Below are 53,719 nucleotides of genomic sequence, written 5' to 3' on the forward strand. Positions count from 1 at the left end.
ACCAAGGCGGACGCCGTGACCGGCCCCTACGACGCCATAGTCCACATCGAGGCAAACGACCTCGGTGAGCTTACCAGGAAGATCCTCCACGACATCCACAACATCGACGGCGTCATAGACACTACCACTGCCATTGTCGTCGAGACGGAAGAGTGACTACTTCCTCCTCTTCTTAGTCTTGCCCTTCTTGGGCTTTGTCCTTGAACGGAGTTCTCTAATCTTCTCCGCAATCATTTTTAGGCTCTTCCCCTTTCCGTACTGGCTCTCAACCACAAGAAAGCCGTACGTCCTGAGCTCCTCGTCCAGGCCAGAAAGGCGGGGGTTAAGCTTGGTGTGGTCCTTCTCAACGACATTCATACCGAGAACTACGACGGCGTCTTCTATTTCAGAAAACCTGGGCGCCTCAACGGCGAGGTTCTTTGGGACGGCTCTCCCATACTTCCTGCTCAGCCTTGAGTCAAGCTCGCTCGGCCATACTACAAACCTCATTTTCCCACCCGACAAGGTTTAAAAGATTTGCAGTTAAAAACCCTTTTGGTGAAGGGCATGGCCATTAAAGACCTCAAAAAAGATGCACTCAGCCGTATGACGCCTGGGGACGTTGTTTTAATCGAGTACCAGTCACGAGAACCCATAGAGAACCTCGCATGGGGCGAGCTCCTGCCCGCGATAGCCCCTGGTGGAGTGGTTGTGGTGGACTTCTTTGGGCTTGGCGAGATTCTGCTGAGGAAGTTCGTGAGAAAAGAAAATGTGGACTACTCTGCCACTCTGGAGATCCTCAGGAGCCTGAAAGTCGTGAAAGTTGGGCCCGGGACAGTGACCTACGGTGAAATCCTTGAGGATGTAGTGCCGAGCTACGACTCACACACATTCCTCAGGAACTACCACTCAATAATGAGCAAGATATCGAGGCTCCCACAGAAGCCGAAGTACATGGTGACCTTCGGGCTGAGCCACTACATTCACTTTTCCCCCGAGGACGCCGTTAAGGCGATTCTAACCGCCGTGAGCACAATCCCCGGCGAAGACCTCATCATAATAAACTTCATCAACACGGATATCGTAGACCGCCCCCACCTGGCGATACTCGAAGAGCTGAGCACGGCGATAGTCGAGGTCTCCAAGGGGGAGTTCAAAGTCTACAAGGACGGTGGTATCGGTGATTGAGAAAGGAAGCAGAGTCCTCCTCGTCGATAAGCGCGGGAAGCGCTACCTCGTGAAGGTGGAAGACCGGGAGTTCCACACGGACCTCGGAATACTTAAACTGGGAGAACTCATTGGCAAGCCCTACGGGAGCAGGATAGAAACCCACAAAGGCGAGACCTTCGTTGCGCTCAAGCCGGACATCAACGATATAATAGCGAAGATGAAGAGGGGCCCCCAGATAGTGCACCCCAAGGACGCTGGTATAATAATAGCCTACGCAGGTATCTCGCCGGGAGACACCATCATAGAGGCCGGCGCCGGGAGCGGTGCGCTGACCATATTCCTCGCGAACGCCGTGGGTCCCCAGGGCAGGGTCATAAGCTACGAGGTCAGGAAGGACTTCTACGAGATAGCCAGAAAGAACATCGAGCTGGCAGGTTTTTCAGACAGGGTAACCATCAAAAACAAGAGCATATACGACGGAATAGACGAGGAGAGTGCCGACCATATAGTCCTTGACCTGCCCCAGCCGGAGAACGTCCTCCCCCACGCCGTTGATGTCCTGAAGCCCGGCGGCTACTTCGTAGCTTACACACCCTGTATGAACCAGGTCCACCGCTTCTTCCAGGCACTTCAAGAGTACAGAGATTACTTCATGAGGCCGAGGGTCGTTGAAGTCCTCGTAAGGGAGCACGAAGTAAAGAAAGAGTGCATGAGGCCGAAAACAACGATGCTGGCCCATACAGGTTACATAACTTTCCTCAGGAAGCTGTGAATCCTTCTTTCCCCTCTTCTTCGTACGTGAAATAAGCAACGGCCCAACCAAGCAACATCAGGACCAGCGACTTGGGCAGGGGGTCGCTTCCAAGGAGTTCCCGAACAAACGGAACCGTCCCGTAGAGGAGGGGCATGAACATGCCGAGCGACGCCACTATGACTGCAAGCATATAAACGAGCTTTTTCCCGGACATTCTCGACACCACTGGTGGGTTTCTCGCGAGGTTAAAAAGGGTTTCTTTCAGCCCCATGGGCACCTTCCCGAAATCCCTTCGGAGTTATTAACTTTTGGTTAGGAACAGGTTTATAAACACCACAGGTTTTGAACTACTTAGATGCTCATGTTTGAGCCTGTGTACGGAGGTGTGCATAATGCCATACAAGATACTCGACAAGAAGGAGCTTGCCCCGAAGCACGTTATGTACAAAATAGAGGCTCCACACGTGGCCAGGAAGGTTCAGCCAGGACAGTTCGTCATCGTAAGGGCCTTTCCAAACGGTGAAAGGATTCCTCTCACTCCGGTGATGTGGGACCGTGAAGATGGCTGGATCGTCTTGATAACCTTCGTCCGCGGAAAGACCACGATGAGGATGGCCAACGAGCTCAAGCCGGGAGATCCAATCCTCAACGTTGCCGGCCCCCTCGGAAACCCTGCGCCAATAGAGAAGTTCGGCAGGGTTCTGGCCGTTGGTCTCAGCGCCGGAATAGTGGAAGTTTTCCCAATAGCTAAAGCGCTTCAGGAAGCTGGAAACGACGTTACAACCCTTCACGTGGCCCCCGCACCGATGGCAATCCTCAAGGACGAGTTCAGGGAGAACGTTTCAAGGCACATATTTGAAGGCTTTGAAATCCAGGAAGGCTGGAGAACGAAGGAGATAGTTGCGGAAATAGCGAGGAGGGGAGCCGAAAAGGTAAAGGAGCTCCTCTCAGAGGAGAACTTTGACTTCGTGCTCACCGTTGGCCCCGCAGGCGCCCAGAAAGCGGTCTTCAACGTCGTTAAGGAGTTCGGAATCCCGATGCACGCAGACCTGCACCCGATTATGGTGGACGGAACCGGAATGTGCGGTGCCTGCCGTGTTATGGTCGGGGGAGAGGTCAAGTTCGCCTGCATTGACGGGCCTGGCTTCGACGCCTACAAGGTCGACTGGGACGAGCTGATTCACAGGGTCGGCTTCTATACCGACCTGGAGAGGAAGGCCCTTGAGGAGTACCTCAAGTCCCTGAGGGGTGAGTGAAATGGCCGTTAGGAGAAAGCTCATCAAGGAACGCGTTCCCACGCCGGAAAGGCCTGCTGAGGAGAGAATTCACGACTTTAAGGAAGTTAACCTCGGCTACACATTTGAGCTTGCCGTTAAGGAGGCCGAGCGCTGTTTGCAGTGTCCCGTCAACTACGCGCCCTGTATCAAGGGCTGTCCCGTCCACATTAACATTCCGGGCTTCATCGGAAAGCTCGTCGAGTACCGCGACGACCCGGACAAAGCCGTGAAGGAAGCCCTCCAGGTCATCTGGGCCTGCAACTCCCTGCCAGCGACCACCGGCCGCGTCTGCCCGCAGGAGGACCAGTGTGAGATGAACTGTGTCATGGGCAGGGTCGGTGACAAAATAAACATCGGCAAGCTGGAAAGGTTTGTGGCAGATTACGCGCGCGAGAAGGGCATAGACGAGGAGCTCCTCTTCGAGATGGTGCCGAAGATAGAGAAGAAGGGCCAGAAAGTTGCAATCATCGGGGCCGGCCCGGCAGGGCTTACCGCCGCTGGAGAGCTGGCCAAGCTCGGCTACGACGTTACCATCTACGAGGCCCTGCACGAGCCAGGAGGAGTTCTCATATACGGAATTCCAGAGTTCAGGCTCCCGAAGAGCATAGTCCAGAGCGAGATTGAGAAGCTCAAGAAGCTCGGCGTCAAAATCCTTACAGACCACATCGTGGGAAGAACCGTCACCATTGAAGAGCTCCTCCAAGAGTACGACGCGGTCTTCATAGGCTCTGGCGCCGGAACTCCGAGGCTCATCAACGCACCTGGCATAAACCTCAATGGAATTTACACCGCCAACGAGTTCCTCACGCGCGTCAACCTCATGAAGGCCTACAAGTTCCCGGAGTACGACACCCCAGTCAAGGTCGGCAAGAAGGTAATAGTCATCGGAGCCGGAAACACGGCAATGGACGCCGCGAGGAGCGCGAGGCGCTTTGGAGCGGAGGTCATCATCGCCTACCGCCGCGGCCCGGAAGACGTCAGCGCGAGGGTTGAAGAGGTTCACCACGCGAAGGAAGAGGGTGTCAAGTTCGAGTTCTTCCTGAACCCGGTCGAGTTCATCGGCGACGAGAACGGCAACGTTAAGGCCGTAAAGTTCGAGAAGATGAAGGCCCTCGACGAGAGGGACAAGCGCGGAAAGAGGAAGATAGTCGGGACTGGAGAGTACGTGACAATCGAGGCCGACACCGTCATCATCGCAATCGGCAAGCACCCCAACAGGCTCATCATCAACACGCCCGGCCTGAAGGTCGAGCGCGGAAGGATCGTCGTTGATGAGAACCTCATGACGAGCATTCCGGGAGTTTTCGCTGGTGGCGACGCGATAAGGGGCGAAGCGACCGTCATCCTGGCTATGGGCGACGGGAGGAGGGCCGCGAAGGCCATTCACGAATACCTCACGAAGAAGAGGGAGGGGCAGAACGCCTGAGCCCTCAATTCTTTTCCCCTTCCCCCTTAATATGCTCTTGTTACTTAAACACTGCCTCAAGCACCGGGTCTGGGATTTTATAATGAACGTTTCGGCCGTCCTTAACCTTCTGAAGGAAGGAGGAATCAACAAGCGCCTTCAAGAGCCTTGCCAGCACGCTGTCGACCACACTTTTACCCTCCTTCCGTTCGAGGTGCTCCTTTATCTCCTCCCAAGTGTTCTTTCCGCTCGCGACGGCACGCATTATTTCAAGGTAGCGTTTCCTCGCCAAAGGCCTCTTTGAGAGGAAGTTCTCAAACTCCTCCAGCGCGAGTCTCCTGGCCTCTTCAAAGACCTCCTCGACGACTTCTTCAGAGGGGCCCTTCTCAAGAACCCTCCTGCCAAAGAGAACGAGCCAACCTACGATGCCGTCGAGCCTCTCCACCGCGGTCTCGATTAGCTCTTCTGGAGGGGAAAGTTCAACCTGCTCGAACCCCTTAATCAGAAAGTCCCTGCTCTGCTCCCGCGTGAACCTTGGGAGTGTAACCTCGTGGAAGTACCTGCCGTAGAGGGGCGCCCGGGGGTCGTCAACGCCGAGGTAGTCGTGGAGCAGGCCAACTTCAGAGCCTGTCATGACTATTCTCAGGTTCGAGTAGTCGTAGAGGTGAGCGATTAGGCCCGCGAACTCGCTCCCGACGGGGCCCCTCAGATACTGCACCTCATCGAAGGCCAGAACAACACCGTATCTCTCAAGTTCCCGGAACAGCGCTATTAAGTCGGTTTTCTCCTCGCGCCAGGAGAGGTTGACGCCGAAGCTCAGAACTCGAAGGCCCGTTATGGCCCTTAGGTTTTCCTTGAGTTCCTCCCAGAGGTTGCGGTTCTCGCGGAAGAAAAGGTTTAGGGAGCTCTCTATCCGCTTGTAAACGTCCATTCTGGAGTTTGGATTCACCCCCCTGAAGTCCACGAGGACGTAGGGAAGGCCGAGTTCGTTCAGCCCCACGAGGAGGAGGGAAGTCTTCCCCAACCTTCTGATTCCCGTGATGACCGTGAGGGGGTTGTTCGAGCGGAGGGAGTTTTCAAAATCGCTCAGCTCCTTCTCACGGTCGTACAAATCCTCACGCTTTCTCTTTGGTCTCGTGTCAAAGTACAGAACTACCACCCCAGTAGTTAACTACCGGGGCAGGAGTTATAAGGGTTTTGATGTTCTAAAGCTTGGAGAAGGAAGTTGCATGAGGTTTAACCCTTCAGCTTCAGCTCGCCCTCCTTTTCTATGGCCTTCAGCGTGGACTCCAGCCTGCTGAAGAGCGCCCGGAGGGCCTCCCCGGGGGCCTTGGCGTAGTAAACGTAACCCAGCCAACCCCTGTTCACGAGGGTTCTCTCGACGAGGCCCAGCTCAAGGAGGTGCTTCAGCTTTTCCCTGACGATTCTCTCGGACAAGCCGAGGGTTTTCGCAATCTGCCTCGGCGTCAGTGACTCCCGCTGAAGGAGGGAGTAGATTTTTATCTCAGACTCACCGAGTTCAAAGGCCTTCAGGCTTTTCGAGAGGGCACGGAGCACATCCTCCATCGGCAACCCCCTGAAGATTTTCCTTCATACCTATCCCCCAGTTAGTGAAAAGGTTTATAACGCTTTCTTCAAAGGGTGAGCGGTGGTAGTGATGACATCGATTTCAGCCGTTGTTAGAAACCTCCGGCCACTGGAGGGGAGGGCCTACATAGCACTGATTGGGTTCGCCCTTCTGATGAACTGGGGGAGTGCCGAGGTATATGAGCTCGTTACAGCGTTCCTGGCGGGAGTCCTCTTCGTGTGGTACGCTTTCTCAATAAACAACTGCTTCGACGTTGATACGGATTCCAAAAATCCAGTGAAGGTTAAGAAGAACCCCATAGCCTCCGGAGAACTGTCGTTTAGAGAAGGGCTGGCGATATCTGCTCTGCTCGCGGTGACGGGGCTCGGACTTGCACTGACCACAAATGGAACCGCGTTTGCGGTTTACGTTGCAATGCTAATCCTCGCCACACTCTATTCGGCCCCACCGAGGCTTAAAGCGAGGCCCATAGTTGACGTGCTGTCTCACGGGCTGTTCTTCGGGGGTCTGCCCTTCATCTACGGGGCGCTCATCGATGGGAGCCTTTCAGAGGCGGAAATCCTGATAGCCACAGGGATAACCCTCTACTCCTTCGCCCTCGAGCTGAGGAATCACCTCTCGGACTACGAGAGCGACCTAAGGGCCGGACTCAGGACAACCCCGATAGTCATTGGGAAAGGGAGGAGCGAGCTCCTCGTGGAGGTTTTCTCGGTCCTCGCTATCGCGGTAACTCTGTACACCCTCAAGCCCCACCTGATAATCGCGTCCTCCCTAATGTTCGCTGGGCGCGGGCTGGGGATCAACCAGAGGACGGTCTACCGCATCTTCGACATGGCTATGGTCGGGGCAGTTTTAGCGGCTGGAGGGACGGCGTTATGAAGAAAAGAACCCTCCTTTCAGTCCTCGCCCTCCTGTTTTCCTTAGGCTACATTGCCCATACAATCGACGTTAAGGAGCTAAAGGAGGCCATCTCAACGGCAGACCCGAGGTTTCTCCTCCTGGCCTTGGGAATGGCGTTTTTGGCTATACTTGTCTCAACTCTGAGATGGTACATCGTCCTCAGGAAGCTCCAAGAGACGAGCTTCAGGCGAACCTTTACCGCGATTCTGAGCGGTTTCTACATGATGGCCTTCCTCCCCCCGAGTGTGGGGCACGTTGCCAAGGTGAAGCTCGTCGGAGGGGACTACTTCAAAGCATTGTCCGCCCTCGCCTTCGGGATTTCCCTGGAGGTTCTAATCATCGCCGGTATCTCCCTCCTCGTATTCGGCGCCACCAAGTGGGGTATTTTTCTGCTTGGGGTTCTCTTCCTAATCCTGTTCTACGATAGAGGGGCTTATACGCTCCTCAACAGGGGGATTGCCGTAATCCGACCTCTCAGCCCCAAGCTCGCCGAACGGCTTGGAAACTACCTTGAGAGGACGTATTCGGGGTGGAGGCGCTCCAGAAGGGACCCAACAACCTTCACGCTGTCGCTTCTCCTCTCTGTGCTCGCGGTGCTCCTGCAGGTTGCTGGAATAATCGCCGTTGGAAGGGCCTTCGGACTTCCTGTTGGCCTGCTGGATGCATTCAAGGCTTTCATACTCAGCACCCTTTTCGCGAGCCTGAGCGGTATCCCCTCGGGAATCGGGGCAAACGAGCTCGGTATAACCCTCGCCCTCGGTTCGTCAACGAAGAGCTCCCTCGTTGCCTTCACGTACAAGTTCATCTATCAGTACCTCTGGTCGCTTGTCGGAGCGGTCGAGTTCTACAGGGCGGTGGGGGGTAGGTCATGAGGATAGCGCTCGTGAGCGACTGGTACTACCCGAAGGTCGGAGGAGTTGCGAGCCACATGCACCATCTTGCAATACATCTGAAAAGGAGGGGCCATGATGTCGCAATCGTGACCAACGACCTCGAAACCGGGAAGGAGAAAGAACTCGAAGAGAGAGGAATCGAGCTGAGAAAGATTCCCGGGACTATGAGCCCAATTCTGGGTATAAACCTTACCTACAGCTTGAAATCCAACAGGGAGCTCGGCGAGTACCTGAAAGATTTTGACGTGATTCATTCCCACCACGCGTTCACGCCACTGTCTCTCAAAGCCGCAAAAGCCGGCAGAAACCTCGGAAAGGCCACGCTCCTGACGACGCACAGCATATCGCTCTCCCACGAGTCCTCCCTCTGGAAGGCCCTCGGGCTGACGTTCCCCCTCTTCAGCCACTACCTGGGCTTTCCCCACAGGATAATAGCCGTCAGCAAGGCGGCAAAAGCGTTCATAGAGCACTTCACGGACTCCCCTGTCGAGATAATCCCGAACGGCGTTGACGACGAGGTCTTCAGACCCATTAGCGAGGGGGAGAAGGAAAAAGTCAAGGAGGAGCTCAGCATCGAGGGGCGCGTTGTCCTCTACGTCAGCAGGATGTCGCCGAGAAAAGGGGCTCACGTCCTCCTAAACGCCTTTCAGAGGATTGCGAGGGAGTTCGATGACGTCGTTCTCGTGATGGTGGGCTCGGGTGAGATGCTCCCCCTGCTCAAGGCCCAGGCGAAGTTCCTTGGAATAAGTGAGAGGGTTCGTTTCATGGGCTACGTCCCCAACGAGCTCCTGCCTAAGCTGTACGCGTCGGCTGATGTTTTCGTGCTCCCCTCCATAACGGCTGAAGCCTTTGGAATAGTGGTTCTTGAGGCGATGGCCTCGGGCGTTCCAGTGGTGGCGACGACTGTTGGTGGGATTCCCGAGGTGGTTGAGAGGAGCGGAAGCGGTCTTTTAGTGCCCCCAGGGGATGAACTCGCACTCGGGCAGGCCGTAAGCAGAATTTTGGCGGACGAGGATTTTGCAAGGGAGCTCGGGGAAGCGGGGAGAAGGGCTGTCGAGGCAGAATACTCCTGGAAGGTCGTGGCTGGCAAGATTGAGAAGGCTTACGAGGAAGTCCTACTCCCCCTCGGCTGAGCTACCTTTTTTAAGGGACGTTTCCAGGGAGAGACGGCGATGACGAGCCTCACGGTAGCTGAAACGTGATGAGGGGTATACTGACTGAGCCGTTAGGCTTTTATCTTCCCTTTCTTGAAGAGAAGCGAGCGATGACGATCTCTAGGGTATCTGAGTCCGTGGCTTACACGGCAAAAATGATGAAAGCCAAAGGCCGAGCTCACTCCTCTTCAAGCTCCTCAATTTCCTCAAGGATTTCCTCGAACTTCTTGAAGTCCTCTGTCTGTGCGAGCAGGGTTATGAACTCGTCTATCTCCTTCTTCTCAAGGAACGCACCCGCGAGGAGCTTTCCTGTGTAGCGGTTGTTCTTTATCTCCCAGAACATGTAGAACTCGGGGAAGTGCTCCTTTATCTTCCTGTAGGCGACGCCGTACTTCGAGTCTTTCAGCGGGTTCTGTTCGAGATAGAAGTGTCCGGGCTCGAGCTCAATTATGTGGAGAAGGGCACCGCGTTTTGTCTTAACAAGCTTAACCTTAACATCCCACTCCTTCAGAACTTTCATGGGGACCACCGAAGAGAATAGGGCTGTAAAATACTTAAAGCTTCCTGAGGAAGAGAAAAGGAGGGCGCTCAAAGGCTCTCCAGATACTTTGCGTAGGCCTGGGCGTCCATGAGCTCCTTGAGCTCCTCTTCAAGGTTAGTCGGCTTGAGCTTGGCAATCCAGTGCTCGTAGGGGTCTTCGTTGAGGAGCTCCGGTGAGTCCTCGAGCTCCTCGTTGACCTCAACGACCTCCCCGCTGACCGGGGCGTAGACCTCGCTGACGGCCTTGACGCTCTCCAGCTCGCAGAGGACGTCGCCCTTGTTTACCTCCTTCCCGACCTCAGGGAGCTCGACGTAAGCAAGGTCGCCGAGCTCCTTCTGGGCGTAGTCGCTGATTCCGACGAGGACGGTTCCGTCCTCAAGGATCTGGACCCACTCGTGATCCTTCGTGTAGTAGAGCCCCTCCTTAACCTTGTATTCCCCGACTTCAATCATGAACATCACCGTCCACAGTAGCAAGTTTGGGCATTTAAACCTTTCTTGAACGTTAAGGTGTAAAACTGAGGATTAGGTCCCCAAAAGTCTGGCAGCTTTTCGTTTTGGGCCACTGGGCTCGATTGGGCACCAGACTGCTCTCCGTCGCCGTACAAAACTCCCAAAATTTTTTGGGCAAGGTTTATAAGCCAATTGCAAAGCGTGTGGAGTGAGCGACAGAATTTGAGGGTGGTGAGAATGAGCTGGACTACTCCAAAGAGGGCTTTCATAGGAGCGGCCGCCGCTGAGGGCGGGACAAAGCTTAACGCCTTTGACAACGCACTCCTCAAGCTCGGTATAGGCAACGTGAACCTCGTCAAGCTCAGCAGTGTCATCCCGGCACACATCGAGTGGATAGACAAGGTGCACGACGTCCCAATTGGAATGCTCCTGCCGACGGTCTACGCGCACATCGAGAGCGACGAGCCGGGAATGACCATCAGCGCGGCCCTCGGAGTCGGGATAAGCAAGAACAACGAAGGTGGCTTAATCTACGAGTACGCCGGCTACTGCACGAAGGAAGAGGCCGAGAGAATCGTCAGGAAGATGGTTGAGGAAGGCTTCGCCAAGAGGGGCTGGGAGCTGGCCGAGTTTAAGGCCGCCAGTGCCGAGATAACCGTCAAGGACAAGCCGGCCGCGGCGGTGGCCGTTGTGGTCATGTTCCCCTACTGAACCCTTTTCCTTTCAACCAGCGTGAACTCGTTGTCGCCAGCTCTCTGGAACCTCATCTCATAACGAACGTGTCCTTTGGTTGCCCACACATCAACAACCGAATCCCCCGTCATCCAGAGAACATCAAAACCAAGTTTCTCCAAGGTATTCCTCAGCGGGCCTTCAAGCCTAGCTCCGGGAAGGAGAAGCTTTGGAGTTCCCTTGCCCTGGAGAAAGCGCCAGAGTGAAATAAAAAGGGCCCTGGGACTTTTTTCATCGGCAGGCAGTATGAAGAAAAGAGTACCATCGTCAATGAAGCGCTCAAGGTGATAGTCTTCAAATAAAACAACGTCTACGTCAACTCTAATCTCATTACCACCACTAATCTCTCCAACGAGATGAGGGATGCCGGGCGCACTTTCCCCGCTGATTTCAGTCCAGAGCTCAGAAATCTTCCGCGCCAAAAGCTTCCTCAGTTCCGCCTCCATAATGTCCTAGACTCTTCCGAGGACTTAATAACTTTATCGTGAAGGAACCCATAGGTTTAAAACTCAAAAAGCGAGCTAAGCTCTGGTGAGGTTCATGCCGTACAGTGAAGAGGAGAGAGCCTTTATTGAGTGGTATCCGAGAGGCTATGGTGTCGGCTTCAAAGTTACGAGGAGACTCTTCGAGACTCAGACGAAATACCAAAGGCTTGAGCTCTACGAGACCGAAGGGTTCGGCAAACTCCTTGTTCTCGATGGGACAGTCCAGCTCGTGGAGGTCGGTGAGGAGAGCTACCACGAGGTGCTCGTCCACCCGGTAATGCTCGCACACCCCAACCCGAGGAGGGTTTTAGTGATTGGAGGTGGCGATGGGGGAACCTTAAGAGAGGTCCTGAAGCACAAAACCGTCGAAAAAGCCATAATGGTTGAGATTGATGAGGGAGTCGTCGAGGCATCGTACCTGTATCTCGACGTTGCAAAAGACCTCCTCGACCGACTAATCAAGGGAGAGGAAGAGAGGGCGAAGCTGATAATCGGAGACGGAGTTGAGTACCTGAAAAACACGGAAGAGCGCTTCGACGTCATAATCGTTGATTCAACAGACCCCGTTGGCCCGGCAAAGCTCCTGTTCAGTGAGGAGTTCTACAGAACGGCCTACGAGAAGCTCAACGAGAAGGGCCTCTACATCACCCAGGCCGGGAGCGTCTACCTCTTCACCAACGAGCTCCTCGACGCCTATAAGGCCATGAAGAAGGTCTTCGACAAGGTCTACTACTTCAGCTTCCCGGTGATAGGCTACGCCTCACCGTGGAGCTTCCTCGTGGGTGTCAAAGGAGACATAGACTTCACCCGCGTCGACGTGAGCAGGGCCCCGGAGAAGCTCTACTACTACGACCCCGAGAGGCACGAGACGCTCTTCCAGATGCCCAAATACGTCAGGGAACTCCTTGAAAAGGAGTGAAGGGCGTGAAGTGGAGAAAGCCCGCAACGCTCCTCCTGACAGCGGGCATAACGGCGTACCTGCTCCACAAGGTCTACAGGGAAGCCTCGGCAGTAGACCTGAGCGCCTCTCTGTTTTTCTCCCCATACTTCCTTCTGGCAGTCGTCACGGGACTGATAGGGTACCTGTTCTACACTGCCCTCTGGTACGTCTACGTCCACCACTCCACCGGTGTCTCGTTCAGGAAGACCCTCCTGGCGACGCTCGCCGGGACTTACCTGGGGTTCTCGCTCAACAGCGCCGTCGGCGTCCTGGTCAAAGTCTGGCTCCTCGGAACGGACTACTGGTACACGATGGGCGTTGGCCTGCTCGCAATAGCCACGGAGTTTCTATCGGGCCTAATTCTAATCGCGCTCATCGGAAAGAACGCCGTGGCCCTGCTCCTCGCGGGTGCACTGGGCGTAGCAATAGTCTTTGACAAAACCGCGTACCACTTCCTCTACCCGCTGTTCCGCGCCATTAAAAAGCGTCACACCCTCGATGAGATGTACTCCGGCTGGCACAGGGCAAGAGGCAACATTAAAACCGTCCTTCTGGGAATAGTGGTTGGAATTCTCCTGATAGCCACGAACTCGATTACACTATACATGACCGCGAAGGCCGTGGGGGCTGAGGGGGACTACCCCAAATTCCTTGAGGCTATACTTTACTCCAACTTCCTCGGCGGAGTCCTCGGAACCCCCGGAGGGATAGGGGCGAACGAGCTCGGGATTACCATAGCAATCGGGGACAGCCCGGCGGCCATCGTCACGGCGTTTCTCTACAAGTTCATAACCCAGTACGCCTACGCGATAGCCGGGGCCCTCGCCTTCTACCACCTAACCGCTGGAGGTGAAAGCTAATTAAGCCCTTATGCCAACATACTTTATGGTCACATTCACATCACCCGGTGGAGGACATGGGGAAGGACGCAATCCTCAACGAGATTGACAGGCGGATACGCCGCCTCCAGGCCGAGATAGAGATAGCGGAAGAGGGTCTGAAGAGGTTAGAGGAGCTCGGCGCAAGGGCAAAGGGCCCGAAGGTAAGGGACTACTCACCCTACTACCTCGCAGGAATGCTCCTGTGGTTCGTCATCGGCTTCGTTGCCCTGGCGATAATCTCAAAGAGGGCACCCTCCGGGGTAAAGATACCTACAGGCCTCTACGCGCTGATAATCATAGCGTTCGGCGTGCCCCTCGCCTACTATGTCCTGACGAAAGGCCAGGAGGAAGAGCCCGGCAAAGACCTGGCGGAGAGGGGGAGAATGGCAAGGCTGGCCCTCAAGACCTTCTACGAACCCCTAAGGGAGGCCGTGGCAGACGGCGACAAAAGGGCCATCGAGGCCATCGCCGAGGAACTCCTGGAAAACCCTGCACTCGCCGGTGCTATCGAGAGGCTCGGCGAGGGAGACCCGAAGCTCATAGCGTACTCCCTGCTCCTCTACGCGAGGTTTGATGAGGGGCTCGAAAGCGAGGTCTCCGAAACACTGGAGAGGGTGCACAACAAACCCGTGAGGGCCATGCTGGAGTCCCTGCTCGAAGAGGGGAAAGGTTATAATAATGGAATGGCGCTCATTGGAGGGGAAGTCCATGAGGTTTGAGGTCTTAACAAAGGAGGACATGAACGCCCTCTCGCGCGAACTGAGCAGGGCGGGAATAATGAACAGACCAAAAGAAGAGACCACCGCGGAAATCGAGCACTATTTTGTCGTTAGGGGCACATACGCTGAACTCGTCAGCGTGGCTTCAGAAGTCCCGGCAATAGGGGAGAAGATTGAAGCCGTCAAGCTGGCCTACGACGAGCTTATTGGGGACTGGGAGCCCGGAGAAGTCCGAGAGCTGAACACTCTCTTTGAGGAGCCCGATTTGGCAAAGCTCTCAGTTATAAGTGCCCTGGTTGAAGCCGGGGCCGTTGAGGAAACCGACGACGGGTTCTTGCTGAAGGAGAAGGTGCCTCTCGATGCACTGAATATTGAACTGCGCTTCCCGGCGGAGGAGATAGGCGACGAGGTCGAGGAGCTTGAAAAAGGGCTCAACGCCACCCTCGTAACGGAGTACACGCTCGAAAAGCGCTACTACGTCGAAGTCCTTGAGGTCGAGAGGGAGCTCATAGAGGCCGCCCTCGATATCGCGGAGGACTACGCCACGGAGGAGAGCTACGTTGATGCTATGTTCGACGGAATAGCCCGCTCGGTGCTGGCAGGAAGGATTCTGGAGCTGGCGGAAAAGTACAAACGAAAGAACGAGCTCATAGAGGCCGTGATGGAGCTTGAGCCGATAACCATCGAGGGCAAGAACGAAAGGGTGAACATATACTACGACGAGGACGCTATAGAGGACTTCCTGAAGGTTCTCCAGACGCTCGGCTACCTCAAGGTCAAGGGCAACCGGATATGGGTTTAGCAAAGTTTAAAAGCCAGAGCTGGAACTCCGCTTGGGGGTGGAGGAGATGGCGGTGTTGAAGGCCATCAAGATTAAGGACAGGGACGGAGAAATACTCTTCCGCTGTCCGAGGTGCGGAATGGTCTTCAAGGATGCAAAGGCCTTCACGAGGCACGTGAACAGGGCACACGGCCATCTCTTCCGCAAGTGATTTCTCTTCCCTTTTCTTGCGGGATGAAGAAACAGCCAGGACCCTGAAAAATGGTGATGAGCGGAGGGCTTAGCCGACCGCTACTCGCGCATTATGATTTCCTTCGTGAGCCTCACAATGAACGTCTTGCCAATCTTCTCCCTCTCGACGAGCTGTTTCTTCTCCAGCTCCTGGATTATCCTGCTTATCGTCGGCCTCGAGTAGCCAGTAAGCTCCGGTAAGTCCTCCTGCTTCACGCTTCCGCCCTGGTCGAGGATTGCCTTGACAACTATGCGCTCTTTCTCCGTTAAGACCTCAATGGGGACTTTGTTGGCTGACCACTTCTTCTTGGCGTAGTAGAGAGAGGCGGGAATCGCCACGGCCAGGGTCAGAGCTACCGCACCAACAACAACTGCCCAGTTTGTCTTGGCAGGAGGAGTGGTTGAGGAAACCGTTATCTTAATGTGTTCCTTGACCCAGTACGTTTCATAGCCGAGGTTTTGGAGTTCAAGCTCGATGTTCTTGTTCATACCAGCACCTATGAGGACAATCAAATCCGGATTAAGCTTTTTGAGGGCATCGACAACGGAGGGGGATAGGTTTTCAGGGTTCGTAAGGAGTAGGGGATCTTTGTAGTTCATAGACCACCTCGCGGCCGCCAGGGCCGAGCCGTAATCGCTGGCGCTGGCGAGTAACACTGTGTTAGCACCCTCAGGATAGAACTCCTCTGCGAGCTTGACCGATGTATCTACCCTCGTTGCACCGCCTATCCTTGTGACTTGAAACCCGATACTGATTAGCTGCTCCTGAACCTTCTGGCTAATCGCCTGGTAATCCCCTATGACGAGCACTTTGTACCAGCCGAACTGGTAGTAGCTCTGGAGCTGGGCAATAGTCGCGGCGTCAAGCTCGTTAGGATCAACGGGAAGGATTGGTACCCCCAGAAGGGTTGAATAGGGGAGCGCGATTATGTAATCAATCAGGTTGTCATTTCTCACGATTATCAGGTCGTAAGGCGGACTTTCTCCGGAAGTCTGGGCAAAGACAGGCTGAACCTGAGGTGTCAGGAGCACTAGAGCCACTGCAAGGATAAAAAACCCTGCCCTTCTGTCCATTTCACCACCGGGAAGAAGATAAAAGGAGGCTCTTAAAAGGTTTTTCAAAGCTCAAGCTCCTCGCCCGGCTGGAGGACAACGACCTCCGCCCTGTCCCCAACGAGCTTCTTAAACTCCTCAGGGTCGGTCGCAATCGGGGGCCAGGTGTTGTAGTGCATCGGGACGACCTTCTTCGGTTTAAGGAGCTCGACGGCCTTGGCAGCCTCCTTAACGCCCATTGTGAAGTGGCCCCCTATCGGGAGCAGGGCAACGTCAATTGGGCCGTAGAGCTCGGCGAAGAGGCCCATGTCGAGGAACACGAACGTGTCTCCGGCGTGGTATATTGTCTTTCCGTCGAGCTTAACGATGTAGCCGCAGGGGTTTCCAATGCTGTACTTCCCGTCGCTGCTGGAGTGCCAGGCCGGAACCTGGACGATGCCGACTCCGTCAACCTCAGTCGGGCCGTAGTTCATGCCGACGACTTCAACACCGGGCGCCTTTTCGCTTATGTAGTTAGCTATGTCGTACATCGCAACTATCTTCGCGCCGGTCCTCTTGGCGATTTCAATCGCATCTCCTATGTGGTCACCGTGAGCGTGGGTTACGAGTATGAGATCTGCTTCAAGCTCCTCCGGCTTGGCCGCCGCCTTCGGGTTTCCGGTCAGGAACGGGTCTATCAGGATTTTCTTGCTTCCCTCAATCAGAAAGGCAGCATGTCCGAGGAACTTCACCTTCACCATTGGCCATCACCTCCGAAGATAAAATAACCAGAGCTTACTTAAACCTTTCGGGGGTGTCCAAGAGAGCGTGTTTCTGCTGAACTTATAAGTACGTCATGCCATATATATACATTATTGTACAAAAATAGTTAAGCTTATAAACATGAACATTATTTAACATATTTTGGTGATAATCGTGGAGGGCCAGACTCAAATACTGACTGTCCTGGTTCTGTACCTTTCGTTTTTGATAGGGCTTGGAGTTTACCAGGGGAGGAAGGCGAAGAGCGGCAAGGACTTCGCCATCGCGGGCAGACAGCTTCCTGGCTGGGTGGCGGCCCTCTCAGAGCGTGCCACCGGCGAGTCAGCGTGGGCTCTTCTGGGTCTTCCAGGCTTTGCCTATGCCGCGGGCCTCTCGGCGATTTGGGTCGCGGTTGGGTGTGTGGCAGGTATCATCGTTGCCTGGGTGGTCTTTGCAGGAAAACTCAGGAGAGAGGCCGAGAAGTACGACGCGACGACCTTCATTGACTACATTGCCAAGCGCCACTCCGATGCGGGGAAGTGGATAAGAATTCTCGGCAGTATTACGGTGGTGTTCTTCTTTTTCTTCTACGTGGGTGCCCAGTTCCTCGGCGGAGGAAAGACCCTGAACGCACTCTTTGGCATAGACCCAAAGGTCGGAATGCTGATAACTGCGGCGATAATCCTGCCCTACACTGTTCTTGGGGGCCTTAAGAGCGTCGCCTACACCGACACGGTTCAGGCGATAGTCATGATACTCACCCTGACGATAGCGCCGATCGTCGGTCTCATCTACATAGCCAACAACCCGGACGTCTTTGCCCACTCGGTATCCAGCGCCCTAAAGATGGCGGGGCCGGAGTACTCAACGATTCTCGGCGGTCTTGCAGGCAGTGCGGCGATCGTCTTTGTCATAGCCGAGTTCTCCTGGTTCTTTGGGTATCTCGGCGGAATGCCCCAGCTCAGCATTAGGTTCATGGCCATCAAGGACGAAGAGAACGCCAAACTCGCTAGGAACGTCGGAGTCACCTGGACCATACTCGCCTACATCGGCGCCCTTCTAATCGGGTGGATTGGAATAGCAATCTTCGGCCCCACCGGCCTTGCAGACCAGGAATCTGTCATGCCAGAAGTCATGCTGAGGCTGTTCCCGCCCTTCCTCGCGGCGGTGTTCATAACCGGCGCCATAGCGGCCATGCTCTCGACCGCGGATTCACTGCTTATACTCTCCGCCACCGAGCTTTCCGAGAACTTGCTCAAGCCCTTCGTTTACAAGGAGGGCTTTGACCCGAAGAGGGGCCTCATGCTCTCAAGAATTACCACGATTGTCCTGGGCATTATAGCACTGATTACCGCGTACCTGGTGCCGTCGAACCTTATCTACACCATTGTGGGCTACACATGGGCGGGTATAGGTGACACTTTCTCCGTGATAGTCATACTGACGCTGTTCTGGAAGAGATTCCACGGGAGGGCCGTCCCGCCGACTATCGTCGCTGGTCTGCTGTTCACAATCTTCTGGATAAGCTCGGGACTTGAAGAGGTTGTCTCAGCGAGGCTGATGACGTTCATAGTGACCGCTGTGGTCGCAGTGATAGCGACTTACGCCCTGAAGCCCAAAGAAACCGTCTCCACCGCCTGAGTTTTATTTTTTATCCATTAATGCTCTCTTTGGCCCATTGAGGCCCTGTTTTTTCACTTTAGTGCCCATATTCATCACGCTGTCCTTTTTGGGAAAGCTTATATACGATTCACCGGAGATTTTAACGGTGAGACCATGAACCTGGACTACTTCTTCAAACCGAAGGCTATAGCCGTCATTGGAGCATCCAACGACCCCATGAAGCTCGGCTATGAAGTCTTTAAGAACCTCAAGAAGTACAAGGACGGCAGGGTTTACCCCGTCAACGTCAAGGACGAGACCGTTCAGGGCGTCAAAGCATACAAGAACGTCAGGGACATCCCGGACGAAGTTGACCTCGCCATAATCGTCGTCCCGAAGAGGTTCGTGAAGCAGGCGATAATCGACTGCGGCGAAAAGGGCGTCAAAGGGGCCGTCATTATAACTGCCGGCTTCGGTGAGACCGGTGAAGAGGGCAAGAAGGAAGAGCGCGAGCTTGTCGAGATAGCGCACAGCTACGGCATGAGGCTCATCGGGCCCAACTGTGTCGGCGTAATGAACACACACAACGACATGAACGCGACATTCATAATGGACGCCAAGAAGGGGAGCATAGCCTTCGTGAGCCAGAGCGGTGCTTTGGGAGCCGGAATCGTCTACAAGACCGTCAAGGAAGGAATAGGCTTCTCCAAGTTCATCAGCGTCGGAAACATGGCCGACCTCGACTTCGCTGAGCTGATGGAGTATCTAGCCGACACCGAGGAGGACAAGGCCATCGCCCTCTACATCGAGGGAGTAAGGGACGGAAGGAAGTTCATAGAAATAGCCAAGCGCGTTACTAAGAGGAAGCCCGTCATAGCCCTCAAGGCAGGAAAAAGCGAGAGCGGTGCGAGGGCCGCTTCGAGCCACACGGGTTCTTTAGCCGGAAGCTGGAAGATTTATGAAGCTGCCTTCAAGCAGAGCGGCGTCCTCGTGGCCGAGACAATAGACGACATGCTCAGCATGGCGAGGGCCTTTACCCAGCCATTGCCAAAAGGAAAGCGCGTCGCGATAATGACCAACGCCGGTGGGCCGGGAGTTCTGACCGCGGACGAGATAGACAAGCGCGGACTGAAGCTGGCGAACCTTGAGGAGAAGACGATGGAGGAGCTCCGCTCGTTCCTTCCGCCGATGGCAGCCGTGAAGAACCCGGTTGACATGATAGCGAGCGCCCGCGGTGAGGACTACTACAGGACCGCGAAGGCCCTCCTCGAAGACCCGAACGTGGACATGCTCATCGCAATATGTGTCGTTCCGACCTTCGCGGGCATGACGCCAACCGAGCACGCGGAGGGCATCATCAGGGCAGTTAAGGAAGTCAACAACGGAAAGCCGGTTCTCGGCCTCTTCATGGCCGGCTACGTGAGTGAGAAGGCTAAGGAGCTCCTTGAGGCAAACGGGATTCCGAGCTACGAGAGGCCGGAAGATGTCGCCGCTGGCGCTTATGCCCTCGTCCAGCAGGCGAGGAACACCGGAGTACTGGAGGACGAGTGAGATGGGGACAACCCCGAGGCAGAAAGCTGAATTTCCCTCTACTTCTCCCATTACCGTTAGGGAAGTCTATGAGCGTATGAAGGATATGCTGGGCACGGCTGAGAATGACCCGCACGACATCTTGAGGGAGATAAGGGAGTTTCGATTTATTACGACTAGCGATGGAGGTGTTGTTTGATGGCGAAGGTTACAGACATGGTGTTGTGGGACAAGCCGGGGGAGAAGGTTCTCCTCCTCGGCAACCAGGCCATAGCACGCGGTGCTCTGGAGGCGAACATAGCGGTTTACGCCGCCTACCCCGGAACCCCGAGCTCGGAGCTCACTGACACGATGGCCATCGTGGCAAAGAAGGCGGGCGTTTACATGGAGTACTCCACCAACGAGAAGGTCGCCTTTGAGACTGCCCTTGCCGCGGCCTGGAGCGGCCTCAGGGCCATGACGGCAATGAAGCACGTCGGACTGAACGTCGCGGCAGATACCTTCATGAGCGCCGTCGGAATGGGCGTCGAGGGCGGCTTTGTCATAATGGTCGCCGACGACCCGAGCATGTGGAGCAGCCAGAACGAGCAGGATACGCGTGTTTACGCGAAGTTCGCCAACGTCCCGGTTCTTGAGCCCTCCGACCCGCACGAGGCCAAGGAGATGACGAAGTACGCCTTCGAGCTCAGCGAGAAGTTCAAGCACTTTGTCATCCTTAGGACAACGACAAGGACTTCCCACGCCCGCGGTGACGTCATCCTTGGGGAACTCCCGGAGGAAATAAAGACCGGCAAGAGGAAGTTCGGCAACTTCAAGAAGGACCCGAGCAGGTTCGTGGACGTCCCGGCCAACGCCAGGAAGTTCCACCCGATAATACTCGAGAAGATAGAGAAGATACGCGAGGAGCTCAACGACTGCCCGTTCAACTGGATAGAGGGCAAGGAAGATGCCAAGGTCGGTATAATCGCCCCCGGCCTCAGCTACGCCTACGTCAAGGAAGCCCTCCACTGGCTCGGTGTTGAGGACGTCAAGGTTCTCAAGCTCGGAACGCCGTTCCCCGTCCCGTACGGGCTCCTTGAGAAGTTCTTCGACGGCATTGAGAAGGTTCTCATCGTCGAGGAACTTGAGCCGGTCGTCGAGGAGCAGGTCAAGACCTGGGCCTACGACAGGGGCATCAGAATTCCAATCCACGGAAAGGACCTCGTGCCGAGGGTCTACGAGATGACCACGAGGAGGGCCGTCGAGGCCATAGCCAAGTTCCTCGGTATCCCCACACCGGTCAACTACGAGGAGCTTGACGCAAAGTACAAGAAGGCGCTTGAGATAGTCCCGCCGAGGCCACCGAGCCTCTGTCCGGCCTGTCCTCACAGGAACAGCTTCTTCGCCATAAAGAAGGCCACCCACTCAAAGGGCATCTACCCCAGCGACATAGGCTGTTACACCCTCGGTCTCCTGCCGCCGCTCAACGCCGTTGACACCACCGTCGCAATGGGTGCTTCAATAGGCATCGCCCACGGCCTCAGCGTTGCCCTCAACGGAAGCCTCGCCGAGGAAGAGAGGAAGACCGGCAAGGAGAAGAAGGTCATCGTTGCTACCATCGGTGACTCGACCTTCTACCACACCGGACTTCCTGCCCTGGCCAACGCCATCTACAACCGCTCCAACGTGCTCGTCGTCGTCCTCGACAACCTCGTGACGGCAATGACCGGCGACCAGCCCAACCCGAGCACCGGCCAGACTCCGCACGGTGAGGGTAGGAGGATACCAATAGAGGACGTCGCCAAGGCGATGGGTGCCGACTTCGTTGCCGTCGTCGACCCATACGACATAAAGGCCACCTACGAGACCATAAAGAAGGCCCTTGAGGTTGATGGCGTCAGCGTCGTCGTCACGAGGCAGATCTGTGCCCTCTACAGGATAGGCCAGATGAGAAGGAAGGGAGAGAAGTGGCCAATCTACTACGTGGACGAGGAGAAGTGTACCGGCTGTAAGATATGTATCAACGCCTACGGCTGTCCGGCAATCTACTGGGACGAGGAGAAGAAGCAGGCGAGAATAGAGCCGAGCATGTGCTGGGGCTGTGGAGGCTGTGCTCAGATCTGTCCGTTTGGAGCCTTTAAGCCCGTAGAGGGGGGAGAAGAATGAAGGAGTATAACATTGTCATCACCGGTGTCGGCGGCCAGGGTGTCCTTACGGCCGCAAACATCCTCGGTTGGGCCGCCCTTCACGCCGGCCACAAGGTCAGGATGGGTGAAGTTCACGGCATGAGCCAGCGCTTTGGTAGCGTCGTCTCTTACGTCCGCTTCGGTGAGGAAGTCTACGGCTCGATGGTTCCTGAAGGAAAGGGCGACGTTATCCTCGCTTTTGAGCCTGTCGAGGCGCTCCGCTACATCAACTACCTCAAGGAGGGCGGAATGGTCGTCGTGAACACCAAGCCCATCGTCCCGGTCCAGGTCTCGATGGGCAAGGCCCGCTACCCCGAGCTCGAAGAAATCAGGAAGATAGTCGAGGAGGACTTCAAGGCCAAGTGGATAGGCTTCAACGCCGAGGAGCTCGCCATAAAGGCCGGCCACGTCGTAACTACTAACACCGTCCTCATCGGTGCCCTGACCCAGATTCCGGAGTTCCCGCTTGACGCGGAGCACGTTAGAGATGTCATAAGGCTCAGCGTCCCGCCAAAGGCCGTCGAGATGAACATGAAGGCCTTCGACCTCGGTGTCCAGGCCGCTAAGGAGATTCTGGGGCTTTAAGGCCCCACAATTTTTATTAATTCTCATTCTGTTAGTAACTTTGGTGTTCCCCCAGTGGAGTGCATAGAGGGGAAGGAGATAACATCAACCAAAAGCGGATGCTGGACGTTTTCAGACGGCGAGCGGTGGTATCTCTTTGAGTGGGTTGATTACCTGCTTAAACCTGAAATTGACACAGATGAAGTTCTCGTTGGCAAAATACCGGCGACAAAATTGAGAAATGGGCAGTTCTTGATTTCATTCAAAAACTTCATCGGGGAGACCGAGATAACGGGTGTTAAAAACGGGGAAATCGTCTTTAAACGTCCTGTGAAGGTTCTTTCGCTCAAATTTTCGAAAATATATCCTAACGTCTTTGCTTCTATGAATGGACACGGAATAACACGCTTCTCAAAAGTCCAAGATTTGTTTGTGGGGCGACTCATTGAGGATGTAATAAAGCACTCCCTCTCAATGCCCTTCCAGCTGGAATCGCCAACGGGCTTTGCAGTGGAAGAAAGCGATGAGCCCGTAAACGAGCTCTTTGCTTACCATTACCTCCGCTCAAACAAAACTCGAATCATCGAGGCCTTTGAGATAGTCGTGCACAGAATGAAACGAGAACTTAGAGTGGAGGAAGAGTGGCTAAGGCCAGATGAGGTCGACGAAGTAACCCCAGAAACGCTGATTTCAATCACCGAACACCCGGAATATCTGGCACCGGCTGGAGAGGGTGTTCTTGTGGCGAGATACCTGAACGGCTACGTGCCCACCAAAGTTCTCGGAAGTAGAAAGTACAAGAGCTTTGACACCCCAGAGAACAGGTTTGCAAAGCATTTTCTTGGTATTCTTATCGAGTGGAGTGAGAGGGTAATAAACGCCTTCGAGAACGGAAAAAAGGCTGACCTGAAGCTCATTAGGGAGCTCCTTGAAGAGCTTGAGTTCGTTAGAAGCGATGACATCTGGGAAGAAATAGGGGACATGACGCTATTCCCATATACTTCACAAACTCTACTGAAGGGCGACGGCTACCGTGACCTGCTTGAGCTGTATAGGGAGTTCACGGCGTACTCGCCTTTCTTCGAGGGGCTTCAAAAGGCAATAGACAACAGGGACATAGCGAAGCTCTACGAGTACTGGGCTTTCTTCAGGCTCGTGGAGGAACTTGGCAGAGTCCTTGGGAAGAAGGACATCCGCATCGTTGTCACACCCGCGGGGGAGTTATCAGAAAGCGGAGACGTTTACGCACAATTTGACAATGGCCGGAGGCTCTACTACAACAAAAGGCTAATCCCAAGGAAGTGGAGCTACTCCGTGACTCTGAGGCCAGACTTCTCGCTGTTTACTGGTGATCCTGACGAAACTGGAACAGAGCTCGTTGGGGTCTTCGACGCGAAGTTCAAGCTTGATGTAGTTGATGAACCCAAGGAAATCGAGGGCTTTGACAAAGAAGACGAGGAAGCAGAGAGGAGTAGAAACTACACGACGTGGGCAAAGCTTGAGGACATTTACAAGATGCACACCTACAGGGACGCTTTAAGGTGTAATTTCGCGGTGGTGCTGTATCCGGGAAGGAGGAGTGTGTTTTTTGATATTGACAAAGGTAGATTAAGTGGGAGTTTTGATTTTAGCAGTCTTTTGTCCAGAGATTTGAAGGGTGTTGGATATATTAGGGTGGCACCGGAGGTGAAACTGTGAACGAAGAAGTTTTAGAAGCAATCCTAAGGAAAGAACGAGAAAAATACCATGAAGAATGGAAAGAAAAACGAAACAGTATTCTTCAAAACGTAGAGAGATTGAGAGACTTTGCCAAAAAAGACCACATTACAGGAGAAGACGTGAAGCATATTCATAGTAGTATTACAAAAGAGTTAAAGCTTCTGACTGGGGTTGAAATTATATGGACTTGGGGCGGGAAAGGTGCGAAAGTTGAAGAGTTCTTTAGCAGACCGGGCTTCAGAAACCTTCTTTTAAAAGCAGAGAAAATTGAAAACGTAGACGACGCTGAGGAACTTCAAGAACTTTTAATCAAAGTAATCAAAGGGAGACACACTAAGCTATCAACCGTTAGCTCTTGGCTTTGTGTAATGAACCCCAAAGTGTTTTATCCTATGCACAAACAAACTCTACCAAAACAAGTCAGAGAAAAGATTGGAATAAGGAAAATCTGGGGTGGAAACACGAATGAAAGGAGCATACAGGAATATATGACTTTTCTAAAAACTATCAACAAGATTAACAAGAAGCTTGGAATCGAAACTATGATTGAGAGTGCGTTTTACTTGAGCAGATTTAGGGGTTCAGATAATAACAGGGGACCTCAAAAAAGAACTATAGGAAGGTATCTCTCATACAGAGGTTACTTTTATTCCCAACACCTCGTCTCCCAGTTCTATACGGCACTCAAAACCAAGGGCTTTGTAATCCTCTCGGGCCTGACGGGAACCGGAAAGACAAAGATAGCGCAGGAGCTCGCGGAACTCCTCGATGACTCTAAGAAAAACCTCCTGTTCCTCCCCGTCCGCCCGGACTGGAGAGACTCAAAAGCATTGCTCGGATATTACAATCCGCTGACTGGAGAATATCAAAGAACACAACTGCTCGACTTTATCTTAAAAGCTATCGAGGACTACGATAAAAACCGTGAGAACGCCATGCCCTACTTCGTTATTCTCGACGAAATGAACCTTGCCCACGTCGAGTACTACTTCGCTGACTTCCTCAGCGTCCTTGAGAGTGGGAGAGACGATGATGGATTCACAAGGGAACCCATACCGCTCCACGAGGTTGGGAAGGTTGAAAAAGAACAGGAGATTCCAAGGGAACTCAAACTCCCACCAAACCTTTACATCATCGGAACCGTGAACATGGACGAGACCACTTACTCATTCAGCCCGAAGGTTCTGGACAGAGCTTTCGTTGTAGAGTTCCATGACGTTGACCTCGAAAACTACCCATCACAGGATTCGGAGTCTGAGTTATCCCCAGAAACTATTAACGCCTTGAAAGGCCTCATACTGGACGACCTTCGCGGCGAAAAGGGCAAATTCCTCGCCCGTTCAAAGGAAGAGGCAAACAAAGCAGTCAGAGAGCTAAAAGGTACAGAGTACTGGAGAGTTCTCGCTGAACTTAACGGGGTCCTTGAACCCTACGATATGCACTTCGGCTATCGCGTCGTTGATGAGATTGCGCTGTTTTTCCAGAGCGCCAAGGAGAGCCAGGACAAAGGCATCGTGGAATTCAGGGATGATGACGAAATCTTCGACCTCGCACTCCTGATGAAAGTTCTCCCGAAGTTCCACGGGAACAGGAAGAAGCTCGAAGAGCCTTTGAAAGCCATCTTAAAGCTGTGCCTCTCAGAGAACGCGAAAACCAGAGTTCAAGACCTTGGAAGGAAAGCTGTTCTAAGCATGCTCAAAAACTGGGAAAAGGAAAAAGAAAACTTCCGCTTCAAACACACGGCCAGGAAAGTCCTCCGCATGCTCCGCCAGCTATACGAGATAGGCTTCGCGAGCTTCAGCTGACATTTATTTTTTCCAAAACCCTTATAACTTACCCCGGGGTAAGTAACTTACGGTGGGATAAGTTGCTGTTCGACCTCCAGCCAAAGAGGAGAAGGGAAGACCTCTACGATAGGGAGGAAGAGCTCAAGGAGTTTTCCGAAGCCATTGAGCTTGGGGAAACGCTAATCCTTCTGCTCGGCATCAGGAGACTCGGCAAAAGCTCCCTCCTCAATGTTGCTCTCTCTGAGTCCGGAAAGCCGTTCTCCAAGATTGACGTTCGCTCGCTCTACTTCACCCATGGCTCGATTCCCCAGGAGCTGCTCGCGAGAAAACTCCTCGAAGGCCTTCTCAAGTCTCTGAAGGGAAGAGACAAAGTGAGGATGGAACTTGTGAAGGCTCTCTCAAGGATTAAGGGGGTTAAAGTTTCGGGTCTTCAGGTGGAGTTTGATGAAAAGCCCGACCTTGCAGGACTTCTTGAGAGGCTTGACGCATGGGCCGAGAAAACCGGGAGGAGAGTTATAATCGCCTTCGACGAGGCCCAGTACCTGAGGCTTTCGGGGATACGGTACGATGGGCTCATAGCGTACGCCGTGGACAACCTGCCGAACCTGACGTTTGTACTGACTGGCTCCGAAGTTGGAATGCTCCACGATTTCATCGGACTCGACGACCCCAAAAAGCCCTTATTTGGTAGGTACGCGAGGGAAATAACACTGAAGAGGTTTTCGAAGGAGCAGAGCAGGGATTTCCTGAGAAGGGGGTTCGACGAGCTTGGGGTAAAAGTTCAAGAAGAGGAAATCAAGAAAGCCGTAGAAAAGCTCGACGGCATAGTCGGATGGCTGACCCTTTACGGCTACATAAGAGGAGTTAGAAAGCTCCCCGAAAAAGATGCCCTCGATGAGCTCTTTGAACGGGCCAAAGCGCTGGTTCTTGACGAAATCTCGGCCCTCACGAGGTACAGCGCGAGGTACCGGTTCATTCTCAAAGCCGTTGCCCTTGGAAACAGCTCATGGAGCTCCATAAAGGAGTACGTGGAGTTCAAGGCGGGAAAGATAAACGATGCGAAGTTCTCTGCTCTGTTGAAGAACCTCGTTAAGTACGGCTACCTTGAAAAGGGTGAAGATGGCTATTCCATTCCTGACCCAGTAGTCAAGGAAGTCATAAAGAGGACCAACTTACCCCAGGGTAAGCCACTTATCCCCCCGTAAGTTAGAACTCCCACCACTCGGAATGTATCTCTTTCACCCTCGCAACGGTTCTGAGCGCCTCGTACGATGGACTGACCGGAACCTCGCGGATTTCCCCGCTCAGGTAGCCCCTGATGAACGCGGGAAGACCTTTGTCAAGACCAACCGAGTAGCCACCCTCAAAAACCACCGCCAGCGGATAGCGCGAAAGAGTTGAACCAGCATAGGCGAAGAAGAGCTCACTCAGTCTTAGCGTTGTTAGATTCTCGCCGAGGAAGCCGTCGAAGCCGGCTGAAATGACAACAAGCTTTGGTTTGAACTGGGCCAGTATCGGAAGAACTATTTCGTTCCATGCATAGATGTAGTCATCGTCTCTCGCATAGTGGGGCATCGGCAGGTTTATTTTCGTCCCCTCAGCTCCATTACCGCCGACCTCGTATTCATAACCGCTCCACGGATAGATGTCGCGCTCGTGCAGGTCTACGTGGACTACTTTGTTGTCGTTCCAGAATATCTCCTGCGTCCCGTTGCCGTGGTGGGCGTCGAAGTCTATGACGAGAACCTTCCCGGTGAGCTCCTCGGCGACCTTTGCCGCGTATGCAGCGTTGTTGAAGATGCAGAAGCCCAGAGTCGGGGCATTAAAGGCCCTGCCCGACCTGCCGGCGTGATGGCCGGGAGGCCTGACGAGGGCAAGGTAGAGGCCCTTTCTCTTTAAAGCCATCTCGACAGCCGTCCGCGAGGCCCCAAATGCGAGGAGAGAAGCCTCCCATGTGCCCGGGGAGACGTAGGTGTCCGGGTCAAGGTAGGAGAATTTTATGCTTCTCTCCCTGACAAGCTCAACGTAGTCCTCTGTGTGGACGGTCAGAAGCTCTTCCTCAGGTACGGGGCTGGGCTCAATTGGCTTCCACAGGCCCAAACGCTGGAGAGCCTTTATGGCCCGCAGCAGCCTGCCGGGGTTCTCGGGGTGGTAGTTTTCAGGCCTATGTTCAAGAAAAACCGGGGAATAAATTACTGAAAAGGCCAAACGGCCTCACCATTCTTCGTCCTCTTCCTCTATAAGGCCGTACTTCTCCAGCTCGCGGAGGAGCTTTCTGACGGCTTCCCAGGCGTCGTCCTCGCTCTTGGCACCGGAACAGACTATTTTACCGGAAGAGAAGAGCAGTATGACGGCCCTCGGCTCCTTTACGCGGTAGATAACACCCGGGAACTGCTCGGGCTCGTACTCACAGTTGGGAAGACTGAGCGCAACGGCATCGAGGTTAAACTCCATACCAATGTCACCGCTGAAAACCATGTTCTGGATGTCAATCTGGGGCTCGCGGTGGAACTTTGCCCCGATCTTCTTGAGCATCATAATAAGCTTGTTAACGGCCCTCTTTATGTCGTCGACGCTCTTTGCCCCGGTGACAACGAGCTTTCCTGAGCTAAATATAAGCAGGGCGACCTTGGGTTCATCAAAACGGCATATGATTCCCGGGAACTCCTCCGGATTGTACTTTGAGTTGGGGCATATTTCAATAACCTTTTCAAGGTTCAGCTCCGTAAAGAGGTCAACAGAAGCCACGATGTTTTCAATCCTGAGCTTTACATTGCTCATGTCCACCAAGGTTTACACCTCCGAATGGTGGGTTTAAAAACCCTTTATAAATGGGGCACTCGCTTTTTAAAGCTTTATGCTCAGAGAAGGGCATCGAAATTAAGAAACGGTAGACGGTTAAAGAAAAGAAGGACTACATCACAATCACATGTAGGCCTCAACGAGGGTCTTGCCTGCTTCGGTCAGGCTCTTGGTTCCGAGGAAGCCGAGCTGGCGGAGCATCGTCAGGGCCTTCTTTATCTCGTCGTCGCTGAGACTGAGGTGCTTCCTGATGACGTCAACTTCCTCAATCTTGTAGTCCCTTGCCTCTCCCTTCTCCTTCCATATCCTGTTGAAGGTCTCGATGTTGTCGTAGATGACCCTTAGCACGTTGTAGAGCGTCGGCGTGACGCTGAACTTGACCTTGACTATCTCCTGGAGCTTGGCGTTTTCGAGGGCTGTCTTGACCCTGTCTCCGAGCTCGGTTAGCTTGACCATACCGTTCTGGAGCTCCACGATGAAGCCCTTGGCCTCTGCCTCGCCGATTGCTCTGGTTATCTCCTTCTCTTCTCCGCCGACGTAGTCCTTCACGAGCTCAACGAGCTCGTCCCTGTGAATGTACTTCTTCCTCGGGGTCTTGGCGAGTATCGCGGCGTCGTACCTGGTGATGAACGGCTTCCTCTTGATGCTCCTGCTGAGCCTGAGGTAGAACCTGCCCTTGTCGGTTATTCCGGCCTTTACAACACCTTCCTCCTGAGCCTTTATGACCCACTCAGCGATTGGCACGTCTCCGCTCTCTGCGTAGGTTACGGCCTTCATCGCATCAGGACTAACGGTTCCGAAGTTTATGGCTTCCTTACCCCACTCGGTGAGCCAGTAGGTGTCCTTGCCCTTGACGAGTTTCCTCTCAATGAGCTCTTTGCTCTCAAGGAGGTGCAGGACGGCTCCGATGTCCTCAACCTCAACGTGCCTGGCGATTTCCTTCCCGGTCGGCAGTATGTCTGGATTTGTCCTGTACTTTTCTTCTATCTCCTTGATAGCCTTGAGGACTGCAAGCTCATCGTCGAGCAGGTAAATCGGGAGAACCTTCTTCTCAACCCTGCCCATCGCCTCATAGGTCTCCATCATGGCCTTTCCGAACTCGGTTACGCCCTTCTCGTCGCTGAGACCCATGCTCTCAAGCTCGGCGTTGCTCTTTCCGGCCCTGAGGGCCTCAAAGTCCTCCTTCCTGAGGACTATGGCCCTCGCGAAGACCGGAATCATGTTAACAGCCTTAAGGGCGAGCCTCGCAGCGGGAGTTGTTGCAAAGGCCCTCCCCTTCTCGGTCGGCGGCGAGATGAGGAGCAACCTCATGGCTTGGAGGGCGTTGATGATGTTGTTGCCGTAAAGCCTGGAGTTCTTGAAGGTGACAAGCTCGTCGAGGGTGCCTATCTTGGGCATTCCCCTGAGGAACGAGACTATCTCCGGGGTCAGGTACACGACGGGGTGAGTCTCGCGGTAGAGCTCAAGGAGCGCCTTTCCGAACTCGGTGAGGCCGTTCTCATCGGCGAGCTTCCTCTCCTTGAGCTTTTCAAGCCAGCTCTCCGGAACCTTTCCGGTCTCCTCAAGGAGCTCAAGCATCTTCATTATCTCGGTGTCGGCGATTAGCTCAGGGAGCTCATCGAGGTTGAGAGAATCGCTAATCTCAAGGAGCTTTCTTCCGGCATCGGTAAGCTTGATCTTCCCGCCCTCAAGCTCCGCAAAGCCGAGTATGTAGAGTTCGATCGCCCTTATCTGGAACTCCTCCGGGAGCTTGGCCTCAATCTCGGCCTGGCTTTCGGTCTTCTTCATCTCCCTGAGTATCTCAATGTGCCTCCTCTTCAGGTACATCCTATCCCCTCCTTATCAGTTTTTAATGCTTGAAAGACCGGCCCATTTTAGAAACATGAAGTTTTTAAAACTTTCGGTAACTAAAAAGATTCAAAAAATAAAGGGCTCACTTGCCACTGCCCTCCTGCTTAACGGGGTAGGGCATGAACTCTACCGTCCCTCTCTGCCTGATGGGCTGTTTGTAGAGCTCCATCAGCGCGTAGACTTCTTCAGGCACGTCCGTCTCCACGTGAAGTCCGAGCTCCTTAGCCTGCTCGTAGGTTATTGGATAGTCGTGCGTCCACCTACCCTCGGTGAGTATCTGGGCGAGTTCCCTCGCCTTCTCCTCTCCATACCTGTCCTTGAGCAGGTAGAACACGAAGTCCCGCACCTGTTTTATGGCCTTCTCGGCAACGTCTGCAAGGATAAGTGTCTGATCGTCTACCTTGTCTGCACCTTTCTTCTCAACGGCTCTGATGATGCTCGGGGCCGGATATTGTCCCAGCTGGGGGTCAACCGGCCCAAGAACGGCGTGTGGATCCATTATTATCTTGTCGGCGGCGAGTGCTATCAGCGTGCCACCGCTCATGGCGTAGTGGGGGATTATAACGCGCGTCTCGGCAGGGTGGTCTTTCAATGCCCTTGCTATCTGGGTGGCGGCAAGAACGAGACCGCCGGGCGTGTGGATTATAAGGTCTATTGGCTTGTCCTTCGGTGCCGCCCTTATCGCCCTGAGGACTTCCTCACTGTCCTCGACACTGATGAACTTATAAACGGGGATTCCAAAGAGCCCTATACTCTCCTGCCTGTGTATCATGGTTATGACCGTCGAACCGCGTTTTCTGGAAAGCTGCTGGAGCATTTTGGCCCTCGCTACCTGCAGCCCCCTGTACTGCATCTGCGGCCACAACAGCAGATACATGAAGAACAGCCACCACAGGAGCGAGCCGAAAAATCCGCTCAGCGGATCCATAGCCTTCACCTCACTGGTTTTGACACTGTCTTTACGCTTTTCCAATATTTAAAGACTTTGTAACTTTGTACGCAACAGGGCAGGTTTATAAGCAGTTCGTGCAACCCTCTCCAGGTGAGACTATGAGAAACACGATAGTGTTAGTTAGAACGGACAACTTCCAGAAGGCGAGTATTGCGCTGGCCGACCTCGTGAGATACGGTGGCATGAAGATTCGCGGTGACCCGAGAATCATACCCCCCGCGCTCTCTGACTGGGCCTTTGAGAAGATAAGCGGCGAGAAGCCGAGGAAGCGCTTTAAGGCCCACGTCGTTGCCCAGATTGACCTCCCCCCAAGGAAGGCCATCGGCAGGCTGATGGACATCCACCCGCCTGCCCATGTGTTGGTAATACCACCGGACACAGAGGTCTGGGAAGAGCTCATGCGCCTGTGGGGCACCTTCGAGAAGCTCAGGGGCTTCCACCCGCCGAAGAAGACTAAAGCCGAGGAAGTCAAGAGAAAGGCCGAGAAGCGGAAGGAAAAGGAAGAGTGGGAGTTCGAGGAGCTTTAGTTTTCACTTCTTCCTCTTCCTTATCCTGATATTGGCGATGTCCCCGAGGGTCGGTTCGTAGTCCTTGGGGATAACCTTCTTCTCAGTTATCTCTTCTCCGCTGGTCTCGATGAGCGTTATTTTGAAGTACTTCTCAAGCTTCCGGGCCTCCTTAATGGTTGGCTCACGGTAGCCGTGCGCTATGGCTCTCAAATCGTTCACCGAAAGTCCAATCTCGTGGGACAGCTCCTCGTAGCTCTTGCCGGAGCGCTGTATTGCCTTGTAGACCCTCTCGGCGAAGTCCTCGACTATTTCCTCGGTGTAGAGCGGTCTCTCGCGGTAGGGTTTCGGCTCCCTCTTCGGCCTTGGGGCTGGGGCTACCCTCCTCCTCGGCTCCCTTCCCGTGGGCATTATGCTGAAGCCGGACTTCTTTCGGCCGTACTTCTCGTAACAGCGGTCGCAGACAAGAACCTCGGCACCTTCGAGCCTTATCCTGTGGCCAGGACCCTTTATTGGGGCCCCACAGATCTCGCAGTAGCGGGGCTTGGCCTTGCTCATAGCTACCACCTTCTTGCTCCACTAAAGGCTTGGGGGTCAGGCTTTTTAAATCCCACCCCCAATTTAAACTGATGACAGAGAGGGAAGAAGTAAAGATAGAGAAGCTTCAGAAGCTCGACCAGAGCACTCTGGAACGGCTCGTTGAGATATACATGCGGGGCTATGAGGGAATGCGCGAGTACGGCGGTGAAGGGGAGAGCTACGCGAAGCGCTACCTCCACTGGTGCTGGGGCAAGGCCAGGGATGGCTTTTTTGTTGCAAAGGTCGGCGACGAAATAGCGGGCTTCATAGTCTGCGACAACGACTGGTATAGCAAGTACGAGGGCAGAACCGTCGGGGCAATCCACGAGTTCGTCGTTGATAAAAAGTTCCAGGGGAAGGGGATAGGTCACAAGCTGATGAAAAAGTGCCTCGAATATCTCAGCGGAAAAGATATTGAGCTCTGGGTCGGCGAGAAGAACGAGCGGGCAAAGAGGTTTTACGAGGAGTACGGTTTCAGAGAGGTCGGAAAGCACGGCATCTGGGTGAGGATGGTTAGAAGGAAAAGGTGATAAGTGAGTAAGGAAAAGTGGTTTTATCGGTGGTTGCAATGCCGTGCATTCATCCGCCAAGTCCCGACAAGGTGAGGAACATGAAAGAGGAGAGCTTCATTAGAGATGGGAAAGGAAAGCTCAGGGTCACGATAGAAGGAAGTGAAACCCTCGAAACGACGATGAGCGGAAGGCTGAAGAGCGTTGAAGAAGTCGCGGAGATGCTCGGCGTCGAGGTCAAGGACGGGAAGATAGACGCGGTAGTTGACGGCGTGAAGGTCAGGATGGAGAAAGGAAAGCTTGAGCTTGAGTTCGAGAACGGGGACAAGATGAAGATTGAAAAGGCATGACGGCCTCTGCTTCTTTTTGATTTGCTTGGCCGACGGCACACTGGGATACAACAATCCTTCTAAAACCCGAGAACAGGAAAACAAAAGAGGAGTAGAGTATTAAAAGGGCGAAAAGCGCCCCTCACTTCACTGGAGGCCTGAACTTGTAGCCGTAGAGGATAATTCCGTCCTCCTCGAACTCCCGTATCTTCTTGGTGACGACCTCGACCTCCATGCCGAAGTCTATCTCCTCCGGGTCAACGTCGGTCAGCTGGGCGAGGACTATCGGGCCATCCTCAAGCTGGACGAGGGCAAGCGGGTAGGGCTTGTAGTACTCGAACCCGCTCGGTGGGTTCCTCACTATCGTCCAGCTGATGACCTTGCCCTTTCCGCTGAACTCGTATTCCTCAACGTTTCTTGAGCCACATACGGGGCAAACCTGCCTGTGCGGGAAGAAGACGTGGCCGTTCTCACACTTTCCACCTATGAGGCGGTACTTCTCGCGGAAGTGCCTCCAGTAGCGGGAAACCTGCATCGGGCGGCTCATTTTCACACCCTCCTGAATATGCTAACGGTTATGTTCGAGCCGGTTCCACCGATGTTCTGGGTGAGGCCAACCTCAGCGTCGGGAACCTGGCTTGGCGCCTCACCGCGCAGCTGGAGCACTGCTTCGACCGTCTGATAAACGCCGGTGGCTCCAACCGGGTGGCCCCTCGCTTTTAGTCCGCCCATCGTCTGTATCGGGTAGTCCGCGTCAATCGCTATCTGGCCCTCCTTGGCGAGCTTTGCCCCCTCACCCTTCTTCGCGACGCCGAGGGCTTCCAAGCTGAGCGCGGCCATGATTGTGAAGGCGTCGTGAACCTCAAAGAAGTCGATGTTCTTCGGCTCGACGCCGGCCATCTTGTAGGCCCTCTCGGCGGCAATCTTTGCGGCCTTGAGGGTGAGCAGGTCTTCCCTGTTGGCGAGGTTAATGGTGTCTATCGCCCTTCCCATTCCAGCAACTTCGACCCACTTCTCCTTCGGGACGCCGAGCTCCTCCGCCTTCTCGGGCGTGGTGATTATGACGGCGGCGGCACCGTCGCAGACTGGCGAAGCGTCGAAGAGCTTGAGCGGGTCGGCTATGTAGGGGCTCTTGAGAACAGTCTCGACCTTAATGGGCCTCTTGAACATCGCATAGGGGTTCTTGGCTCCGTTGGCGTGAGCGTTGACCGCGAAGAGCGCAAGGTCTTCCTCGGTGTAGCCGTAGGTCTTCATGTAGTAGCGCATCACGAGCGCGTTCAAAGCCACGAAGCTCGCCCCGTGGAAGAGCTCCCACTCGGCGTCGGCCGCGTATCCGAGGTACCGGGTGGTGTCGCTCGGCCAGGCGTCGGTCATCTTTTCAATGCCAACGACAGCGACAACATCCTCCAGCCCGCTGAGGACGGCCTTAACACCTTCCTGAACAGCGGCACCGCCAGATGCACAGGCAGCCTCGATTTTAACTGCCGGAATGTTGCCGAGGCCGGCCCAGTCGGCTATTAGCGCACCGAGGTTCTCCTGCTCCACAAGGGGGCCGGATATCATGTTTCCGACGTAGAGGGAGTCAACCTTGTCAATCCCGGCGTCGTCCATCGCGTTGAGGAGCGCCTCGACTGCGAGGTCCCTAAGCCCGAGCTTCCAGTGCTCACCAACCGGGGTCATACCGGCACCGATTATGACTGCCTTCCTCATCTCGACCACCTCACACTATGTACTTCCTCCTCGCCTTCGCGTAGAGGGCGTAGTCGATGTACTTCTTCCTGTTCACGTAGTCCATGGTCTTTGGAGCTAGGTCGCGCTTCTCCTCAATGGCGTCCTGGACGACAACGCTGAAGGCGTCGCTTCCAGCGCCAGAACCGAAGGAGACCCACAGAATCCTGTCGCCGGGCTTGGCTATGTCGAGAACCGCTGAAACGCCGACCATAGTGGCACCACTGTAGGTGTTTCCAATCTTGCCGGTGAGCAGGCCGGGGAGAACCTTCTCCTTTGGGATTCCAAGGATTTTCGCGACGGTGAGCGGGAACTTGACGTTCGGCTGGTGGAAGACGGCGTAGTCGAAGTCGTTGACTGTAAGGCCAAGCTCCTCCATGAGGGTCTTGGCCGCGTTGATTATGTGGTGGAAGTAAGCAGGCTCACCGGTGAAGCGGTTTCCGTGCCTCGGGTAGTGCTCGTGCTGGCGCCTCCAGAAGTCTGGTGTGTCCGTAACGTAGGAGTAGCTTCCCTCGAAGTAGGCAACCGTCTCGGAGCTCTTGGGACCAACTATGAAGGCGGCACCTCCGGCTCCGGCAGTGAACTCAAGGTGGTCTCCCGGCCTTCCCTGGGCGGTGTCGGCACCGATGGCCATCGCGTAGTCGGCCATCTCTGAACCTACGAAGCTGATGGCAGTCTGCAAAGCCTCGGTTCCGGCCTTACAGGCGAACTCGAAGTCGGCCGTGCTGACGTCTGGCGTTGCTCCGATTGCCTCGGCTATAACCGTTCCGGTCGGCTTTACCGCGTAGGGCTTGCTCTCCGAGCCGAACCAGACCGCCCTTATGAGCTTGGGGTCAATGCCTGCCCTCTTGAGAGCGTTTCTGGCGGCTTCGAGCCCTATGGTGAGCGCGTCCTCGTCGAGGCCGGGAACGGCCTTCTCCTCGATTGGAAAGCTCGAAACACCCCAGACCCTTCCTATCTCCTCGGCCTTGATTCTATACACCGGAACGTAGGCACCGTAGCCGACGATGCCCACTTCCCTCTTCGGCTTCAGAAGTTTCCTCATGGGCATCACCTACAAACGCTTGAACGTGACTTCGCCAAAGGTTAAATAGGGCCTTATAAAAGCCTTTCGGTGAAAGTAAAAGGAGTTTTCGGCAATCAGCGATAGAAACCGCTATATACCACTGGACAAAATTAAAACTGGTGATTGCATGAAGTACGAAATTAAACACCGGCCGAGCTTCTCGGTGCTTGAGGTTGAGCTCAACACTGGAGAGAGCATTCAGGCCGAGAGCGGGGCCATGGTCTATATGAGCCCCACGATAAAGCTCGAGACGAAAGCAAAAGGTGGCATCTTTGGGGCGCTGAAGCGCTCAATGCTCGGCGGCGAGAGCTTCTTCATAAACACGTTCCGTGCCGAAGGAGGGCCCGGAACCGTGGGGCTTGCCCCACCGTATCCTGGAGACATTGAGGCCTTTGAGCTCGATGGAACGCTCTACGCACAGAGCGGTGCCTTTCTAGCCAGCAGTGAGGGAATAAGTATAGACACGAAATGGGGAGGGGCGAAAACGTTCTTCGGCAGGGAAGGACTGTTCCTCCTCAAAATGAGCGGAAGGGGACTGGTATTCCTCTCAAGCTTTGGGGCCATAGTCAGAAAGGAGCTCCACAACGAGCGCTTTATCATAGACACAGGACACCTCGTGGCCTTCAGCGAGGGCCTGGACTTCACGGTGAAGCGGGTCGGCGGACTGAAGAGCACTCTCCTCAGCGGAGAAGGGCTTGTTGCCGAGTTCTACGGCACCGGGACTCTGTACATACAGACGAGGAGTATGGACGGTTTCCTGAGCTGGATAATCCCGAACCTGCCAAAAAGGGATTGATGCTCCGATTTTCTTTTCAAAATTTAAAGGGCCTAAAAGTTCAAAAAGGAAAGCCTCAAGGCTTCCTCACTACGAACAGCGCGTGGTCTTTCTCGTAGGGCTCAAGGGAAAGCCTCTCGACGACCTCAAAGTAGCTCGCGAGCTCCCTCTCAACCTCCTTGAAGACCTGCTCCGGCTCCTTGGTGACGTCAATGCTCCTGCTCTTGACCGAAATCATGCCGTAGCCGCCGCTCTTGAGGAACACCTTGGCGTTGTCGATGAGGATTTTCGCCTGAGTCGGCTGGGCAACGTCCTCGAAGATGACGTCAACTTTTGGAACGAGTGCGCGGTAGCCTTCGGGCTTGGTAGCATCGCCGAGTATCGGGACGATGTTCCTCCTATCCTCGACTATCGGGACGAGCTCCCTGAGAACCCTCGGCGAGAACTCGACGCCGAATATCTTGCCCTCCCAGCCAACGATGTCGCTGACGTGGGAAGCGGTGGTTCCGCTCGCTATTCCGAGGTAGAGCACCGTTGAGCCGGGCTTAATCGGAAAGTTCTTGAGGCCGTTGAGTATTGCCGCACCGAGCTTTGAACGGCTCGGGTTCCAAATCCTGTACTCCCCGCCCTCGAACTTGATAACCCTCTCCCCGTAAACCCTCTGGCCGGGGACGAGGTTCTTGGTGGCTATCTTCTCACTCCCGTCGTCGTCAATGACTATGTAAACGCCCGGGAACCTGTGCTTCTTAACCTTCATCTACCTCACCTCTTGCCCTTCTTTTTCTTCTTACCCTTCTTATCGGGCTTGCCCTTACCCTTCTTCTCCTTCCTGCCCTTCTTGTCCTTGCCCTTGAACTTCTTCTTTTTCTTCTTTTCCGGCTTGGCCTTCCTCTTGGGCGGGTTCGGGTACTTCTCCTTGATTTCCTTGATTCTCTGCTCAAGCTCCTTCTTGAGCTCCTCACCGATGTATTCGCCGGAGAAGTAGTCAACACGCGCCGCTATGGCCAGCTTTCCAGCCAATGCCCTCGCAATCTTACCCCTCTGCCACCACGGTGAGCGGTTTATGGCCGGATACTGGAAGATGACGCCGTGCTTGGGCGGCTTGGCACCAGTTCTCAGGTGCCTGAAGAGGGCCTTCTCGGCTCCAAGAACCTGTATCGTCGAGGCGGGCATCATGGCGAGCTCCTTAAGGCCTCCAGCGAGGCTCATCAAGCGAGCGGCAAGCTTTGCACCGACGAGGGCCTTCAGGTTTGGAGCCACCTCGTCCATCGCTGTCTCAAGGTAGTCCTCAATCTGCTCCCTCAGCTTGTAGAGGTCGGAAATCTCGCTGGCGAGCTTCCTTATGATTTCGCTGTCGAACTTGCCGAGCGGTGCTCCCATGGACTTCTCGGCCGCTTTGAGAATTTTCTCAACCTTGCCCTCCGAGAAGCCGAGCTTTTCAAGCTTCTCCCTGCTCACGTTCTCTCTCGGACCAATTTCCTTGACGAAGGCAACGTACTGCGGGTGCTTGGGCAATATCTCGTCGAGCTCTGGGAAGTGAAGTCCGTACCACTCCCTCAGCCTCGAAACGAGCAGGTTAATGACCTTGTCAATGTCATCGAGCGCCTCGATGGCCTGTATAATCATCTTATCGCGCGCACCGCTCTGCTCCTGTATGCGGAGCCTCGTTAATGCAACGCCAACGGTGTAGTACTCGTCAAACCAGTTATCGCCGAGGAACTCTTCCGGGCTTGAGCGGAGCTTTTCTCCCGCAAGGTTCGGGAACTCAGCTGTTGCGTTGTAGCCGAGCTCCTTGAGCTTTCTGCTCAGCTCGGTGTCCTCCACGATGAACTCTTCGTAGCCCTCTCCCTTCAGCTCGTCGAGGAGGGCAATCAGCTCGTCGCTCGGTTCTCCCTTCAAAAGCCTGTCGAGGCTTGTCTCTGGCTTTCCGTTGAAGAGTTTGCTCGCGATGAGCTTCCCGCTCTCGTCGAAGGCGTAAATGCCCCTGACGTTCTCGGCAATGTAAACTTTCATCATCATCACCTTCCAAGTTTTTGTTTCTGGGGTATAAAAAGGGTTGCTCGTTTTAAATCCTTGCGGACAAATTCTTAAATAACTTTGGGCCCATATAAAAGCGCGGGGGAAAGATTATGCTCACTAAGCTCACCATTGAGAACTACAAATCAATAGAACGAGCCGAGCTCGACTTCTCGAAAATAAACCTGCTTATCGGGCCGAATGGGAGCGGTAAAAGCTCTGTGCTTGAGAGTGCGGAAATCATGGGGTTTACAAAGAAGTACGTGTCTTCAATAGCCACTCACGTATCCAACAACAGGATTATCGAAAAACTTGAAAGCATGGCATTTTTTGGCAATCTTGTTTATAATCATGAAACCAACAGAGAGATCCTGATATCAGGAGAATTCGAAAATTCCATCATTTCCACTATCGAGGTCAGACTATCTCTAGAACAGGGAGAAAGAAAGATTATTACACAGGCGTCTTTAAAATCCTCTGTCGACGTTGAGATTTCACGTATCCTCCACATACTGAAGGCGAATCGGAAAATTGAACGACGCTTACATGGTGTTACCGGCAATACATACAATATTGATACGACCAATGCACACCAACTCTTTTACTACGCCTGCTACCGCACCGAGTTTAAGGAGAACATCAAAATGATACGGGAGTTCTACTCCCGCTACGGTCTTCATGATGTTAGATGGGTCCCCACTGAAAGACAGAACGAATACGAAATCATAGCAACAACATCGGAAGGGGTTGATGTAAATCTCGCCGATGCGGGAGCCGGTTTGGCGGCTCTGTTCCCAATAGTCGTTGCCCTCTCGTTTTATCCGAAAGGAAGCACGGTCTTTATAGAACACCCAGAGATGCATCTCCACCCCAAACTCCAGTACGAGCTCGCCGAGTTTCTCTTAATGGTATCCGAGAAAAGAAACCACCAGCTGATAATCGAGACCCACTCGGAGCACCTCCTCTACGGCCTGCTGAACGCTGTTTCTGGAAAGCGCCTGAAGCCAGACGAACTCACCATATATTCCACGAGGAAGGAGAACGGAAAGTCAGTATTTGAAAAAATGAGAGTCCACAAAGACGGAAGCCTCGAAGGGAACCTTTCTGACTTCCTTGAAGCAGACATTGATGCATTCCTTGACTGGCTCAAGGCGTGATTAAAATGCTGATCGTGGCAGTTGTAGATACCAATGTGCTTAGATACGCCCTTGAGGCCGAGAAAAACATCCGCTCAGACAAGGAGACAATGACCGCTTATGAGGTTCTTATCAAACTCCTCAGCAGTGATACTGTGATTCTCGTACTCAACGAAGAGACTGCGAAAGAATACTCCAGACACATTGAGGCCGTCAGGCAGAAGATTCGGCGAAAAAGAATCTACCCCCAATTCTTCTCGCTGTTGAGGATAATCAAAGCGAAGTCCAAAAAGGTACCCGTTGAAGTGCACGAGTTCACTATCAAGGGAGAACCCGTTGGAAGAAAAGACCTCCACCTCCCAAACTCCGCCAAGACAGGGGCACTGAAATTCAACACCAAAAAAGCGTTTGTCCTAACGTTTGCACAAGATGTTTACCGCGGAAAAGAAGCAAGAAACGGAGAGGGTGTGGTTATATACCTGCTCAATTTAAGAAACGAAAACGAAAGAAAAATGCTTGAGGAGCTCCTTTAATCCTCCCAGGGTTCGGTGTACTTGAGGGCCCAGCCGAACTCCTCCTTGAGGATGTCTATGGCCGCGCTCGGCGGGATTACACCGCGCTCGGTGATGATGACGTCAACGTACTCCGGCGGGGTAACGTCGAAGGCCGGGTTCCAGACCTCGATGTTCTTCGGCCAGGTCTCAAGCTCCTCTCTCGGGATTACCTCGTAGGGGTCGCGCATCTCTATCTCGACCAGCTGGCCGAGCATTGTCTCGGGGTGGAACTTGTAGGTTTCAGCGGCAATCATCGTCCAGACGCGGTGCTCCTTTGCAGTGAGCGCTATCAGGGCCGTTCCAATCTTGTTTATCACCGCGCCGTTGACCGTTATGCTGTCGGCTCCCATGACGACCTTGTCGGTCATCTTCATGTAGTGCCTCGCCGCGCTGTCGACGACATAGATAACTGGAATACCGTAGGAAGCCAGCTCCTTGGCGGTAATCTTGCCCTGCCACTTGGGCCTCGTCTCGGTGACGATGACCTTTATGTCCTTGCCCTGCTCCCAGGCGGTCTTCATGACGCTTATTGCCGCTTTGCTGTGGCAGTGGGTCATTATGACGTCGCCGTCCTCTATGCGCTTCGCACCGATTTCGCCTATCCTTTTGACGGCGTTCTCGGAGTTGTGGATGAACTCCTTGGCGGCGTTGATGACAACAAAGCGGAGCTGGTCAAGGTCGGCGCCGCTCGAATAAGCTATCCTGCCCCTGTGCATCACGTAACGGAGCGCGTTGGGGAGGGAAACAGCTGTGGGCCTCGTCTCGAAGAGTATCTTCGCGGCCTGCTTCATCTCACTCCAGAACTCATCAACCGTCTTGGCACCGCTCTTCTCGGCCTGTATCTGGAGCGCGTAGGCCGCTGAACGGGCTATCTTTCCTGCACCGCGTATCTCCATGTTCTTTATCTTCTCCGCTATCTCCAGTACTTCCTTCACCACTGGCATCGTCGTCACCTCCGGGTAAACTCAGGTTTTGGAATGAGGGTTTATATTTTTTCTGAAGATTTTCTGAAAACAGCTTGAGATTATTGGAGACACCTTCCGGACATCAATGCGCCCAAAAGTCCTTAGATGACCTAAAATTTTCCCGAGAGGCAGTATTTACGTTTGTAAAGACAAAATCGGAGAGTTGGGAAAGGTTTATAATGAAAGACCAGAAGTTCTTAGTGTATAGAATTGGTGACGTGACCAAATCTGTTCATTAAGAGGTGGTTGATATGAGTGGAAAACCCGAAGGAAACCCCGCCCCTGGAACCCTTAACTTTGAGTTATTCTTCTCGGAGAAAGCCCTCCAGATGAAGGCTTCAGAGGTTAGGGAGCTCCTCAAGCTCGTCGAGACGAGCGACGTCATAAGCCTTGCCGGGGGCCTGCCGGCCCCGGAGACGTTCCCGGTTGAGATCATTAAGAAGATAACCCAGGAAGTCCTCACCCACCACGCTGATAAGGCTCTCCAGTACGGCACCACCCTCGGCTTCACACCGCTCCGCCTCACGCTCGCGGAGTGGATGGAGAAGCGCTACGGAATCCCCGCCAGCGACATCGAGGTTATGATCGTCTCCGGTAGCCAGCAGGCCCTTGACCTCATCGGAAGGGTCTTCATAAACCCGGGAGACATAGTCGTCGTCGAGGGGCCGACCTACCTCGCGGCCCTCAACGCCTTCAAGTACTATGACCCAGAGTTCCTCAGCATTCCCATGGACCACAACGGAATGAGGGTTGATATCCTTGAGGAGAAGCTGAAGGAGCTCAAGGCCGAGGGCAAGAGGGTCAAGTTCGTTTACACCGTCTCCACGTTCCAGAACCCCGCAGGAGTCACAATGAGCCTGGAGAGGAGGAAGCACCTCGTAGAGCTGGCTAAGGAGTACGACTTCCTCATCGTAGAAGACAACCCGTACAGCGAGCTCCGCTACTCAGGCGAGCCCATTCCGCCGATAAAGCACTTCGACGACGAGGGCAGGGTCTTCTACCTCGGTACGTTCTCAAAGATATTCGCCCCCGGCTTCAGGGTTGGCTGGATAGCCGCTCACCCGCACTTCATCAGGAAGCTTGAGATAGCCAAGCAGGCCGTTGACCTCTGTACCAACCCGTTCGGACAGGTCATCGCCTGGAAGTACGTCGCCGACGGCTACCTCGACGAGCACATCCCGAAGGTCATCGAGTTCTACAAGCCAAGACGCGATGCGATGCTCGAGGCCCTCGAAGAGTACATGCCCGAGGGCGTCGAGTGGACCAGGCCGGACGGAGGAATGTTCATCTGGGTTACCCTCCCAGAGGGCATAGACACCAAGCTCATGATGGAGAAGGCCGTCGCAAAGGGCGTCGCCTACGTCCCCGGCGAGGCGTTCTTCGCCCACCGCGACGTCAAGAACACGATGCGCCTGAACTTCACCTACGTGCCCGAAGAGAAGATACGCGAAGGCGTCAGGAGGCTCGCCGAGGTCATAGAAGAGGAAATCAAGGCCCTCGGGAAGTGAGGGGATAGGGAAAGCTTTTTACCCTCTTTTCTTTTCACACTTACTTGGTGGTGACATGAAGCCGCTGATAGCAATCATAGGTTCTCCTTGGAGCGAGTCAGTTTCCGCTGGAAGGGCCCATTTGAAACGCATCATCCAGGCGGGGGGCCTTCCCGCAGTGTTCAGCCCCGAAACAGACCCTGAAGACGTCATAGAAGTCGCAGATGGAATACTTCTCATTGAGGGCCCAGACGTCCACCCCAGGTTCTATGGGGAAGACCCCTCACCGAGCATCAGGGAAGTCGACGTTCTGCGGGACGAGTTTGAGATTGAGCTGGTGAAGCTCGCAACCCGGGCAAACATCCCCACACTCGGCGTTGGGAGGGGAATGCACGTTATAAACGTCGCCCTCGGCGGGACGCTTTACCAGGACATCTACGAAATTCCCAAGGCCATAAAGCACGACTGGAGGTTCGAATCAGTGGCCCCTGACCAGAGGCTCCACACAGTCAGGGTGAAGGCAGATTCCCTCCTGTACGCCATTCTCCGCGGGGCCCTCAACATCGAGGGCACAAACGATGGGTGGACGTGGGTCAACAGCTTCCACCACCAGGCTGTCAAGAGGGTAGGCGAGGGCCTCAGGCAGGTCGCCTTTGCTGTTGATGGACTCATTGAGGCCATAGAGGCAACCGATGGCTTTGTTATTGGCGTCCAGTGGCAGCCCGAGCACCTCCCAGAGATGCTGGCCCTTTACAAGGCCCTCGTTGAAGCGTCCCTCAGGAAGCACGAGGAGAACAACGAGGTTATGAGGAGGGCCATTGAGGCGGAAATCCGTGAAGAGCTGGCTAAGGAACAAGATGAGAGCCGTCACAGCTCGGAAGCGAGCGGTAGCCTTCTCGACACGAACCAAACGTGATGCCCCTTTCGGTTATTTTCCTTTCTGCCTCCCTGAGAATTCTGAAGCGGAGCTCCTTTGGGAGGTAATAGTAGCCACCTATTCTCTCTCCTTTCTCATAGAGGGGCCACAGCTTTTCCATCAGCTCGGAGAACTTGGCGAACATTCTCTTCTTTGAGTCCGGCCTGAGCTTAAGCGTCGAGACCGTTATGTGGCCCACAAAGCTCAGGGCATCGAGGGTCTCGTCGAAGTCCTCCCACGTGTAGAAAGGAATTATTGGGTCTATCCTCGCGTAAACTGGTATCCCGGCCTTCCTGGCTTTCCTAAGGGCCCGTATTCTGGCCTTCGGAGAGGGAGCGTTCGGTTCAAGGAGCCTGGCCTTACGCTCGTCAACGGTCGTCACCGTAACTCCGACCGCACAGCGGAGCTCGCTCAGTACGTCTATGTCGCGCTCAAAGATGTCTGACTTCGTCAGGAGGAGACAGCGGACGTCGTGGCGCCTGAACAGCTCAAGAACTTTCCGCGTTATCCCGAGCTCGCGCTCCACCGTCGGATACGGGTCGGAGGAGTAGGACAGGGCTATGATATAACGTCTGTCGAACTTCCTCAGCTCCTTCTCCAGCCTGGGCAGAAGGTTCTCCTTCGTCCTGACGCGGAAGGCCCTTGGGATGTAGCTGGTTATGTAGCAGTAGACGCAGGCGTGGTCACAGCCGGTGTAGACGTTGAGGGTGTACTTAAAGGGGCACGTGCAGAGCTCTGACTTCCAGGGGTCGAAGGGACGGATGTACATGGGAGAAAGTTGGGGAAGGGCTTTAAAAATCCAGACGTAATGGTTACGGTGATGGCATGAGCGTGAAAGGCCGTGTGAAGTGGGTCGAAGGGATGCAGTTCATCGGCTCAATAGAAGACGGAGGGTGCTCCATAGTCCTTGGAGAGGGCGGAATCAGCCCCATGAAGCTCCTGCTCCTCAGCGTCGCTGGCTGTACGGCCTACGACGTCATGATGATTCTCAAGAAGATGCGCGAGCCGATTGAAGGCCTGGAAGTCGAAATCTCGGGAGAGAGAAGGGAAGAACACCCAAGGGTCTACACAAAGGTTAACATCCACTACAGGATTTATGGTGACGTCAAGGAAGAAAAGGCGAGGCGTGCAATAGAGCTCAGCCAGGACAAGTACTGCTCCGCCTCGGCCCACATCAAGATGAGCGGTGCCGAGGTCACGTACTCCCTTGAGATAGTGCGGGGCGATGATGAGTAAATCCGTTGCGGAAAGATGAAGAGAGGACCGACTAGCTGAGCTAGAGCTCCCCGCAGAGCCTCGCGAAGTTCCTGTAGACCTCTGCCCCACGCTCCGTGTGGGAGACCTCGGGATGGAACTGGACGCCGTAAATCGGAAGGCTCTCGTGCTTCATAGCCTCAACTGGACAGGTCTCGCTCCTCGCGAGGAGCTTGAAGCCTTTGGGAAGCTCCTTGACCTCGTCCATGTGGCTCTCCCACACCTTTAACCTCTTTGGAAAGCCCCTGAAAAGGTCGTCCTCTTCGAGGATTTCAATCTCAACGAGGCTGTACTCGGCCTTCTCACCCCTACCGACCTTCCCGCCGAAGTGCCTCGCTATGAGCTGGTGGCCAAGGCAGATACCGAGGATAGGGACGTTGAACTCGTCGTAGTGCTCAAGTATCGCCTCGCAGTTGCCGGTCTTGTTTATATCGGGCCCGCCGGAGAAGATTATGCCCTTCGGCTCCATCGCCTTTATCTCCTCAAGCGGGGTCGTGTTGGGGACTATCTTGGCCTCTACACCGAGATAGCGGAGAGTCCTCCAAATCCTGTGGACGTACTGGCCCCCGTTGTCCATTATGACTATCATGAGCTCACCCCCAAAAGGTTGAAGAACTCCTCATGTTCCTCAACAAGATAGAAAGCCTTTAACCCAAGAGACCTGGCCAGCTCGGCCATTTTTATGTCGTTAGTAACGAGGACTGCATCGAGGTAGCGGGCGGTTGCGATAAAATAGATATCAGACGCTCGGTGGTGGGTCTGAAAAGCTACCTCTCGAAGCTCCTCGATGAGCAGTTCCTCTGGAACCCACGCGACTATTTCGCTGTAATAGGCGAGGGCTCTCTCAACCTGCTCTCGGTCAAAGTATCGTGAAAGAACCGCGACGAACTCAACTTCCCCCAGCCTCGGGGCGTAGAGCTCTACAAAGCCGAGCTGTGCATGCTCTATGAGTCTTTCGGCGACTTTAGTCCTTTCCGGATAAAAGCCGGAGAACAGATGAAACACGACTGATGTATCAATGACTACTCTCATGTCCCCTCCTCCCTGAGCTTCAGGAGGTAGTCCGTTGGGCCCTCTTTAAATCTCTCAGGCGTCACTTTCTTCCGCATTTCTCTCGTAAGCTCAAGGAAATCCCCGCTGTAAATCCTCACTCTGAGTTTCTGGCCCTCCTTCAGCTTGAGGGGTTTGAGGGGCTTCAGCACCCCATTTTCGTATATGACCTCGATGATTTCGCCCATACTCTCACCGGTTAAAGTTAGAAATGGAGATAAATAAACCTTCACTCGAACTCAATGGTTGCAGGGGGCTTGTTGGTGATGTCGTAGAGCACCCTTCCGACCTCTGGAATCTCGCTGGTTATCCTGAAGGCTATCCTCTGAAGGACGTCAAAAGGTACATTCATCGCGCTGGCGGTCATGCCGTCGAGGCTCTCAACGACGCGGACCGCTACCGTCTCCTTGTAGGCCCTGATGTCGCCCTGAACGCCGACGGTCTTGATGCCGAGCAGGACTGCGAAGGCCTGCCAGGGCTTAAGCCCCGCCTTCTCGATTTCCTCCTCGACTATGGCGTTTGCCTCTCTTACGATGGCCACCTTCTCCGGTGTGACCTCCCCAAGGACACGAACTGCCAATCCCGGCCCCGGAAAGGGCATGCGGTTGTATATTTTCTCAGGGAGGCCAAGCTCCTTTGCCAGCTCTCTCACTTCGTCCTTGTAGAGGTCGCGGAGCGGTTCTATGAGCTTGAGGTTGAGCCTCTCGGGCAGGCCGCCGACGTTGTGGTGGCTTTTAATCTTGCCTTTGCTCTCTATCCAGTCAGGGGCTATCGTGCCCTGGATAAGGAAGTCAGCGTTGATTTCCTTCGCGATCTCCTCGAAGACCTCGATGAAGACCCTGCCGATTATCTTCCTCTTCTCCTCCGGGTCGGTAACGCCCTTAAGCGCCTCAAAAAACCTCTCCTGGGCGTCAACGTAGTGGAGGTTTAACCCGAACTCGTCCCTGAACGTCTTTATGACGAACTCCGGTTCACCCTTCCTGAGGAAGCCCGTGTTCACGAAGACCGCGTGGAGCCTGTCCCCTATCGCCCTGTGTGCTAGAATCGCCGCAGTAGAGCTGTCAACGCCACCGCTGAGCGCTATAATCGCCTTTCCATCTCCAACCGTTTCCCTAATCTCCTCAACCTTCTCCTCGATGAACTTCTCCCACATGGGCACCACCTTTTTGCCAACCATCAGGAAGTCAATTTATAAACTTATCCGGGGAGAGATTAGACAGTTTCACGTCAAAATTTCACCGAGCCTGTCCTCCTCAAGCGCCCCCCTCAGCTCCATCGCTATCCGCCTTCCTGTGCTGACGGGGTAGTCGTAGCGGAGCCAGCTGTAGGGGGAGCCGTTCACGAAGGGGTTCGTCCCAGCCACAATCCTGGCCGAAATCTCGAAGACCACGAACTCCATATCTTCCGTGAAGACTCCCTCAAGGCAGAAAGGCCCCCAGAGGCCGCCCATGAGCTCTTCCGCCGCTTTGACAACCCGTTCGCCGGCCTCAATGACGTCCATCAGCAGGCTCTCGCGGAGAACTATCGGAATGTTGCCCACCACGGTGTAGTTCGTCTCAAGCTCCAGGCCGAGCTGCTCCTTCGCCGGAATCCTGCCTATCGCGTCGGCGTTCGACTCGTAGCGCCTGTCCACGCTCATAAGCTCAAGCTCGCGATTGAGCTTGGAGTAGAAGTAGTGGGGGTAAACCGGGACGCCCACCACGTACTCCTGAATCTGAACCCTATCCAAGTCCTCTTTGTCCCTAACGCCAAGTCTCTCAGCTTTTCTCCAGAAGTCCCCGCTGTTTTTGGCCAGGAAGTAGCCCCTTCCTCCTCCTGCCCCAAAGGGCTTGACAATCACCGGCCCGTCTATGTCGTCGGGGTCTTCATAGACCTTCGGGAGCCTCAACCCTGCCTTCTCAAGCCACCGCCTTTCCAGCGAGCGGTCGCTCTCCCACTTCAGGACTTCTTTGTTGCCGTAGTAGGGAACTCTCATCTTCTCGACGAGCTCAACGCCGAGGTGCGCCACGAAGGAGCCGGTTGGAACTATCACGGCATCGAGCTCAAGCAACTCCTCCTCCGGGTATGCCCCTTCGATGAAGTAATCCGCCACAGGGAAGTACTTCGTGTAGAGCAGTCTAACCCGGGCCTTTCCGAAAGCTATAGTCTCAAAGCCCTCCTGCTTCGCCCCCCTCAAAATCTGAAGGGCGGAGTGAGAGGCATATGTCGCTACCCTCATTCCTCCTCACCCAGGAGCTTTGGAAGGGACTCGTGGACGGCCTTCAGCTCGGGGAGGGGCCTCTTGAGGAGCTCCCTTCCACCCCACAGGAAGGCAGCTTCATTTCCGCCGGCCTTTCCTACGACCGCGAAGTGCTTAAACAGGCCCCTCAGCTCGTCCAGGTTCTCCTCGGGGAAGGCCACTATGTAGCGCCCGTGGCTCTCGCTGAAGGCCACTTCAAGGGGGCTCGATGTCTCCGCGTGAACCTTTGAGAGGTCAGCAGTAAAGCCGGTGTTCCCCGCAACGGCCATCTCTGCCAGAGCTACAACTATTCCTCCCCTGCTCACGTCGTGGACGGCCTTGATGAGGTCCTTCCTTACCGCCCTGAGAACCCCTTCAGCATTGGCCTTCTCCTCCTCCAGGTTCACGCGCGGGGTAAAGCCCCCATCAACTTCAAGCCTCGTGAGCAGTTCGGAGCCACCGAGCTCCGCCCTCGTTAGGCCGACAACGCCGATTAGGAGCCCCTCCTCAAGGCCTCCTGAAGGAATCTCCTCAAGCTTAACCTTCCCGAGGCCGGCAACCACGGGGGTGGGCTTTATTGGCCTGTCAACGACCTCGTTGTAGAAGCTGACGTTCCCGCTGACATAGGCGAGGCCGAAGGCCCTGGCCGCGTCGGCAAGGCCCTTCACAGTCTCGGCGAAGCTCCAGTAGACCTTGGGCCTCTCGGGCGAGGCGAAGTTGAGGTTGTCCACAAGCGCCAGAGGCTCTGCCCCGACGCTGACTAAGTTCCTCACGACCTCTGCAACGGCACCCATCGCGCCGTGGTAGGGGTTGAGGTAGCTGTGGTTCGGGTTACCGTCCGCCACAAAGGCGAGCCCGTACTCCTCATTAATCTTGAGCACCGCCGCGTCCCTTCCTGGCTTGAGGACCGTCCTCCCCTGGACTTCGTGGTCGTACTGCTCCCATATCCAGCGCTTGCCCACGATGTTCGGACTGCCCCAGACGATGTCAAAGGCTTCTCCAAACGAAACGTCCGGCGTTTTGACCGGCCTCTCGGCGCTGTAGGGCCTCATCTCCCACTCTATCGTGGGCACATCGGAGAGCAGGTCGACCGGCAGGTCGGCCACCTTCTCGCCCCTCCAGTAGACGATGAATCTCGGCTCTGGGATTGTTTCACCGACAACAGTCCACTCAAGCCCGTACTCCTCGAAAATCCTCCCGATTTCCTCGACGTCCTCGGGCTTAACCGCGAAAAGCATCCTCTCCTGGCTCTCCGAAATCATGACCTCGGTCGGCGTCATCCCCGGCTCGCGGAGCGGAACCCTGTCGGCGTAGACAACCGCGCCGAAGCCCTTCTTCCCCGCCATCTCCGAGGCGGCACAGGTCAGACCGCCGCCGCCCAAGTCTTTGAGGGCCTTCACTTTTCCGGTGTAAACGGCCTCAAGTGTGGCTTCAATCAACAGCTTCTCCGTGAACGGGTCTGGAATCTGCACCGCGGAGCGGTCTTCCTCCTCCGCGTTCTCGCTCAGCTCTTCGCTCGCGAAGGTTACGCCGTGAATTCCATCACTCCCCGTCCTGTTGCCGACGAGGATGAGCTTGAGGCCCGCTTCGCTCACGTAGCTGTGGACGAGGTGTTCAGGTCTCATGAGGCCGATGCAGGCGACGTTGACGAGCGTGTAGTTATCCAGGCTCTCGTCGAACTCGGTCTCGCCCCCCACGGTCGGGACGCCTATCCTGTTGCCGTAGTCGGCTATCCCCTTCACCACGTATTCGAAGAGATAGCGGTTCCTCTCTTTCTCCAGCGGGCCGAAGCGTATGGGGTCAAGGAGAGCGACCGGCCTTGCACCCATGCAGAGTATGTCCCTCACTATTCCCCCGACTCCAGTGGCGGCACCGCCGTAGGGCTCGACGGCCGATGGGTGGTTGTGGCTCTCGATTCCGACGGCAACCCACGTTTCGTCGTCGAACTTCACTATCCCGGCATCTTCACCAGGGCCCAAAATCACGTGCTCGTTCTCGGTCGGCAGGAGCTTCAGCCAGGGCCTGCTCGACTTGTAGGAGGCGTGCTCGCTCCACATCACTTCGAGCATCGCCTTCTCTATTTCATTCGGCTCCCTGCCGAGCCGTTCGCGGATGAGCTTCTCCTCGTGCGGGAACATCGTGAACCCTCCATTAATTGACGAATTAGTGTAAAAAAGTTTTGTTTTTAAGGTTTATTTTGACGGAAAAATGTTAAACAAGGAAATTATAGGAAAGCTAAACTCCAAACAGCATGGAGGGTATATCTTTGACCCGTTCGTCTGTATAGTTTATGAACCGTTTGAGGACGTTATATATCTCGAACAGCCATTTCTCTGTTTCGTCTCTCGGTCTCTCGCTCCTGTCGGCACGTGCAAAGACTTCAACTATGTTGAACTTCCCGGCAAGAATCTTCGGCGTTTCTTCTTCCATCAGCGTGTTGATGAAGTGGTAGACGTTAAAGGCCTTCTCTTTATCAACCGGGTAGAGCTTTCTGACATACTCAAAGGCCTTGAGTATCGTCCTTTCGAGTTTTTCGGCGTCCAGTTCCTGAAGTGCCTTCAGGTACTCTTCTCTGAGGTCTTTAATGAGTTCATCTTCCTCCCAGCTCGCCTCCCAGAGATTGAGTCTCTTAAACCTTCTCCTCGGGTTTCTGACGTAAACGACCCCCGCATCGCCGTCCACAATGACCTCGTCACCCTCTCGAATCGCCTCAACGTCCACTCCCGCCACGCATGGAATTCCAAGCTCCCTCGCTATTATAGCCGGATGGGAGAGCAGGCTCTCAATCTTCGTCACTATACCAGAGGCCTTCATGAAGAGGCTGTAATATTCAGCGTGGAGTACATATGTCACGAGTATTCCTCCCTTCGGGAAGAGCTTTTCGGCTTCTCAGGTGGCTGGTCGTCGAGGACGAAGTAAGCTTTTCCTCTTGCTCTTCCTAGACTCGCTGGAACTCCTGTGAGCTTGTACCATCCCTGCGAGGCCTTTGGGCTCTCTTTTGCTCCCTCTGACTTCTGGGTCAATACTGTTATATCCCTTGACTGGAGAAGCCAGAGAGTTCCGTCATAGGCCCACTCGATGTCCTGAGGACGGCCGAACAGGTCTTCCACTTCGAGGCCAGTCTCGATAAGCTCCCTCATTAAATGGCCTTTGACTTTGGAGGGGTCACGCGGAAGAAGGAGGTGCTGGCCGCTTGCTTCTCCGCTCACGAGTTTCTCGGGAGAACCTTTGACGAACTCCACGAGCGCCATATCGGGTTCGTTTGGAGAGCGCGTGAAGAGCACCCCAGAGAGTTTCGGGTTTATCTGCCTCTGGACTACGACTGCCATCTTCACATCTCCCTCGATTCCGAGGCGCTTCATGTACCCTTTCACGCACTCCGATTCGGTGCTTCTGAAAACCCGCTCGATGGCTTTTATCAGTTCGTCGAAAGAACTCACGTTGGGTACGCTCTCAAAAACACCGGCAAAACTCGCCCTTGAACTGTCCTCTACGGTTGCGGAGCTCCTGACTACGACGGCGAACCTGCCCTCAAAAACGTAGGGAGATTGAAAGTATTCCCTGATTTCCTCGATAACCCTCTCCGGCAGGCTTCCGGTTTCTCTCCAGAGCTCGTAGGCCTTTGTGGTGACCACGAAGCCCTCGGGAACGTTGAAGTACCTCGTCAGGAGCGAGAGGCGGTGTGCTTTGCCACCGATTTCTTCGATTGAGCCCCCTGCAGAGAGCGTACGGACGAACATTTTCTAGCACCTCACCTTAGAGAGTGGCCTCATCCGAACGCGACGGCCCTCCTCAGGTTAGTTAAGTACACAAAGTAGTGGGAGTTCATCAGGTTCTCGTCGCTGTTTCCTGAGGGCTTTCTGTTGAAAACATCGGGCGTTCCCGCCATTAAAAGGACAAACCCTCCTCCCTTTGGATTCCTCAAGGCCTCAACGAGGAAGACCCCCTTGGAATATTCGACACCATCGAGAACGACGGAGTTATTCCTTATCATCACGTATCTGTTGAGTTTGTGAGCAGTCGGCGAATTTAACGGCACGATGGCGATAATGTTGCCGCTTTCGAGCCCCTTCGTGAACGTCACTTTAAACCCTGCATTTTCAAGCATCTCAACGTAGCTTTTCACATACGTGCTCTCCAAGAGGTTTTGGGCAACGTAAAGCTTAACGCCCCTCGTTTTAAACGCCATGAAAGCCATTTCAATAGACGGTTCTGATGAGACGTTCCTCCAGAAGCCTTCCTTATACCAGCTCCCCATAAGCTTCGCGAGCTCGGGCATGAAGCTCTCGAAGGTGGGGTATTTTTCTTTATTGGGCATGTAGTCCGCTAAGTACGCCCGGTAAACCCTCCCAACGAGGTAGAACCCGAGGGCTTCCTGGCCCTTTATGAACCTCTCAGCGCTCTGGTTTCCCTCCGTTTTGAGGATGTAGTAAGCTTCAAACGCCCGGACAAAGGTCTCATCAAGGTAGGTCTTCCAATTAGAGTATCCCATAGAAGTCATGACGTCTTTCACCGGCGAGAACATTCCCTCATACTCCTTAAACTCCCGGTAGTGTCTCCCCACCGCGGGATTGACGAAGCTGTGGGCAAGCTCGTGGGCGGAAGCACTGCAGTAGGAATAAGTTCCGTTGGAGAACGAGCAGACGCCAAGAAAGGCGTAAACGGTATCGTTCGTCCAGCCGCCGTAGCTGTAGTATACCCCAAGGGGCTGGAGGATGAAAATCCAGCGGCCCTTTTTCTTCCCAAAGAAGTCCTCCTCGAAGCGGGGGAGGCTGAAAACGTCCGGATTCTCCTTAAGGAACAGCCCTATCTGCTCCCTGTAGAATCCCCTGTGGCTCTCGTAGAAGGCCGAAAAGTTCGATTCCCTGGCGAAATCTTTTATGGCTTTGGCGAGTTCGTTGAGGAGCTTTTTATCCCCGTGAACCCTCTCCACGAGATTGATACTCCACTCCGTGGAGTTCAGCTCCATTGCAAACCTGGGAA

60 protein-coding genes (2 of these 60 only partly in view) are annotated in these 53,719 nt (G+C 54.4%); 30 read left to right on the forward strand and 30 right to left on the reverse strand.

What is annotated here, in order from left to right:
* Nucleotides 1–156: the 3' portion of an Lrp/AsnC family transcriptional regulator gene (locus TEU_RS00375; protein WP_050001895.1), read on the forward strand. The gene continues 84 nt to the left of window position 1, outside the view; only the last 156 of its 240 coding nucleotides appear in the window; the start codon falls outside the window, past its left edge; the stop codon is at nt 154–156.
* On the opposite strand, the gene TEU_RS00380 is transcribed toward TEU_RS00375, so the two are convergent.
* Nucleotides 157–489 (reverse strand): signal recognition particle protein Srp19, encoded by a 333-nt coding sequence (locus TEU_RS00380; RefSeq protein WP_050001896.1) that lies wholly within the window; start codon nt 487–489, stop codon nt 157–159.
* A 57-nt stretch (nt 490–546) separates the two neighbouring features.
* On the opposite strand from TEU_RS00380, the gene TEU_RS00385 reads away from it, so the two are divergent.
* Together TEU_RS00385 and TEU_RS00390 are read left to right on the forward strand one after the other, a co-directional pair.
* Nucleotides 547–1,167: a DUF257 family protein gene (locus tag TEU_RS00385; RefSeq protein ID WP_050001897.1), complete on the forward strand. Its 621-nt coding sequence runs from the start codon at nt 547–549 to the stop codon at nt 1,165–1,167.
* Entirely contained in the window at nt 1,160–1,921 is a 762-nt protein-coding gene (locus TEU_RS00390; RefSeq protein ID WP_050001898.1) for a tRNA (adenine-N1)-methyltransferase, read from the forward strand. Before TEU_RS00385 ends, TEU_RS00390 begins: the two co-directional genes overlap by 8 nt.
* Here the strand turns inward: TEU_RS00390 and TEU_RS00395 are convergent.
* Nucleotides 1,908–2,126, reverse strand: coding sequence for a hypothetical protein (locus TEU_RS00395; protein WP_144244784.1), 219 nt, complete (start codon nt 2,124–2,126; stop codon nt 1,908–1,910). The genes TEU_RS00390 and TEU_RS00395 overlap by 14 nt on opposite strands.
* Before the next feature lie 169 nt (nt 2,127–2,295).
* Here TEU_RS00395 and TEU_RS00400 point away from each other — a divergent pair, with 169 nt between their 5' ends.
* Nucleotides 2,296–3,159: a sulfide/dihydroorotate dehydrogenase-like FAD/NAD-binding protein gene (locus TEU_RS00400; protein WP_050001900.1), complete on the forward strand. Its 864-nt coding sequence runs from the start codon at nt 2,296–2,298 to the stop codon at nt 3,157–3,159.
* Between the two features lies 1 nt (nt 3,160).
* Nucleotides 3,161–4,606 (forward strand): NADPH-dependent glutamate synthase, encoded by a 1,446-nt coding sequence (gltA, locus tag TEU_RS00405; protein ID WP_050001901.1) that lies wholly within the window; start codon nt 3,161–3,163, stop codon nt 4,604–4,606.
* Nucleotides 4,607–4,646: 40 nt separating this feature from the next.
* Here the strand turns inward: gltA and TEU_RS00410 are convergent, their stop codons facing one another.
* Both TEU_RS00410 and TEU_RS00415 read right to left on the reverse strand, forming a co-directional pair.
* Nucleotides 4,647–5,744 (reverse strand): AAA family ATPase, encoded by a 1,098-nt coding sequence (locus tag TEU_RS00410; protein WP_081947175.1) that lies wholly within the window; start codon nt 5,742–5,744, stop codon nt 4,647–4,649.
* A 77-nt stretch (nt 5,745–5,821) separates the two neighbouring features.
* Nucleotides 5,822–6,151 carry a helix-turn-helix domain-containing protein gene (locus TEU_RS00415; protein WP_050001902.1) on the reverse strand — a complete coding sequence of 110 codons (330 nt, stop codon included), beginning with the start codon at nt 6,149–6,151 and terminating at the stop codon, nt 5,822–5,824.
* A 91-nt stretch (nt 6,152–6,242) separates the two neighbouring features.
* On the opposite strand from TEU_RS00415, the gene TEU_RS00420 reads away from it, so the two are divergent.
* The 3 genes from TEU_RS00420 to TEU_RS00430 are packed head-to-tail and all read left to right on the forward strand — an operon-like array spanning nt 6,243 to nt 9,099.
* Nucleotides 6,243–7,052 carry a UbiA prenyltransferase family protein gene (locus TEU_RS00420; protein WP_050001903.1) on the forward strand — a complete coding sequence of 270 codons (810 nt, stop codon included), beginning with the start codon at nt 6,243–6,245 and terminating at the stop codon, nt 7,050–7,052.
* On the forward strand, nt 7,049–7,945 hold the full coding sequence (locus TEU_RS00425; protein WP_050001904.1) for a lysylphosphatidylglycerol synthase transmembrane domain-containing protein: 897 nt from the start codon (nt 7,049–7,051) through the stop codon (nt 7,943–7,945). The genes TEU_RS00420 and TEU_RS00425 overlap by 4 nt, the downstream gene beginning before the upstream one ends.
* Entirely contained in the window at nt 7,942–9,099 is a 1,158-nt protein-coding gene (locus TEU_RS00430) for a glycosyltransferase family 4 protein (protein WP_050001905.1), read from the forward strand. The genes TEU_RS00425 and TEU_RS00430 overlap by 4 nt, the downstream gene beginning before the upstream one ends.
* A 199-nt stretch (nt 9,100–9,298) precedes the next feature.
* On the opposite strand, the gene TEU_RS00435 is transcribed toward TEU_RS00430, so the two are convergent.
* Nucleotides 9,299–9,640, reverse strand: coding sequence for a DUF7132 family protein (locus TEU_RS00435; protein ID WP_050001906.1), 342 nt, complete (start codon nt 9,638–9,640; stop codon nt 9,299–9,301).
* Nucleotides 9,641–9,708: 68 nt separating this feature from the next.
* Nucleotides 9,709–10,113: a glycine cleavage system protein GcvH gene (gene gcvH / locus TEU_RS00440; RefSeq protein WP_050001907.1), complete on the reverse strand. Its 405-nt coding sequence runs from the start codon at nt 10,111–10,113 to the stop codon at nt 9,709–9,711.
* A 237-nt stretch (nt 10,114–10,350) separates the two neighbouring features.
* On the opposite strand from gcvH, the gene TEU_RS00445 reads away from it, so the two are divergent.
* Nucleotides 10,351–10,824, forward strand: coding sequence for a pyruvoyl-dependent arginine decarboxylase (locus TEU_RS00445; protein WP_050001908.1), 474 nt, complete (start codon nt 10,351–10,353; stop codon nt 10,822–10,824).
* Here the strand turns inward: TEU_RS00445 and TEU_RS00450 are convergent.
* The gene (locus tag TEU_RS00450; protein WP_050001909.1) at nt 10,818–11,291 is read right to left on the reverse strand and encodes a hypothetical protein; all 474 of its coding nucleotides are present in this window, start codon (nt 11,289–11,291) and stop codon (nt 10,818–10,820) included. The two genes, TEU_RS00445 and TEU_RS00450, sit on opposite strands and share 7 nt — an antisense overlap.
* 94 nt (nt 11,292–11,385) lie before the next feature.
* On the opposite strand from TEU_RS00450, the gene speE reads away from it, so the two are divergent.
* Genes speE through TEU_RS00475 form a run of 5 tightly spaced genes read left to right on the forward strand, consistent with a single transcriptional unit; the run spans nt 11,386 to nt 14,862 of the window.
* The gene (speE, locus tag TEU_RS00455) at nt 11,386–12,249 is read left to right on the forward strand and encodes a polyamine aminopropyltransferase (RefSeq protein WP_050001910.1); all 864 of its coding nucleotides are present in this window, start codon (nt 11,386–11,388) and stop codon (nt 12,247–12,249) included.
* A gap of 5 nt (nt 12,250–12,254) precedes the next feature.
* Nucleotides 12,255–13,130, forward strand: a complete 876-nt coding sequence (locus tag TEU_RS00460) for a lysylphosphatidylglycerol synthase domain-containing protein (protein WP_050001911.1) — start codon at nt 12,255–12,257, stop codon at nt 13,128–13,130.
* 56 nt (nt 13,131–13,186) lie between these two features.
* Entirely contained in the window at nt 13,187–13,870 is a 684-nt protein-coding gene (locus TEU_RS00465) for a hypothetical protein (RefSeq protein WP_050001912.1), read from the forward strand.
* Nucleotides 13,860–14,672 carry a hypothetical protein gene (locus tag TEU_RS00470; protein ID WP_050001913.1) on the forward strand — a complete coding sequence of 271 codons (813 nt, stop codon included), beginning with the start codon at nt 13,860–13,862 and terminating at the stop codon, nt 14,670–14,672. The genes TEU_RS00465 and TEU_RS00470 overlap by 11 nt, the downstream gene beginning before the upstream one ends.
* A gap of 46 nt (nt 14,673–14,718) precedes the next feature.
* Nucleotides 14,719–14,862 carry a C2H2-type zinc finger protein gene (locus TEU_RS00475; RefSeq protein WP_050001914.1) on the forward strand — a complete coding sequence of 48 codons (144 nt, stop codon included), beginning with the start codon at nt 14,719–14,721 and terminating at the stop codon, nt 14,860–14,862.
* An 80-nt stretch (nt 14,863–14,942) separates the two neighbouring features.
* Here the strand turns inward: TEU_RS00475 and TEU_RS00480 are convergent, their stop codons facing one another.
* Both TEU_RS00480 and TEU_RS00485 read right to left on the reverse strand, forming a co-directional pair.
* Nucleotides 14,943–15,956, reverse strand: coding sequence for a cell wall-binding repeat-containing protein (locus TEU_RS00480; protein WP_050001915.1), 1,014 nt, complete (start codon nt 15,954–15,956; stop codon nt 14,943–14,945).
* Nucleotides 15,957–16,000: 44 nt separating this feature from the next.
* A complete protein-coding gene (locus tag TEU_RS00485; RefSeq protein ID WP_050001916.1) occupies nt 16,001–16,675 on the reverse strand; it encodes a metal-dependent hydrolase in 675 nt (224 codons plus the stop codon).
* 166 nt (nt 16,676–16,841) lie between these two features.
* Between TEU_RS00485 and TEU_RS00490 the strand changes: the two genes are divergently transcribed.
* The 7 genes from TEU_RS00490 to TEU_RS00520 all read left to right on the forward strand — a co-directional run bounded on the left by TEU_RS00490 (nt 16,842) and on the right by TEU_RS00520 (nt 27,248).
* Entirely contained in the window at nt 16,842–18,317 is a 1,476-nt protein-coding gene (locus tag TEU_RS00490; RefSeq protein WP_227738733.1) for a sodium/proline symporter, read from the forward strand.
* A gap of 135 nt (nt 18,318–18,452) precedes the next feature.
* Nucleotides 18,453–19,829 (forward strand): acetate--CoA ligase family protein, encoded by a 1,377-nt coding sequence (locus TEU_RS00495; protein WP_050001918.1) that lies wholly within the window; start codon nt 18,453–18,455, stop codon nt 19,827–19,829.
* Between the two features lie 177 nt (nt 19,830–20,006).
* Nucleotides 20,007–21,953: an indolepyruvate ferredoxin oxidoreductase subunit alpha gene (gene iorA / locus TEU_RS00500; RefSeq protein ID WP_050001919.1), complete on the forward strand. Its 1,947-nt coding sequence runs from the start codon at nt 20,007–20,009 to the stop codon at nt 21,951–21,953.
* Nucleotides 21,950–22,558 carry an indolepyruvate oxidoreductase subunit beta gene (locus tag TEU_RS00505; protein WP_050001920.1) on the forward strand — a complete coding sequence of 203 codons (609 nt, stop codon included), beginning with the start codon at nt 21,950–21,952 and terminating at the stop codon, nt 22,556–22,558. Before iorA ends, TEU_RS00505 begins: the two co-directional genes overlap by 4 nt.
* A gap of 54 nt (nt 22,559–22,612) precedes the next feature.
* Nucleotides 22,613–24,235, forward strand: a complete 1,623-nt coding sequence (locus TEU_RS00510) for a DUF2357 domain-containing protein (RefSeq protein ID WP_050001921.1) — start codon at nt 22,613–22,615, stop codon at nt 24,233–24,235.
* Nucleotides 24,232–26,061 (forward strand): McrB family protein, encoded by a 1,830-nt coding sequence (locus tag TEU_RS00515; protein WP_227738734.1) that lies wholly within the window; start codon nt 24,232–24,234, stop codon nt 26,059–26,061. The genes TEU_RS00510 and TEU_RS00515 overlap by 4 nt, the downstream gene beginning before the upstream one ends.
* 62 nt (nt 26,062–26,123) lie before the next feature.
* Nucleotides 26,124–27,248 carry an AAA family ATPase gene (locus TEU_RS00520; protein ID WP_050001922.1) on the forward strand — a complete coding sequence of 375 codons (1,125 nt, stop codon included), beginning with the start codon at nt 26,124–26,126 and terminating at the stop codon, nt 27,246–27,248.
* 1 nt (nt 27,249) lies between these two features.
* On the opposite strand, the gene TEU_RS00525 is transcribed toward TEU_RS00520, so the two are convergent.
* The 4 genes from TEU_RS00525 to TEU_RS00540 all read right to left on the reverse strand — a co-directional run bounded on the left by TEU_RS00525 (nt 27,250) and on the right by TEU_RS00540 (nt 31,624).
* Entirely contained in the window at nt 27,250–28,251 is a 1,002-nt protein-coding gene (locus tag TEU_RS00525; protein WP_050001923.1) for a histone deacetylase family protein, read from the reverse strand.
* Nucleotides 28,252–28,257: 6 nt separating this feature from the next.
* On the reverse strand, nt 28,258–28,833 hold the full coding sequence (locus tag TEU_RS00530; RefSeq protein WP_050001924.1) for a TATA-box-binding protein: 576 nt from the start codon (nt 28,831–28,833) through the stop codon (nt 28,258–28,260).
* A gap of 135 nt (nt 28,834–28,968) precedes the next feature.
* Entirely contained in the window at nt 28,969–30,672 is a 1,704-nt protein-coding gene (locus TEU_RS00535; protein ID WP_050001925.1) for a DUF505 family protein, read from the reverse strand.
* A 106-nt stretch (nt 30,673–30,778) separates the two neighbouring features.
* Nucleotides 30,779–31,624, reverse strand: a complete 846-nt coding sequence (locus TEU_RS00540) for an SDH family Clp fold serine proteinase (protein WP_050001926.1) — start codon at nt 31,622–31,624, stop codon at nt 30,779–30,781.
* Between the two features lie 122 nt (nt 31,625–31,746).
* Between TEU_RS00540 and TEU_RS00545 the strand changes: the two genes are divergently transcribed.
* Complete coding sequence (locus TEU_RS00545) at nt 31,747–32,175, forward strand: DUF356 domain-containing protein (protein ID WP_050001927.1); 429 nt, start codon at nt 31,747–31,749, stop codon at nt 32,173–32,175.
* A gap of 3 nt (nt 32,176–32,178) precedes the next feature.
* On the opposite strand, the gene TEU_RS00550 is transcribed toward TEU_RS00545, so the two are convergent.
* Nucleotides 32,179–32,712, reverse strand: a complete 534-nt coding sequence (locus TEU_RS00550; RefSeq protein WP_050001928.1) for a multiprotein bridging factor aMBF1 — start codon at nt 32,710–32,712, stop codon at nt 32,179–32,181.
* A gap of 71 nt (nt 32,713–32,783) precedes the next feature.
* Here TEU_RS00550 and TEU_RS00555 point away from each other — a divergent pair, with 71 nt between their 5' ends.
* Nucleotides 32,784–33,263 (forward strand): GNAT family N-acetyltransferase, encoded by a 480-nt coding sequence (locus TEU_RS00555; RefSeq protein WP_050001929.1) that lies wholly within the window; start codon nt 32,784–32,786, stop codon nt 33,261–33,263.
* A 38-nt stretch (nt 33,264–33,301) separates the two neighbouring features.
* The gene (locus tag TEU_RS00560; RefSeq protein ID WP_050001930.1) at nt 33,302–33,592 is read left to right on the forward strand and encodes a hypothetical protein; all 291 of its coding nucleotides are present in this window, start codon (nt 33,302–33,304) and stop codon (nt 33,590–33,592) included.
* A 121-nt stretch (nt 33,593–33,713) separates the two neighbouring features.
* Here TEU_RS00560 and TEU_RS00565 read toward each other — a convergent pair whose 3' ends face one another.
* Genes TEU_RS00565 through TEU_RS00575 form a run of 3 tightly spaced genes read right to left on the reverse strand, consistent with a single transcriptional unit; the run spans nt 33,714 to nt 36,344 of the window.
* Complete coding sequence (locus tag TEU_RS00565; protein WP_050001931.1) at nt 33,714–34,118, reverse strand: Zn-ribbon domain-containing OB-fold protein; 405 nt, start codon at nt 34,116–34,118, stop codon at nt 33,714–33,716.
* Between the two features lie 2 nt (nt 34,119–34,120).
* The gene (locus TEU_RS00570) at nt 34,121–35,281 is read right to left on the reverse strand and encodes a thiolase domain-containing protein (protein ID WP_050001932.1); all 1,161 of its coding nucleotides are present in this window, start codon (nt 35,279–35,281) and stop codon (nt 34,121–34,123) included.
* A 10-nt stretch (nt 35,282–35,291) separates the two neighbouring features.
* On the reverse strand, nt 35,292–36,344 hold the full coding sequence (locus TEU_RS00575) for a hydroxymethylglutaryl-CoA synthase (protein WP_050001933.1): 1,053 nt from the start codon (nt 36,342–36,344) through the stop codon (nt 35,292–35,294).
* Between the two features lie 148 nt (nt 36,345–36,492).
* Here TEU_RS00575 and TEU_RS00580 point away from each other — a divergent pair, with 148 nt between their 5' ends.
* On the forward strand, nt 36,493–37,161 hold the full coding sequence (locus TEU_RS00580; protein ID WP_050001934.1) for a TIGR00266 family protein: 669 nt from the start codon (nt 36,493–36,495) through the stop codon (nt 37,159–37,161).
* A gap of 55 nt (nt 37,162–37,216) precedes the next feature.
* Here TEU_RS00580 and TEU_RS00585 read toward each other — a convergent pair whose 3' ends face one another.
* Nucleotides 37,217–37,897, reverse strand: coding sequence for a fibrillarin-like rRNA/tRNA 2'-O-methyltransferase (locus TEU_RS00585; protein WP_050001935.1), 681 nt, complete (start codon nt 37,895–37,897; stop codon nt 37,217–37,219).
* A 5-nt stretch (nt 37,898–37,902) separates the two neighbouring features.
* The gene (locus TEU_RS00590) at nt 37,903–39,153 is read right to left on the reverse strand and encodes a C/D box methylation guide ribonucleoprotein complex aNOP56 subunit (RefSeq protein WP_050001936.1); all 1,251 of its coding nucleotides are present in this window, start codon (nt 39,151–39,153) and stop codon (nt 37,903–37,905) included.
* A gap of 116 nt (nt 39,154–39,269) precedes the next feature.
* On the opposite strand from TEU_RS00590, the gene TEU_RS00595 reads away from it, so the two are divergent.
* Entirely contained in the window at nt 39,270–40,313 is a 1,044-nt protein-coding gene (locus TEU_RS00595) for an AAA family ATPase (RefSeq protein ID WP_050001937.1), read from the forward strand.
* A gap of 5 nt (nt 40,314–40,318) precedes the next feature.
* The gene (locus TEU_RS00600) at nt 40,319–40,825 is read left to right on the forward strand and encodes a hypothetical protein (protein WP_050001938.1); all 507 of its coding nucleotides are present in this window, start codon (nt 40,319–40,321) and stop codon (nt 40,823–40,825) included.
* Here TEU_RS00600 and TEU_RS00605 read toward each other — a convergent pair.
* Entirely contained in the window at nt 40,822–41,790 is a 969-nt protein-coding gene (locus TEU_RS00605; protein ID WP_050001939.1) for a ribose 1,5-bisphosphate isomerase, read from the reverse strand. The genes TEU_RS00600 and TEU_RS00605 overlap by 4 nt on opposite strands.
* A gap of 272 nt (nt 41,791–42,062) precedes the next feature.
* On the opposite strand from TEU_RS00605, the gene TEU_RS00610 reads away from it, so the two are divergent.
* Both TEU_RS00610 and TEU_RS00615 read left to right on the forward strand, forming a co-directional pair.
* Nucleotides 42,063–43,319 carry an aminotransferase-like domain-containing protein gene (locus TEU_RS00610; RefSeq protein WP_050001940.1) on the forward strand — a complete coding sequence of 419 codons (1,257 nt, stop codon included), beginning with the start codon at nt 42,063–42,065 and terminating at the stop codon, nt 43,317–43,319.
* Between the two features lie 55 nt (nt 43,320–43,374).
* On the forward strand, nt 43,375–44,214 hold the full coding sequence (locus TEU_RS00615; protein ID WP_050001941.1) for a gamma-glutamyl-gamma-aminobutyrate hydrolase family protein: 840 nt from the start codon (nt 43,375–43,377) through the stop codon (nt 44,212–44,214).
* Here the strand turns inward: TEU_RS00615 and TEU_RS00620 are convergent.
* Complete coding sequence (locus tag TEU_RS00620) at nt 44,144–44,983, reverse strand: SPL family radical SAM protein (protein WP_050001942.1); 840 nt, start codon at nt 44,981–44,983, stop codon at nt 44,144–44,146. The genes TEU_RS00615 and TEU_RS00620 overlap by 71 nt on opposite strands.
* A 56-nt stretch (nt 44,984–45,039) precedes the next feature.
* Here TEU_RS00620 and TEU_RS00625 point away from each other — a divergent pair, with 56 nt between their 5' ends.
* Nucleotides 45,040–45,450 carry an OsmC family protein gene (locus TEU_RS00625; protein WP_050001943.1) on the forward strand — a complete coding sequence of 137 codons (411 nt, stop codon included), beginning with the start codon at nt 45,040–45,042 and terminating at the stop codon, nt 45,448–45,450.
* 40 nt (nt 45,451–45,490) lie between these two features.
* Here the strand turns inward: TEU_RS00625 and TEU_RS00630 are convergent, their stop codons facing one another.
* The 9 genes from TEU_RS00630 to TEU_RS00670 all read right to left on the reverse strand — a co-directional run.
* Nucleotides 45,491–46,057, reverse strand: a complete 567-nt coding sequence (locus TEU_RS00630; RefSeq protein ID WP_050001944.1) for a GMP synthase subunit A — start codon at nt 46,055–46,057, stop codon at nt 45,491–45,493.
* Nucleotides 46,054–46,500: a type II toxin-antitoxin system VapC family toxin gene (locus tag TEU_RS00635; RefSeq protein WP_050001945.1), complete on the reverse strand. Its 447-nt coding sequence runs from the start codon at nt 46,498–46,500 to the stop codon at nt 46,054–46,056. The genes TEU_RS00630 and TEU_RS00635 overlap by 4 nt, the downstream gene beginning before the upstream one ends.
* A complete protein-coding gene (locus TEU_RS00640) occupies nt 46,497–46,706 on the reverse strand; it encodes an antitoxin family protein (protein ID WP_050001946.1) in 210 nt (69 codons plus the stop codon). Before TEU_RS00640 ends, TEU_RS00635 begins: the two co-directional genes overlap by 4 nt.
* Before the next feature lie 41 nt (nt 46,707–46,747).
* Complete coding sequence (guaA, locus tag TEU_RS00645) at nt 46,748–47,671, reverse strand: glutamine-hydrolyzing GMP synthase (RefSeq protein ID WP_050001947.1); 924 nt, start codon at nt 47,669–47,671, stop codon at nt 46,748–46,750.
* 69 nt (nt 47,672–47,740) lie between these two features.
* Complete coding sequence (locus TEU_RS00650) at nt 47,741–48,736, reverse strand: formate--phosphoribosylaminoimidazolecarboxamide ligase (protein WP_050001948.1); 996 nt, start codon at nt 48,734–48,736, stop codon at nt 47,741–47,743.
* A complete protein-coding gene (purL, locus tag TEU_RS00655) occupies nt 48,733–50,874 on the reverse strand; it encodes a phosphoribosylformylglycinamidine synthase subunit PurL (protein ID WP_050001949.1) in 2,142 nt (713 codons plus the stop codon). Before purL ends, TEU_RS00650 begins: the two co-directional genes overlap by 4 nt.
* Nucleotides 50,875–50,971: 97 nt before the next feature.
* Nucleotides 50,972–51,589 (reverse strand): PEP-utilizing enzyme, encoded by a 618-nt coding sequence (locus tag TEU_RS00660; protein WP_050001950.1) that lies wholly within the window; start codon nt 51,587–51,589, stop codon nt 50,972–50,974.
* Nucleotides 51,586–52,476 carry a PEP/pyruvate-binding domain-containing protein gene (locus TEU_RS00665; RefSeq protein ID WP_050001951.1) on the reverse strand — a complete coding sequence of 297 codons (891 nt, stop codon included), beginning with the start codon at nt 52,474–52,476 and terminating at the stop codon, nt 51,586–51,588. Before TEU_RS00665 ends, TEU_RS00660 begins: the two co-directional genes overlap by 4 nt.
* 29 nt (nt 52,477–52,505) lie before the next feature.
* A protein-coding gene (locus TEU_RS00670; RefSeq protein WP_050001952.1) for a DUF4932 domain-containing protein crosses the window boundary here: on the reverse strand, nt 52,506–53,719 show its 3' portion. 322 nt of this gene lie beyond the right edge of the window; the window shows 1,214 of its 1,536 coding nt (coding positions 323–1,536); its start codon lies beyond the right edge, outside the window; it ends in the stop codon at nt 52,506–52,508.

Source organism: Thermococcus eurythermalis, from assembly GCF_000769655.1.
In the GTDB taxonomy this organism is placed as follows: Archaea; Methanobacteriota_B; Thermococci; order Thermococcales; family Thermococcaceae; genus Thermococcus; species Thermococcus eurythermalis.

What these genes read in the sequence shown, in the direction of transcription:
- TEU_RS00650 (WP_050001948.1), bottom strand. Translation starts at nt 48,736, where the DNA reads ATGAGGGTAGCGACATATGCCTCTCACTCCGCCCTTCAGATTTTGAGG.
- TEU_RS00425 (WP_050001904.1), top strand. Translation starts at nt 7,049, where the DNA reads ATGAAGAAAAGAACCCTCCTTTCAGTCCTCGCCCTCCTGTTTTCCTTA.
- gltA (WP_050001901.1), top strand. Translation starts at nt 3,161, where the DNA reads ATGGCCGTTAGGAGAAAGCTCATCAAGGAACGCGTTCCCACGCCGGAA.
- TEU_RS00400 (WP_050001900.1), top strand. Translation starts at nt 2,296, where the DNA reads ATGCCATACAAGATACTCGACAAGAAGGAGCTTGCCCCGAAGCACGTT.
- TEU_RS00625 (WP_050001943.1), top strand. Translation starts at nt 45,040, where the DNA reads ATGAGCGTGAAAGGCCGTGTGAAGTGGGTCGAAGGGATGCAGTTCATC.
- TEU_RS00470 (WP_050001913.1), top strand. Translation starts at nt 13,860, where the DNA reads ATGAGGTTTGAGGTCTTAACAAAGGAGGACATGAACGCCCTCTCGCGC.
- TEU_RS00495 (WP_050001918.1), top strand. Translation starts at nt 18,453, where the DNA reads ATGAACCTGGACTACTTCTTCAAACCGAAGGCTATAGCCGTCATTGGA.
- guaA (WP_050001947.1), bottom strand. Translation starts at nt 47,671, where the DNA reads ATGTGGGAGAAGTTCATCGAGGAGAAGGTTGAGGAGATTAGGGAAACG.
- iorA (WP_050001919.1), top strand. Translation starts at nt 20,007, where the DNA reads ATGGCGAAGGTTACAGACATGGTGTTGTGGGACAAGCCGGGGGAGAAG.
- TEU_RS00580 (WP_050001934.1), top strand. Translation starts at nt 36,493, where the DNA reads ATGAAGTACGAAATTAAACACCGGCCGAGCTTCTCGGTGCTTGAGGTT.
- TEU_RS00450 (WP_050001909.1), bottom strand. Translation starts at nt 11,291, where the DNA reads ATGGAGGCGGAACTGAGGAAGCTTTTGGCGCGGAAGATTTCTGAGCTC.
- TEU_RS00505 (WP_050001920.1), top strand. Translation starts at nt 21,950, where the DNA reads ATGAAGGAGTATAACATTGTCATCACCGGTGTCGGCGGCCAGGGTGTC.
- TEU_RS00550 (WP_050001928.1), bottom strand. Translation starts at nt 32,712, where the DNA reads ATGAGCAAGGCCAAGCCCCGCTACTGCGAGATCTGTGGGGCCCCAATA.
- TEU_RS00620 (WP_050001942.1), bottom strand. Translation starts at nt 44,983, where the DNA reads ATGTACATCCGTCCCTTCGACCCCTGGAAGTCAGAGCTCTGCACGTGC.
- TEU_RS00665 (WP_050001951.1), bottom strand. Translation starts at nt 52,476, where the DNA reads ATGTTCGTCCGTACGCTCTCTGCAGGGGGCTCAATCGAAGAAATCGGT.
- TEU_RS00615 (WP_050001941.1), top strand. Translation starts at nt 43,375, where the DNA reads ATGAAGCCGCTGATAGCAATCATAGGTTCTCCTTGGAGCGAGTCAGTT.
- gcvH (WP_050001907.1), bottom strand. Translation starts at nt 10,113, where the DNA reads ATGATTGAAGTCGGGGAATACAAGGTTAAGGAGGGGCTCTACTACACG.
- TEU_RS00545 (WP_050001927.1), top strand. Translation starts at nt 31,747, where the DNA reads ATGAGAAACACGATAGTGTTAGTTAGAACGGACAACTTCCAGAAGGCG.
- TEU_RS00630 (WP_050001944.1), bottom strand. Translation starts at nt 46,057, where the DNA reads ATGATAGTCATAATGGACAACGGGGGCCAGTACGTCCACAGGATTTGG.
- TEU_RS00465 (WP_050001912.1), top strand. Translation starts at nt 13,187, where the DNA reads ATGGGGAAGGACGCAATCCTCAACGAGATTGACAGGCGGATACGCCGC.
- TEU_RS00445 (WP_050001908.1), top strand. Translation starts at nt 10,351, where the DNA reads ATGAGCTGGACTACTCCAAAGAGGGCTTTCATAGGAGCGGCCGCCGCT.
- TEU_RS00420 (WP_050001903.1), top strand. Translation starts at nt 6,243, where the DNA reads ATGACATCGATTTCAGCCGTTGTTAGAAACCTCCGGCCACTGGAGGGG.
- TEU_RS00605 (WP_050001939.1), bottom strand. Translation starts at nt 41,790, where the DNA reads ATGCCAGTGGTGAAGGAAGTACTGGAGATAGCGGAGAAGATAAAGAAC.
- purL (WP_050001949.1), bottom strand. Translation starts at nt 50,874, where the DNA reads ATGTTCCCGCACGAGGAGAAGCTCATCCGCGAACGGCTCGGCAGGGAG.
- TEU_RS00610 (WP_050001940.1), top strand. Translation starts at nt 42,063, where the DNA reads ATGAGTGGAAAACCCGAAGGAAACCCCGCCCCTGGAACCCTTAACTTT.
- TEU_RS00415 (WP_050001902.1), bottom strand. Translation starts at nt 6,151, where the DNA reads ATGGAGGATGTGCTCCGTGCCCTCTCGAAAAGCCTGAAGGCCTTTGAA.
- TEU_RS00575 (WP_050001933.1), bottom strand. Translation starts at nt 36,344, where the DNA reads ATGAGGAAACTTCTGAAGCCGAAGAGGGAAGTGGGCATCGTCGGCTAC.
- TEU_RS00570 (WP_050001932.1), bottom strand. Translation starts at nt 35,281, where the DNA reads ATGAGGAAGGCAGTCATAATCGGTGCCGGTATGACCCCGGTTGGTGAG.
- TEU_RS00635 (WP_050001945.1), bottom strand. Translation starts at nt 46,500, where the DNA reads ATGAGAGTAGTCATTGATACATCAGTCGTGTTTCATCTGTTCTCCGGC.
- TEU_RS00485 (WP_050001916.1), bottom strand. Translation starts at nt 16,675, where the DNA reads ATGGTGAAGGTGAAGTTCCTCGGACATGCTGCCTTTCTGATTGAGGGA.
- TEU_RS00475 (WP_050001914.1), top strand. Translation starts at nt 14,719, where the DNA reads ATGGCGGTGTTGAAGGCCATCAAGATTAAGGACAGGGACGGAGAAATA.
- TEU_RS00585 (WP_050001935.1), bottom strand. Translation starts at nt 37,897, where the DNA reads ATGAAGGTTAAGAAGCACAGGTTCCCGGGCGTTTACATAGTCATTGAC.
- TEU_RS00540 (WP_050001926.1), bottom strand. Translation starts at nt 31,624, where the DNA reads ATGGATCCGCTGAGCGGATTTTTCGGCTCGCTCCTGTGGTGGCTGTTC.
- TEU_RS00590 (WP_050001936.1), bottom strand. Translation starts at nt 39,153, where the DNA reads ATGAAAGTTTACATTGCCGAGAACGTCAGGGGCATTTACGCCTTCGAC.
- TEU_RS00565 (WP_050001931.1), bottom strand. Translation starts at nt 34,118, where the DNA reads ATGAGCCGCCCGATGCAGGTTTCCCGCTACTGGAGGCACTTCCGCGAG.
- TEU_RS00535 (WP_050001925.1), bottom strand. Translation starts at nt 30,672, where the DNA reads ATGTACCTGAAGAGGAGGCACATTGAGATACTCAGGGAGATGAAGAAG.
- TEU_RS00560 (WP_050001930.1), top strand. Translation starts at nt 33,302, where the DNA reads ATGCCGTGCATTCATCCGCCAAGTCCCGACAAGGTGAGGAACATGAAA.
- TEU_RS00430 (WP_050001905.1), top strand. Translation starts at nt 7,942, where the DNA reads ATGAGGATAGCGCTCGTGAGCGACTGGTACTACCCGAAGGTCGGAGGA.
- TEU_RS00385 (WP_050001897.1), top strand. Translation starts at nt 547, where the DNA reads ATGGCCATTAAAGACCTCAAAAAAGATGCACTCAGCCGTATGACGCCT.
- TEU_RS00480 (WP_050001915.1), bottom strand. Translation starts at nt 15,956, where the DNA reads ATGGACAGAAGGGCAGGGTTTTTTATCCTTGCAGTGGCTCTAGTGCTC.
- TEU_RS00555 (WP_050001929.1), top strand. Translation starts at nt 32,784, where the DNA reads ATGACAGAGAGGGAAGAAGTAAAGATAGAGAAGCTTCAGAAGCTCGAC.
- speE (WP_050001910.1), top strand. Translation starts at nt 11,386, where the DNA reads ATGCCGTACAGTGAAGAGGAGAGAGCCTTTATTGAGTGGTATCCGAGA.
- TEU_RS00600 (WP_050001938.1), top strand. Translation starts at nt 40,319, where the DNA reads ATGCTGATCGTGGCAGTTGTAGATACCAATGTGCTTAGATACGCCCTT.
- TEU_RS00435 (WP_050001906.1), bottom strand. Translation starts at nt 9,640, where the DNA reads ATGAAAGTTCTGAAGGAGTGGGATGTTAAGGTTAAGCTTGTTAAGACA.
- TEU_RS00595 (WP_050001937.1), top strand. Translation starts at nt 39,270, where the DNA reads ATGCTCACTAAGCTCACCATTGAGAACTACAAATCAATAGAACGAGCC.
- TEU_RS00380 (WP_050001896.1), bottom strand. Translation starts at nt 489, where the DNA reads ATGAGGTTTGTAGTATGGCCGAGCGAGCTTGACTCAAGGCTGAGCAGG.
- TEU_RS00640 (WP_050001946.1), bottom strand. Translation starts at nt 46,706, where the DNA reads ATGGGCGAAATCATCGAGGTCATATACGAAAATGGGGTGCTGAAGCCC.